The sequence below is a fragment of the Bacillus sp. NTK071 genome (genome assembly GCF_017303315.1).
Classification (GTDB): domain Bacteria; phylum Bacillota; class Bacilli; order Bacillales; family Guptibacillaceae; genus Guptibacillus.
On sequence record NZ_JAFKOI010000016.1, the window covers coordinates 1 to 56,292 of the forward strand.

General features: G+C 39.0%; 65 protein-coding genes (1 of these 65 only partly in view). 23 read left to right on the top strand and 42 right to left on the bottom strand.

The window, feature by feature from the left end; genetic code table 11:
* Positions 1-274: 274 nt before the first annotated feature.
* A complete protein-coding gene (locus JI666_RS17745; protein ID WP_206894438.1) occupies positions 275-1,141 on the bottom strand; it encodes a nucleotidyltransferase-like protein in 867 nt (288 codons plus the stop codon).
* 210 nt (positions 1,142-1,351) lie between these two features.
* Between JI666_RS17745 and JI666_RS17750 the strand changes: the two genes are divergently transcribed.
* The gene (locus tag JI666_RS17750) at positions 1,352-1,717 is read left to right on the top strand and encodes a YgzB family protein (protein WP_206894339.1); all 366 of its coding nucleotides are present in this window, start codon (positions 1,352-1,354) and stop codon (positions 1,715-1,717) included.
* A 55-nt stretch (positions 1,718-1,772) separates the two neighbouring features.
* On the opposite strand, the gene perR is transcribed toward JI666_RS17750, so the two are convergent.
* From perR to JI666_RS17785, 7 genes are all read right to left on the bottom strand, one after another.
* A complete protein-coding gene (gene perR / locus JI666_RS17755; protein WP_048313653.1) occupies positions 1,773-2,207 on the bottom strand; it encodes a peroxide-responsive transcriptional repressor PerR in 435 nt (144 codons plus the stop codon).
* 109 nt (positions 2,208-2,316) lie between these two features.
* The gene (locus JI666_RS17760; protein WP_206894340.1) at positions 2,317-2,871 is read right to left on the bottom strand and encodes a cob(I)yrinic acid a,c-diamide adenosyltransferase; all 555 of its coding nucleotides are present in this window, start codon (positions 2,869-2,871) and stop codon (positions 2,317-2,319) included.
* Position 2,872: 1 nt separating this feature from the next.
* Positions 2,873-3,823 (bottom strand): D-2-hydroxyacid dehydrogenase, encoded by a 951-nt coding sequence (locus JI666_RS17765; protein WP_206894342.1) that lies wholly within the window; start codon positions 3,821-3,823, stop codon positions 2,873-2,875.
* A gap of 242 nt (positions 3,824-4,065) precedes the next feature.
* Positions 4,066-4,533, bottom strand: coding sequence for a thioredoxin-dependent thiol peroxidase (gene bcp, locus JI666_RS17770; RefSeq protein WP_206894344.1), 468 nt, complete (start codon positions 4,531-4,533; stop codon positions 4,066-4,068).
* A 53-nt stretch (positions 4,534-4,586) separates the two neighbouring features.
* Positions 4,587-5,018, bottom strand: coding sequence for an ion channel (locus JI666_RS17775; protein ID WP_206894346.1), 432 nt, complete (start codon positions 5,016-5,018; stop codon positions 4,587-4,589).
* 52 nt (positions 5,019-5,070) lie between these two features.
* Positions 5,071-5,706 carry a class F sortase gene (locus JI666_RS17780; RefSeq protein WP_206894347.1) on the bottom strand — a complete coding sequence of 212 codons (636 nt, stop codon included), beginning with the start codon at positions 5,704-5,706 and terminating at the stop codon, positions 5,071-5,073.
* Positions 5,707-5,730: 24 nt separating this feature from the next.
* The gene (locus JI666_RS17785; RefSeq protein WP_206894348.1) at positions 5,731-6,537 is read right to left on the bottom strand and encodes a DUF4397 domain-containing protein; all 807 of its coding nucleotides are present in this window, start codon (positions 6,535-6,537) and stop codon (positions 5,731-5,733) included.
* 168 nt (positions 6,538-6,705) lie between these two features.
* On the opposite strand from JI666_RS17785, the gene JI666_RS17790 reads away from it, so the two are divergent.
* Positions 6,706-7,251 (top strand): RNA polymerase sigma factor, encoded by a 546-nt coding sequence (locus JI666_RS17790; protein WP_206894349.1) that lies wholly within the window; start codon positions 6,706-6,708, stop codon positions 7,249-7,251.
* A gap of 414 nt (positions 7,252-7,665) precedes the next feature.
* On the opposite strand, the gene JI666_RS17795 is transcribed toward JI666_RS17790, so the two are convergent.
* Genes JI666_RS17795 through JI666_RS17805 form a run of 3 tightly spaced genes read right to left on the bottom strand, consistent with a single transcriptional unit; the run spans position 7,666 to position 10,252 of the window.
* The gene (locus tag JI666_RS17795) at positions 7,666-8,451 is read right to left on the bottom strand and encodes an ABC transporter permease (RefSeq protein WP_206894350.1); all 786 of its coding nucleotides are present in this window, start codon (positions 8,449-8,451) and stop codon (positions 7,666-7,668) included.
* A 3-nt stretch (positions 8,452-8,454) separates the two neighbouring features.
* Positions 8,455-9,246 carry an ABC transporter permease gene (locus JI666_RS17800; RefSeq protein WP_206894351.1) on the bottom strand — a complete coding sequence of 264 codons (792 nt, stop codon included), beginning with the start codon at positions 9,244-9,246 and terminating at the stop codon, positions 8,455-8,457.
* Complete coding sequence (locus JI666_RS17805) at positions 9,239-10,252, bottom strand: ABC transporter ATP-binding protein (RefSeq protein WP_206894352.1); 1,014 nt, start codon at positions 10,250-10,252, stop codon at positions 9,239-9,241. Before JI666_RS17805 ends, JI666_RS17800 begins: the two co-directional genes overlap by 8 nt.
* 154 nt (positions 10,253-10,406) lie before the next feature.
* Between JI666_RS17805 and JI666_RS17810 the strand changes: the two genes are divergently transcribed.
* Together JI666_RS17810 and JI666_RS17815 are read left to right on the top strand one after the other, a co-directional pair.
* A complete protein-coding gene (locus JI666_RS17810) occupies positions 10,407-11,699 on the top strand; it encodes a glutamate-1-semialdehyde 2,1-aminomutase (RefSeq protein WP_206894353.1) in 1,293 nt (430 codons plus the stop codon).
* A 190-nt stretch (positions 11,700-11,889) separates the two neighbouring features.
* Positions 11,890-12,972, top strand: coding sequence for an FUSC family protein (locus tag JI666_RS17815; RefSeq protein WP_206894355.1), 1,083 nt, complete (start codon positions 11,890-11,892; stop codon positions 12,970-12,972).
* Positions 12,973-13,002: 30 nt separating this feature from the next.
* On the opposite strand, the gene nikC is transcribed toward JI666_RS17815, so the two are convergent.
* The 10 genes from nikC to JI666_RS17865 all read right to left on the bottom strand — a co-directional run bounded on the left by nikC (position 13,003) and on the right by JI666_RS17865 (position 23,071).
* Positions 13,003-13,902 carry a nickel transporter permease gene (gene nikC, locus JI666_RS17820; protein WP_206894356.1) on the bottom strand — a complete coding sequence of 300 codons (900 nt, stop codon included), beginning with the start codon at positions 13,900-13,902 and terminating at the stop codon, positions 13,003-13,005.
* A gap of 12 nt (positions 13,903-13,914) precedes the next feature.
* Positions 13,915-14,919: an ABC transporter permease gene (locus tag JI666_RS17825; RefSeq protein ID WP_206894358.1), complete on the bottom strand. Its 1,005-nt coding sequence runs from the start codon at positions 14,917-14,919 to the stop codon at positions 13,915-13,917.
* 112 nt (positions 14,920-15,031) lie between these two features.
* Positions 15,032-16,636: an ABC transporter substrate-binding protein gene (locus JI666_RS17830; protein ID WP_206894359.1), complete on the bottom strand. Its 1,605-nt coding sequence runs from the start codon at positions 16,634-16,636 to the stop codon at positions 15,032-15,034.
* Positions 16,637-16,664: 28 nt separating this feature from the next.
* On the bottom strand, positions 16,665-17,645 hold the full coding sequence (locus JI666_RS17835; RefSeq protein ID WP_206894360.1) for an ABC transporter ATP-binding protein: 981 nt from the start codon (positions 17,643-17,645) through the stop codon (positions 16,665-16,667).
* Between the two features lie 14 nt (positions 17,646-17,659).
* On the bottom strand, positions 17,660-18,664 hold the full coding sequence (locus JI666_RS17840; protein WP_206894361.1) for an ABC transporter ATP-binding protein: 1,005 nt from the start codon (positions 18,662-18,664) through the stop codon (positions 17,660-17,662).
* Positions 18,665-18,852: 188 nt separating this feature from the next.
* Complete coding sequence (locus tag JI666_RS17845; protein WP_414635155.1) at positions 18,853-20,592, bottom strand: ABC transporter ATP-binding protein; 1,740 nt, start codon at positions 20,590-20,592, stop codon at positions 18,853-18,855.
* Positions 20,593-20,866: 274 nt separating this feature from the next.
* On the bottom strand, positions 20,867-21,394 hold the full coding sequence (gene ntdP, locus JI666_RS17850) for a nucleoside tri-diphosphate phosphatase (RefSeq protein WP_048313631.1): 528 nt from the start codon (positions 21,392-21,394) through the stop codon (positions 20,867-20,869).
* A gap of 202 nt (positions 21,395-21,596) precedes the next feature.
* Positions 21,597-21,818, bottom strand: a complete 222-nt coding sequence (locus JI666_RS17855; RefSeq protein ID WP_206894363.1) for a hypothetical protein — start codon at positions 21,816-21,818, stop codon at positions 21,597-21,599.
* A gap of 182 nt (positions 21,819-22,000) precedes the next feature.
* Positions 22,001-22,675, bottom strand: a complete 675-nt coding sequence (locus JI666_RS17860; protein WP_206894364.1) for an SOS response-associated peptidase — start codon at positions 22,673-22,675, stop codon at positions 22,001-22,003.
* A 102-nt stretch (positions 22,676-22,777) separates the two neighbouring features.
* Positions 22,778-23,071, bottom strand: a complete 294-nt coding sequence (locus JI666_RS17865; RefSeq protein WP_206894366.1) for a gamma-type small acid-soluble spore protein — start codon at positions 23,069-23,071, stop codon at positions 22,778-22,780.
* Between the two features lie 159 nt (positions 23,072-23,230).
* Here JI666_RS17865 and yfhS point away from each other — a divergent pair, with 159 nt between their 5' ends.
* Positions 23,231-23,425: a mother cell protein YfhS gene (gene yfhS, locus JI666_RS17870; protein WP_206894368.1), complete on the top strand. Its 195-nt coding sequence runs from the start codon at positions 23,231-23,233 to the stop codon at positions 23,423-23,425.
* 77 nt (positions 23,426-23,502) lie between these two features.
* On the opposite strand, the gene JI666_RS17875 is transcribed toward yfhS, so the two are convergent.
* Positions 23,503-24,264, bottom strand: a complete 762-nt coding sequence (locus JI666_RS17875; RefSeq protein WP_206894371.1) for an SDR family NAD(P)-dependent oxidoreductase — start codon at positions 24,262-24,264, stop codon at positions 23,503-23,505.
* On the bottom strand, positions 24,261-25,361 hold the full coding sequence (gene mutY / locus JI666_RS17880; protein ID WP_206894372.1) for an A/G-specific adenine glycosylase: 1,101 nt from the start codon (positions 25,359-25,361) through the stop codon (positions 24,261-24,263). The genes JI666_RS17875 and mutY overlap by 4 nt, the downstream gene beginning before the upstream one ends.
* Positions 25,362-25,592: 231 nt before the next feature.
* Here mutY and JI666_RS17885 point away from each other — a divergent pair, with 231 nt between their 5' ends.
* Positions 25,593-26,573, top strand: coding sequence for a metal-dependent hydrolase (locus JI666_RS17885; RefSeq protein WP_206894374.1), 981 nt, complete (start codon positions 25,593-25,595; stop codon positions 26,571-26,573).
* A gap of 41 nt (positions 26,574-26,614) precedes the next feature.
* On the opposite strand, the gene JI666_RS17890 is transcribed toward JI666_RS17885, so the two are convergent.
* On the bottom strand, positions 26,615-26,884 hold the full coding sequence (locus tag JI666_RS17890) for a YfhJ family protein (protein WP_206894376.1): 270 nt from the start codon (positions 26,882-26,884) through the stop codon (positions 26,615-26,617).
* Positions 26,885-27,021: 137 nt separating this feature from the next.
* Here JI666_RS17890 and sspK point away from each other — a divergent pair, with 137 nt between their 5' ends.
* Together sspK and JI666_RS17900 are read left to right on the top strand one after the other, a co-directional pair.
* The gene (gene sspK, locus JI666_RS17895) at positions 27,022-27,177 is read left to right on the top strand and encodes a small, acid-soluble spore protein K (RefSeq protein WP_206894441.1); all 156 of its coding nucleotides are present in this window, start codon (positions 27,022-27,024) and stop codon (positions 27,175-27,177) included.
* Between the two features lie 22 nt (positions 27,178-27,199).
* Positions 27,200-27,358: a YpzG family protein gene (locus tag JI666_RS17900; RefSeq protein ID WP_206894378.1), complete on the top strand. Its 159-nt coding sequence runs from the start codon at positions 27,200-27,202 to the stop codon at positions 27,356-27,358.
* A 25-nt stretch (positions 27,359-27,383) separates the two neighbouring features.
* On the opposite strand, the gene JI666_RS17905 is transcribed toward JI666_RS17900, so the two are convergent.
* Positions 27,384-27,704 carry a YfhH family protein gene (locus tag JI666_RS17905; RefSeq protein WP_206894379.1) on the bottom strand — a complete coding sequence of 107 codons (321 nt, stop codon included), beginning with the start codon at positions 27,702-27,704 and terminating at the stop codon, positions 27,384-27,386.
* 102 nt (positions 27,705-27,806) lie between these two features.
* On the opposite strand from JI666_RS17905, the gene JI666_RS17910 reads away from it, so the two are divergent.
* Entirely contained in the window at positions 27,807-28,478 is a 672-nt protein-coding gene (locus JI666_RS17910; protein WP_206894380.1) for an SDR family NAD(P)-dependent oxidoreductase, read from the top strand.
* Here the strand turns inward: JI666_RS17910 and recX are convergent.
* Positions 28,465-29,274 carry a recombination regulator RecX gene (gene recX / locus JI666_RS17915; RefSeq protein WP_206894381.1) on the bottom strand — a complete coding sequence of 270 codons (810 nt, stop codon included), beginning with the start codon at positions 29,272-29,274 and terminating at the stop codon, positions 28,465-28,467. The genes JI666_RS17910 and recX overlap by 14 nt on opposite strands.
* 135 nt (positions 29,275-29,409) lie before the next feature.
* On the opposite strand from recX, the gene JI666_RS17920 reads away from it, so the two are divergent.
* The 5 genes from JI666_RS17920 to JI666_RS17940 all read left to right on the top strand — a co-directional run bounded on the left by JI666_RS17920 (position 29,410) and on the right by JI666_RS17940 (position 32,932).
* Positions 29,410-30,312, top strand: a complete 903-nt coding sequence (locus tag JI666_RS17920) for a TIGR01777 family oxidoreductase (RefSeq protein ID WP_136948440.1) — start codon at positions 29,410-29,412, stop codon at positions 30,310-30,312.
* Positions 30,313-30,451: 139 nt separating this feature from the next.
* The gene (locus JI666_RS17925) at positions 30,452-31,573 is read left to right on the top strand and encodes an amidohydrolase (protein WP_136948439.1); all 1,122 of its coding nucleotides are present in this window, start codon (positions 30,452-30,454) and stop codon (positions 31,571-31,573) included.
* A gap of 216 nt (positions 31,574-31,789) precedes the next feature.
* A complete protein-coding gene (locus JI666_RS17930) occupies positions 31,790-32,344 on the top strand; it encodes a GNAT family N-acetyltransferase (protein WP_136948438.1) in 555 nt (184 codons plus the stop codon).
* A gap of 215 nt (positions 32,345-32,559) precedes the next feature.
* A complete protein-coding gene (locus JI666_RS21960) occupies positions 32,560-32,673 on the top strand; it encodes a YfhE family protein (RefSeq protein ID WP_136948437.1) in 114 nt (37 codons plus the stop codon).
* Positions 32,674-32,761: 88 nt separating this feature from the next.
* Positions 32,762-32,932 carry a YfhD family protein gene (locus tag JI666_RS17940; protein WP_136948436.1) on the top strand — a complete coding sequence of 57 codons (171 nt, stop codon included), beginning with the start codon at positions 32,762-32,764 and terminating at the stop codon, positions 32,930-32,932.
* Positions 32,933-33,278: 346 nt separating this feature from the next.
* On the opposite strand, the gene rlmD is transcribed toward JI666_RS17940, so the two are convergent.
* The 6 genes from rlmD to JI666_RS17970 form a co-directional block, all read right to left on the bottom strand.
* Positions 33,279-34,679: a 23S rRNA (uracil(1939)-C(5))-methyltransferase RlmD gene (rlmD, locus tag JI666_RS17945; RefSeq protein ID WP_206894382.1), complete on the bottom strand. Its 1,401-nt coding sequence runs from the start codon at positions 34,677-34,679 to the stop codon at positions 33,279-33,281.
* A gap of 16 nt (positions 34,680-34,695) precedes the next feature.
* Positions 34,696-35,565, bottom strand: coding sequence for a DNA-3-methyladenine glycosylase family protein (locus JI666_RS17950; protein WP_206894383.1), 870 nt, complete (start codon positions 35,563-35,565; stop codon positions 34,696-34,698).
* Positions 35,566-35,954: 389 nt separating this feature from the next.
* Positions 35,955-36,743: a delta-lactam-biosynthetic de-N-acetylase gene (gene pdaA, locus JI666_RS17955; RefSeq protein WP_136948433.1), complete on the bottom strand. Its 789-nt coding sequence runs from the start codon at positions 36,741-36,743 to the stop codon at positions 35,955-35,957.
* A gap of 137 nt (positions 36,744-36,880) precedes the next feature.
* Positions 36,881-37,675 carry a YfkD famly protein gene (locus JI666_RS17960; protein ID WP_206894384.1) on the bottom strand — a complete coding sequence of 265 codons (795 nt, stop codon included), beginning with the start codon at positions 37,673-37,675 and terminating at the stop codon, positions 36,881-36,883.
* 160 nt (positions 37,676-37,835) lie between these two features.
* Positions 37,836-38,423: a YczE/YyaS/YitT family protein gene (locus JI666_RS17965; RefSeq protein WP_206894385.1), complete on the bottom strand. Its 588-nt coding sequence runs from the start codon at positions 38,421-38,423 to the stop codon at positions 37,836-37,838.
* A gap of 90 nt (positions 38,424-38,513) precedes the next feature.
* Entirely contained in the window at positions 38,514-39,896 is a 1,383-nt protein-coding gene (locus tag JI666_RS17970; protein ID WP_206894387.1) for an MATE family efflux transporter, read from the bottom strand.
* 185 nt (positions 39,897-40,081) lie between these two features.
* Between JI666_RS17970 and JI666_RS17975 the strand changes: the two genes are divergently transcribed.
* Positions 40,082-40,504, top strand: a complete 423-nt coding sequence (locus JI666_RS17975) for a pyridoxamine 5'-phosphate oxidase family protein (RefSeq protein WP_206894442.1) — start codon at positions 40,082-40,084, stop codon at positions 40,502-40,504.
* Between the two features lie 62 nt (positions 40,505-40,566).
* Here the strand turns inward: JI666_RS17975 and JI666_RS17980 are convergent, their stop codons facing one another.
* Positions 40,567-40,956 carry an OsmC family protein gene (locus JI666_RS17980; protein WP_206894389.1) on the bottom strand — a complete coding sequence of 130 codons (390 nt, stop codon included), beginning with the start codon at positions 40,954-40,956 and terminating at the stop codon, positions 40,567-40,569.
* A 131-nt stretch (positions 40,957-41,087) separates the two neighbouring features.
* On the opposite strand from JI666_RS17980, the gene JI666_RS17985 reads away from it, so the two are divergent.
* Together JI666_RS17985 and JI666_RS17990 are read left to right on the top strand one after the other, a co-directional pair.
* Positions 41,088-42,260: an MFS transporter gene (locus JI666_RS17985; RefSeq protein ID WP_206894390.1), complete on the top strand. Its 1,173-nt coding sequence runs from the start codon at positions 41,088-41,090 to the stop codon at positions 42,258-42,260.
* A 141-nt stretch (positions 42,261-42,401) separates the two neighbouring features.
* Positions 42,402-42,860, top strand: a complete 459-nt coding sequence (locus JI666_RS17990; RefSeq protein WP_048313589.1) for a thiol-disulfide oxidoreductase YkuV — start codon at positions 42,402-42,404, stop codon at positions 42,858-42,860.
* A gap of 37 nt (positions 42,861-42,897) precedes the next feature.
* Here the strand turns inward: JI666_RS17990 and JI666_RS17995 are convergent, their stop codons facing one another.
* A complete protein-coding gene (locus JI666_RS17995) occupies positions 42,898-43,359 on the bottom strand; it encodes a VanZ family protein (RefSeq protein ID WP_206894392.1) in 462 nt (153 codons plus the stop codon).
* 102 nt (positions 43,360-43,461) lie between these two features.
* Here JI666_RS17995 and JI666_RS18000 point away from each other — a divergent pair, with 102 nt between their 5' ends.
* Complete coding sequence (locus JI666_RS18000) at positions 43,462-44,628, top strand: class I SAM-dependent methyltransferase (protein ID WP_286170943.1); 1,167 nt, start codon at positions 43,462-43,464, stop codon at positions 44,626-44,628.
* A gap of 40 nt (positions 44,629-44,668) precedes the next feature.
* Here JI666_RS18000 and JI666_RS18005 read toward each other — a convergent pair whose 3' ends face one another.
* A complete protein-coding gene (locus JI666_RS18005; RefSeq protein ID WP_206894394.1) occupies positions 44,669-45,466 on the bottom strand; it encodes a VLRF1 family aeRF1-type release factor in 798 nt (265 codons plus the stop codon).
* 297 nt (positions 45,467-45,763) lie between these two features.
* Between JI666_RS18005 and JI666_RS18010 the strand changes: the two genes are divergently transcribed.
* Positions 45,764-47,677, top strand: coding sequence for a heavy metal translocating P-type ATPase (locus JI666_RS18010; RefSeq protein WP_206894396.1), 1,914 nt, complete (start codon positions 45,764-45,766; stop codon positions 47,675-47,677).
* Positions 47,678-47,717: 40 nt separating this feature from the next.
* Here JI666_RS18010 and JI666_RS18015 read toward each other — a convergent pair whose 3' ends face one another.
* The 6 genes from JI666_RS18015 to JI666_RS18040 form a co-directional block, all read right to left on the bottom strand.
* Complete coding sequence (locus JI666_RS18015) at positions 47,718-48,542, bottom strand: YihY/virulence factor BrkB family protein (protein WP_206894398.1); 825 nt, start codon at positions 48,540-48,542, stop codon at positions 47,718-47,720.
* Between the two features lie 22 nt (positions 48,543-48,564).
* The gene (locus JI666_RS18020) at positions 48,565-48,966 is read right to left on the bottom strand and encodes a YtxH domain-containing protein (RefSeq protein WP_206894400.1); all 402 of its coding nucleotides are present in this window, start codon (positions 48,964-48,966) and stop codon (positions 48,565-48,567) included.
* A 74-nt stretch (positions 48,967-49,040) separates the two neighbouring features.
* Positions 49,041-49,907 carry a fructosamine kinase family protein gene (locus JI666_RS18025; RefSeq protein ID WP_206894401.1) on the bottom strand — a complete coding sequence of 289 codons (867 nt, stop codon included), beginning with the start codon at positions 49,905-49,907 and terminating at the stop codon, positions 49,041-49,043.
* The gene (locus JI666_RS18030) at positions 49,904-50,374 is read right to left on the bottom strand and encodes a low molecular weight protein-tyrosine-phosphatase (RefSeq protein WP_206894402.1); all 471 of its coding nucleotides are present in this window, start codon (positions 50,372-50,374) and stop codon (positions 49,904-49,906) included. The genes JI666_RS18025 and JI666_RS18030 overlap by 4 nt, the downstream gene beginning before the upstream one ends.
* Positions 50,375-50,376: 2 nt before the next feature.
* The gene (locus JI666_RS18035) at positions 50,377-50,778 is read right to left on the bottom strand and encodes a secondary thiamine-phosphate synthase enzyme YjbQ (protein WP_206894446.1); all 402 of its coding nucleotides are present in this window, start codon (positions 50,776-50,778) and stop codon (positions 50,377-50,379) included.
* Between the two features lie 133 nt (positions 50,779-50,911).
* Positions 50,912-52,126, bottom strand: coding sequence for an EAL domain-containing protein (locus tag JI666_RS18040; RefSeq protein WP_206894403.1), 1,215 nt, complete (start codon positions 52,124-52,126; stop codon positions 50,912-50,914).
* 238 nt (positions 52,127-52,364) lie between these two features.
* On the opposite strand from JI666_RS18040, the gene ytvA reads away from it, so the two are divergent.
* From ytvA to JI666_RS18060, 4 genes are all read left to right on the top strand, one after another.
* On the top strand, positions 52,365-53,153 hold the full coding sequence (gene ytvA, locus JI666_RS18045; RefSeq protein WP_206894404.1) for a YtvA family blue-light photoreceptor: 789 nt from the start codon (positions 52,365-52,367) through the stop codon (positions 53,151-53,153).
* 103 nt (positions 53,154-53,256) lie between these two features.
* Positions 53,257-54,012 carry a YwaF family protein gene (locus JI666_RS18050; protein ID WP_206894405.1) on the top strand — a complete coding sequence of 252 codons (756 nt, stop codon included), beginning with the start codon at positions 53,257-53,259 and terminating at the stop codon, positions 54,010-54,012.
* A 48-nt stretch (positions 54,013-54,060) separates the two neighbouring features.
* A complete protein-coding gene (locus JI666_RS18055) occupies positions 54,061-54,333 on the top strand; it encodes an acylphosphatase (protein WP_206894406.1) in 273 nt (90 codons plus the stop codon).
* 65 nt (positions 54,334-54,398) lie between these two features.
* On the top strand, positions 54,399-55,187 hold the full coding sequence (locus tag JI666_RS18060) for an STAS domain-containing protein (RefSeq protein ID WP_206894409.1): 789 nt from the start codon (positions 54,399-54,401) through the stop codon (positions 55,185-55,187).
* 168 nt (positions 55,188-55,355) lie between these two features.
* Here the strand turns inward: JI666_RS18060 and JI666_RS18065 are convergent, their stop codons facing one another.
* A protein-coding gene (locus tag JI666_RS18065; RefSeq protein ID WP_349769361.1) for a lysine N(6)-hydroxylase/L-ornithine N(5)-oxygenase family protein crosses the window boundary here: on the bottom strand, positions 55,356-56,292 show its 3' portion. 377 nt of this gene lie beyond the right edge of the window; only the last 937 of its 1,314 coding nucleotides appear in the window; the start codon falls outside the window, past its right edge; the stop codon is at positions 55,356-55,358.

The following is a 56,292-nucleotide window of genomic DNA, read 5'->3' on the forward strand; positions in this document are numbered from 1 at the left end:
ATAGAAAGCTTAATCTAGCTTTTAAAACAATTTGCTTCCGTAGAAACAACTACTTACATGGCGTTTCGTTCAGTTTTCAAAGATCGATTTGTTTCTTTCGATGTCGTTTTCAGCGACTTTATTAATTTACCACATTAACTCAATCGAAGTCAACAACTTTTTTAATTTATTTCGTTACCGCGTTATTCCTTCGCGGCGACAAGTAATAATATACCACGGAGAAAAAATACGGTCAACCCTTTTGTTGATATTTTTTCTCCGTTCTAATAATTCTTTATATAGCCTTGTACTCACGTATGAATATTCCAGAACCTTTAGTCTCACTTCGATGGACTTCAATTAGATTTTTATCAATCATATACTCAAGAAGCGCTCCAAGATCTATGCCGTAATCTTTTAATTGTTCATCTTCCATCAATTCCTGATATGTCCATGCACCCTTACGTTCATTCATGACATTTCGTATGTGAACTGTTGCATTATTAGATTTAGAAGATAAAGAGAAGTCGTTAGCTAGAAGAAGCAATTCAAGACGTTTATCTAGAGGGTCTTCTCCTGATAAGAGCTCGGTGTATAATTTGAAAATTTCTGGTTCAATATGTTTCACCTGATTCCAAACTGTAATCTCTGGATGAAAACCATGTTCAATTACTGAAAGACGAGCTAGATGGTGCAAAGCATGTAGGATAAAGTTATAAGCATCCATATACTGTTTAGAAGCAAATAATTCTTTACCTTCCGTGTATCTTCTAATAAGTCGGGCAAATTCAACACCTATTTTCCGTGTCCGCTCTTCATTAGGGAAATCACGAATCCGCTCTTTTAATCCGGCTATGTATTCATTACGGTCAAAAATAATTTTTCCATTCACGAGCCATGCAACTAGGCGACGGTGACTACCAGATCCTAACCACTCATTAACCTGTTGTTCTGATACTACGTGCATAGCAGCTTTCTTATCTTCAAACTCATAGTGTTTTACGAACCATGACTTTTCTTTATTATTTACAATGATCAATAAAACAACATCGAAATTGTCGGTCAGTGGATGAAACGGCTTCGTTTTTTCAATGACCAGTACACCGAGTGTTTCAGGATGACTGGCTCTCTCTTGATAAATCGGCCTTAAAAGGTTCTCCATCATTCTATCCTCCAGAAGTATTTATACTTATAATACCAATCATTAAAATCCATTTTACCTTTTACCGTATAATCTTAAGTATTCAACAGTAAACATTATAAATCCTGTAATAAATTAAGCAATCCTAAATTTGAAATTTGTATGTCTTCTGATAAGGAAAGTGCTTACACCCTATGCATATGCTATACTTGTGTGCAGGAGGGACACGCAATGCAACTTAAGTATACCAATAAGATTAATAAAATTCGTACGTTCGCACTGAGTCTTGTCTTTATCGGAATTGCGATTATGTATATAGGAATATTCTTCAAGACTTCTGTTTTTCTGATGACCGCATTCATGCTAATTGGATTTCTTGCAACGATCGCAAGTGCTGTTGTGTACTTTTGGATCGGAATGCTCTCTACAAGAGCTATTCAAGTAGTTTGTCCAAATTGCGAGAAGCCGACCAAAGTTCTAGGGCGTGTAGATGCATGCATGCACTGCAAACAACCACTAACAATGGATCCAGAACTTGACGGCGAAGAATTCGACGAGAAATACAATATTAAGAAGATCCAGAAAAAACAATCATAACAAGAACAAAGGCTTCCTCCATATAATGGGGAAGCCTTTGTTCTTGGCTAAATATTTAATGTTTGCTCTTCTGGCAATCAGGACACTTACCGTATATTTCCATCCTGTGATCACCAACACGGAAACCTGTTACTTGTTCCGCAAGTGTTTCTACCTCATCCAATCCAGGATAATGAAAATCTACTATCTTACCACAATCATCGCAAATAATATGATAATGATCCGTTGTAACACAATCAAATCGACTAGAAGAATCCCCATAAGTTAATTCTTTCACTAATCCAATTTCCTTAAATACTCTTAAGTTATTGTAAACTGTTGCCACACTCATGTTAGGAAACTTACCTTCTAGTGACTTATATATTTCATCAGCAGTTGGATGGGACATAGACTGGATCAAATGCTCCAGAATGGCATGACGCTGCGGAGTAATCCGAACTCCTGAATTTTTCATTGCATCAATTGCTTCGTGCAGTTTTTCTTCAGCCATTCGTCATGCACCTCACTTTCAACAAGCATTCTTACTTTGTAATGTTTATAAATAGTGTACATCCTAAAGGTGGGATTTGTCAATAATCGTACACGCAGTAAGGATTAAACTATTTTTGATCCTGATGAAGAATATTTTCTTTTTCTCCCAGGTGATAGTTAATATATCGAGCTGCTACAAATAGAAAGTCCGAGAGACGATTCAAAAATGATAAGACGAGCGGATTCGCATCTCCAATCATCGTAGTATTCCTTTCAGCGCGACGAACGATTGTACGCGCTACATGAAGACTTGCTCCAGATGCATGTCCACCAGGAAGAATAAAGTTCCTAAGTGGTTCTAATTGCTTTTCCCATTTGTCTATTTGGTTTTCCATTTCATTAATATGCTCTTCTTCAATAGTCCATCCAACCTTTTTACCTTTTGGAGTTGCAAGCTCAGCTCCAACATGGAATAACCAAGTCTGTATTTTGTGAAAGATGGTTTGCCACTCTTCTTTTCCGTCGAAATGAATGTTCTGAACATAACTCAAGGCGAGACCAATTTGAGAATTCGCTTCATCACATGTTCCATATGCTTCTACTCGTACATCATTTTTCGGTACACGTTGCCCGTACACTAGAGATGTTTCACCCTTATCCCCTGTTTTCGTATAAATTTTCATTTCAATACCCCCTATCAGGATCAATTACGTTTTTCATATCATTAGATTCTTTTAAGTATTTCCTTAAATTATACTTGAATATTTCAATCGCTCTAGGCTGATAGTTATCTGAGATAGCCGAATGATGAGGTGTCACTGTAACAGTATCCATTTCCCAGAACGGATGAGACGGGTCAAGTGGCTCATTTTCGAATACATCAAGTACGGCATGTTTCACTTCGCCAGCATTAAGACTATCGATTAGCTCACGTTCATTTACAGTATCTCCTCTACCAATATTGATAAATACTGCTGATTTTTTCATCTTTTCGAAATGCGATTTTCTAAAATAATGCTTGGTGTCCGTAGTGCTCGGCAAAACTCCAACAACGTAATCGCACTTTGAAAGCATAGAAAGGATATCTTCATTTTTAAAGATTTCATCAAAATGCTCTGCATCATGGCCTGTTCGATTCACACCAAGCGTTTTCATTCGAAATGCATGGGCAATACGACCAATTTCACAACCGATTGCTCCAGTTCCTACCACACCAATTGTGCTACCTGTGATTTCTTTCATCGGAACGTTTTTCTTCCAAACTTTCTCTGATTCATTGGCTAAAACTTGTTTCGCTTCTCTAGCAACCTGTAGCATCACAGAAATGGTGTATTCTGCCATTGGAATGCTATGAATACCTCTTGCATTTGTAATTAATATGCCTCTTTCTTTAATTTTCCCTAACGGCATACGTTCAAGACCTGCAGATAGGACCATAATCCATTTAAGTTGAGTTGCTTTTTCAATGTGATCCGAAGATAGATCTTCACCATATGTAAGAAGAATCTGTGCTTCAGATAAATAAGGTTCCGCTTCATTCATTGATTGTTGGAACTGAAAAGTTACTTCAGGATGCGCTTCTATAAGCTGTTCCTTGATTTCAGACCTTAACTTGGCTGTTGATAGAATCTGCACTTTTTCATCCCTTTCTAATCGATTAACATCTCCTCGCTTTAAGTATAGCTGATTTCCCGCTATGGTCTAAACAAAACAACCTTGTTTCATTCAAAGAATCAGCTGAAAGATCATCCCTATGACATTTCTTCGAATACAAAAAAAGAGCGCATGATGCGCCCCCAACAGAAGATATGATCTACTATACTCTATGTAAGTAAAACAAATAGGTATAGTCGGATGCCCTTAAGACCATCGTCTTACTAAAGGTTTTCTTTAATGTAAGTCAACGCTGATTCCACATGCTCTTTAACGCGAACCTTACGCCATTCTTTTACGAGGGTTCCTTCTTTGTCTATAACAAATGTTGAGCGAACAATCCCCATGTATTCTTTGCCAAAATTTTTCTTTAACTGCCATACATCATATGCTTCTGCAGCTGAATGATCTTCATCTGCGAGGAGAAGAAACGGAAGATCATACTTATCAATGAATTTTTTGTGCTTTTCGACCGGGTCTGGACTAACTCCCAAAATAACCGTATCCAGTTCTTCGAATCCTTCGATATGATCTCGAAAATCACATGCCTCTGTCGTACATCCAGGGGTCATATCTTTTGGGTAGAAATATAGCACTACGTTTTTCCCCTTATAATCGGAAAGAGACACAGTTTCCCCTGTGCTTGCTTCTAACTTAAAATCAGGAGCTTTTTGACCAACTTCAACATTCATTGTTACGCCTCCTTTAATCATCTTAAGTTAAGCGTAACGAAATTCATGCGAACTTACAACTTCGAACTATCACGATAATCAACCATGGTCGTGACAAAAAATGCGGCCGGCATTAAGTAACCAATTAACGCCTCTATAATCGCAATCCATCGTCCTATTCCAATTGGTGTAAGATCTCCATACCCAACGGATAGAAGTGTGACCGCACTGAAATAAAGCACAGATTGAATTCTTGTGAACGGCGTTAATGTCATATCTGAAAGATTCACTTGTCCTTCCTGAAGAACAGGGACATCAAGTATAACTAGACTTAAATACATACTTCCAAAAGCGATAATCATCGTTAAATAAACAAGGAATAACAGAAACATCTTATAAACAGAAAGAAGACTACCCGGTACTCTCGTTCTTTTCATAAGAGCTAACATGCTTCTCCCAACACTAATAAAAGCAAGGACAATTGCACAAGTAATTAATAAGAGCATTAGAATACACCTCATAATAGGTTTATGAGGTGTTTCTTTATTTTAGGACGAACTATTTTGATACAAGAGTCGTGTAGACGACCAGCCGCTCCTCATGTGTGCCTGCATCACGATTAAATGTACCTGTACAAGTAATCAAGTTAAGACCTGATATAGAAGTTGTTCCAAACACCTTTTCAAGTGGAGCTTCGTTTCTCGGGTACGATTCAACCTTTTGTACTTCAAATTTATAAGCCTTTCCATTCTGATCAGAAACAGCGACAATGTCACCCTTTTCTAAATCTCCAAGATGAAAGAACACCGATGGTCCTGTCTTGTTATCAACGTGACCCGCAAGAACGGCATTTCCCATTTCACCAGGCTTCGCTCCAAGCTGATACCATCCGACGTTATCATCGTTTTTCGGAACATCCATTTGCCCATCTGGTAATTGGCCTACATGTTCCACTTCAGCATCTACATTTATAGCTGGGATGGACAATCGCTTTGGAACAATCCCCTCTCCCTTAGGTTCTGGAGCATTTATATCATTAGATTTAGAGGAAGCCATTATTTCTGGAGCTGAATTAAGTTGAACTTCTTCAATAGAAGGAACTCCTTTGTCTACACTCGTATGATTAGAAAAAGAAGAGCAGCCTGCCGCTGCTCCCATAAGTAAACTAATGGTTAAGAGTTTCTTTAACGGCATCACTGCTCCTCCTTCTATTAATGATTAAGCGGTTTGCTTCTTACGAAGATAAATTCCAGTTCCTGCTGCTAGAATTGCTCCTCCAAGAAGTGTCCATGCTACTGTATTAGACTGATCAGCCGTACCACCCATACCTGTTTTTGGCATATCTGTCGGCATATTTGTCGCATCCACCATTGGCCATGCTTCAAGCGTTGGTTCACCTTCAACAAGACCAATAGCGTACACTGAGTATACATAGCCTTCTTTTAATTCAACGCCAGGGATTTCAAGGACAACATTTTCAGATCCTGCTGGTCGCACTTCAAGATCTACAGTCATTGGATCAACTTCAGCATAATCAGACGTTGATTTAAAAGCAACATCCGAGAATAGAACGTCCCCATCTTTAACAGCTACATCCACATTAGGTGCATCTGGAGAAGCATGTACAACTCGCACTTTCGCTTTTCCTTCAGACGCTTCCATATCATCTCCTAGTGCCCAAAGAGAGATGCCATCAAGCTTGCCCACAGCTGCTGCAGAATATTTCATGCCTTCTTCAAGTGTTACTGATTGACTAATAACTGGTTCGCCTTCGCCATTATTACCAGCTGGGAATACTTCAATCTTATGATCTCCTGCTGGAAGAGCCATATAATCTGTCGCCTGCTTATATTCGGCACCCTCTACAACTGCTTCACCGTCAACATACACATCAACTGCCGGTGCATCTGGTGATGCGTGGATAACTCGAACCATAGCCTCATGATGATCCGCAAACGCCTGTGTACCGATAATACCGAACATCATGACCATCGCCACGGCAGTTGCCATAACTTTCTTTAACATTTACTCCACTCCTCTGGTTTAGTTTTTGTAACACCTTTGTATAATGTTTGTTCACTAGGTGATACGACAAAAACAATGCAATTGGATCACTTTTTTTACAGTTTGTTTGTTTTTATTTTGAATTCGAGGGAATTAAGCTACTAGAACAGCTCGGAGGAGGAACGTAAAATGGATAAAGGCAATTATGCGATTGCTTATTGGGACAATGGAAATGAAGAGCATTTCAAAATCTTTTGTATCGAAAACCATCAGACACTTTTACGAATCGCCCGTCGTATTGTAAATGACCAGCAAATTGCAGAAGAAATTGTTCAGGATGTCTATTTAGAAGTATGGAACAAGAGATCTCATTTCCATCAAAATAAAGGGAAGCTCTCTTCATGGGTTAACCAAATCACCCGAAACCGAGCCATTGATCGGATTAAGAAAGAACAGCGTAATTTCAAAGAAACAGTTGTTGAAGATCACCATTTGATCGATAAAGAACATTACATTCAAGAAGACTGTGGTAATAAAGATATGGTTATTGGCGCATTGCAATCTCTGAAAACGGAGCAACGGGAAGTTCTTAAACTTATTTATATAGATGGGTATAGTCAAGCCGAAGTAGCCTCTAAGAAGAAGATTCCACTTGGTACTGTGAAAAGCCGTGTAAGACTTGGCATGAAAAAATTAAAAGAAACGATTGATTTATCACTGATAGAACTTGTCTAATAAAAAGGCTCTTTTCGTAAACATTGTCGCTATAAGAGTGAGAGGGATTTCCACTCCAGGATGCTCGCTTTCCGCGGTGCGGGCGGTGAGTATCCTTCCGCTTCAATCAGCTAAGTCAAGCTCTTTATACAAAAGTTCTTTCAAAAAGCAGCAATCTTTGAGAAAAGAGCCAAATAAAAACAAAAGAGGCTGGGACATAAGTAAATAACCATGAGAAAGACCCGAACAATTCATTTGAATCAGATCGGGTCTTTCGTAATTTACAGATAGGAAACAACCGCTTCGCCAACATACTTCGCTTTCCGCGGGCACGGCCTCAGTCGGAGTCTACGTATGTTGGCTACGCTAAGGTCTTACTCTTACCATTAAAATCCGCGATTTCCTTCATGTATTTTAGTTTTGTCCCAGCCTTTTCTAATTACCGGCACCTCTATATTTTGTAACTCCGATATTCCACATAAAAATAGCAAATCCAAAAAATGCCGCTCCCATAACCGGTGTAAGAAAAGCATACCCATACCACTCTTCTCTACCAAGAAAATAAGCTGATGGATAGACGCCAACGAATGCGAACGGGAGGATCCATGTTAATACAAAGCGTATCACTTTATTATAAATATCGACTGGATATCTACCATAGTTACCGATGTTATACATCATCGGCATGATGCTAGTTCGACTATCTGACCAAAAGCTAATGCTTGCTAGCAGAATGAAAATACCAGCGTATACAAAAGCACCACCGAGAACCATAAATAGAAATACAATTGGATCGTACCAAGAGACACTTAAATTAAGACGGTTACCCGCGTAAACCATAACAGCTATCCCTGTTATAACTCCAAACAGTGATTCAAGTTCCATGCGTTCTAGAATAATTTGGAACAAGCTGTGAACTGGTCTCGTTAGAATACGGTCCATTTCTCCCTTAACAATATACTGTTCGTTAAAATCCCAAATGTTAAAGAATGCTCCAAAAATAGCAAATGGAACAAGAAAGAATCCATAGATGAAGATAATTTCATCTTTTGACCAGCCGCTAAGCATATTAGTGTGACCAAATACGACTAGAATGAAAATAAGATTAACTGCTTGAAACAACAAATCAGACATGATCTCCATCAGCATATCAACTCGATAAGTTAATCTCGTTTTCATATATTGCGATACATATAGAAAGAAAATAGTAGCATGCTTCATTCGTTACCCTCCCTGCACAATCAGACGTTTTTTGGCAATAATCCATAGCGCTTGAATTGGTAGTATGAGAATAACAGCCCAGACAAGTTGGAACATAATGGCTTCCCATACAGCAAATCCTGTAAAGCCTTCTGTAAAGATCATACTGGGAATATAGCTGATCGCTTGAAACGGTAGGAAGTCCATAACTTGTTGAGCCCATCCAGGATAGAAGCTGATTGGAAGCAACAAGCCTGAAAATAAATCGATAACAACGCGCTTAGCACGAATCAATCCATCATTGTTGAAGAAGAAGAATGTCATCACACCAGTCAGCAGGTTGATCTGTGTATTCACAATAAAACTTAAAATAATGGCAATCGTAAAGAACATCCATGTTGATAAAGCTGCTGAGAATTCAATCGGAAAAATAAGACTTACGATAACCATCCCTGGAATGGAGAAAAAGCTTAAACGAAAAATCCCTTCTCCAAGTCCCTGCATCGTTTTCATCATTAAGTAATGGTAAGGTCGAATAAATTCAACGGCGACCTTTCCCTCTTTAATTTCCTGAGCTATTTCTCGATCAATGTTATTAAAATAAAAAGCTCTTGCCATCCATGCAACAGCAATATACGTTGTCATCTGGATAACTGATAACCCCTCGATTTCTCCTTTTCCACCGTATATCGCATTCCAAAGAAAATAGTAAGCTCCAATATTAATACTGTAAATCAGGATACCGCTATAGTAGTTTGTTCGATAGGCAAGCATCATTAAAAAACGAACGCGAATCATTTCAATGTACTTACCCATTGAGCATGCCCTCTTCATATATATTTCGAATAATCTCTTCAGTCGAAATTTCATGAATCTTAATATCCGTAATCCTGTTCGCCGCTACGACTCGACCAATCACTTCTGAAATGACATGCTCTTCATTTACAACGTTAGCGATCCAAACATTGTCACGATCGCCCTTCGTCCATTCTGCTTGGAGTTCCATTAATAATGGTTGTAGGTTCTCAAGGCTAACCTGTTCACCAAACTGAAATTCAATTTGCTTCCCTTCTCCCCAATTCGAACGAAGCTTTGCAAGCTTACCATCATAAATGATCTGTCCTTCATCAAGCATAACGACACGTTCGCAAAGAGCTTCAATATCAGTTAAATCATGTGTTGTTAGCAAAATAGTCGTTTTATATTTCTCGTTAATCTCTTTTAAGAAATTTCGAATTTTTAGCTTAACAAGCACATCAAGGCCAATCGTTGGCTCATCTAGGAATAAGAGCTTCGGATTATGAAGAAGAGCAGCTGCTAGTTCACATCTCATTCTCTGACCAAGAGATAGCTTCCGAACAGGCTTATCAAGTAATGGCCCGATATCAAGTGATTCTATGACATGATTCATGTGGTCATTGTATACGTCATCAGGTACATTATAGACCTTCTTAAGTAATCGGAATGACTCTTGAACAGCGATATCCCACCATAGCTGTGAGCGTTGTCCAAACACAACACCAATTGAGCTAACAAATTTCTCGCGTTCTTTATGTGGATCCATTCCATTTACACGAACAGTCCCAGAAGTCGGTGTTAAAATACCTGTAAGCATTTTAATACTTGTAGATTTACCAGCTCCATTTTCACCGATATAGCCAACCATTTCGCCTTCATTAACTGTAAATGAAATATCTTTAACCGCAGAAATCACTTTATAATTTCTTGTAAATAAATCTCGAAACGCTCCTTTAAGACCTGAACGACTCGAGTGAGATTTAAAATCTTTCCGCAATGATTGCACGTCGATAACCTTTTCCATACGTCTTCCTCCTTTAAACACACACCAATTTAGTTTACAAGAGCTTTCTCTAATAAACAATGAAAGAGCTTCTGTCTTAGTGGTCTTAGGCTTTCGTTTCTCGTCACTCGTGCTACAATATAAGGTGATAAATGAGCAATACAAGGAGGTAACTATGAATTTCACAAAATCAGAACAACATCATAAAGAGTCACTCGATATTATGCTAGGTGGTGTAAATAGTCCATCTCGCTCTTATAAGGGCGTCGGTGGCGGTACACCAGTATTTATGGAGAAAGCAAAAGGTCCTTATTTCTGGGACGTTGATGGAAATAAGTACATAGACTATTTGGCAGCATACGGTCCAATTATTACTGGACATGCTCACCCTCATATTACACAAGCGATTACAACAGCTGCTGAGAACGGTGTTTTATACGGTACACCAACTGTTTTAGAGAACCGCTTCGGATCAATGCTTCAAGAAGCGATTCCTTCTCTTGAAAGAGTTCGATTTGTGAACTCTGGTACAGAGGCAGTAATGACAACAATTCGTGTCGCAAGAGCTTATACTGGGCGAGATAAAATCATTAAATTCGCAGGGTGCTACCATGGCCATTCTGACCTTGTTCTTGTCGCTGCAGGTTCAGGTCCAGCGACACTTGGCAACCCTGACTCTGCAGGTGTTCCCGCAAGTATTGCGAAAGAGGTTATCACCGTTCCATTTAACGATATTGAAGCCTATAAAGAAGCCATGAACAAATGGGGAGACCAAGTTGCAGGCGTTCTTGTTGAACCAATCGTAGGTAACTTCGGAATTGTTGAACCAGAAGAAGGTTTCCTTCAACAGGTGAATGAAATCACACATCAATATGGGGCACTTGTCATCTATGATGAAGTTATCACTGCCTTCCGCTTCATGTATGGTGGTGCTCAAAATCTACTAGGCGTTGAGCCGGATATGACAGCTCTCGGTAAAATTATTGGTGGTGGATTACCGATTGGTGCCTATGGCGGCAAACGAGAAATTATGGAGCATGTCGCTCCGCTCGGTCCAGCTTACCAGGCTGGTACAATGGCCGGAAACCCGGCCTCCATTTCTGCAGGTATTGCCTGCCTTGAAGTTCTTCAAGAAGAGGGTGTCTATACTCATCTTGATCAACTAGGGGAACGCCTTGAGAGCGGTATTCAAAAGCATGCACAGGAAGCAGGCATTCCAATTACGATCAATCGTTTAAAAGGCGCATTAACTGTTTACTTTAACAATGAAAAAGTTATGAATTACGAGCAAGCAGAAAACTCCGATGGCGAAAAATTCTCGAGGTTCTTTAAGCTGATGTTAAATGAAGGCATTAACCTTGCTCCATCAAAATACGAAGCGTGGTTCCTAACAACTGAGCATACCGAGAAAGATATCGATGATACGCTTGAAGCAGTCAAACGCACTTTCATTAGAATGGCAGATTAAGCTCATGCATTAGAAAAGGCAGAATGAATTTAATTCATTCTGCCTTTTCTACTATTCTTTTAATAATTGGAAAATAGGGCTTGCTATAAAGAGCATTCCGATGTATAACTAGAACGTTCTCTTATGTTTAAATGAGTCAATAGAGGATACTCTCTATACTATAAGTACTCAACGAAAGGACTTTATTAGAATGAAGTTTGGTGCCCGTATATTTAAAACAGGGCTTGCGATTACACTCGCACTTTACATTGCAACCTGGCTTGGTTTAGAACCTCCGTCTTTTGCTGGGGTGGCTGCATTATTTGCTATTCAACCATCAATCTACAGATCTTACCAAACCATTATCGATCAGTTTCAATCCAATATTATCGGAGCCTTGCTTGCAGTTGGTCTTGTAATTGTATTTGGTAATCAGCCTATTGTCATTGGTCTTGGTGCAATTATAATCATTGCAATTAACATTAAATTAAAGATTGAGAGTACGATTCCACTTGCAGTCGTTACCGTCATACTTATCATGAATGCACCACAAGAGGAGTTTATCTCATTTGCTACAAACCGATTTTTCGTAATTATGGTTGGAGTCATCAGTTCATCTTTTGTGAACTTGATCTTCCTACCTCCAAAATACGAAACCAAGTTATTTCATAAAATCGTAAGCAATACAGAATACATTTCACAGTGGATTAGACTAGCTACAAGAAATGATGCTGAACACAAAGTGTTAAAAGAAAATTTGATTAAGTTAAAAGAAGACACAATCAAAAGCGATCAGTACTTCCTACTTTATAAAGAAGAGAGAACCTACTTTAAACGGAAGAATCTTGTCAAAGCTCGTAAGCTAGTGCTGTTTAGGCAAATGATTGCTACTACTGAAAAATCTTTAGCTATATTAAAGATTCTTGATCAACTTGATGTGAAAATTCTAATCATGCCTGATGAGGTGAGAAAGCTCATTCAAACACACCTCGATCAGCTCACAAACTACCATGAACGAATCCATTTAAAATACATTGGCAAAGTAAGACACCAGTCACCTGAAGAAATGCTCAATAATGTTGGTTCTGGTGAGACGACCTTAACAGAGCGCTACGTGGAGCTATATGAAAGTGGTGAATGCAACCGCGAGCTATGGATGACTATCTTTCCTCTAATTGGTATGATCATCGATTATCATGATCATCTTGAGCACCTGGATCTACTAGTCGATAGCTTCCACTCCTATCATCAAGAAGAGAATGAAGTTGATATCCAGGAACTTCACGCCAAATAGAAAAAAATCAGCCGGTTTCGGCTGATTTTTCTATTTCTTCATTTTTGGATCAAGTGCATCCCTGAGGCCATCCCCCAGAAGGTTAAATCCAAGGACGGTTAGCATGATGGCGAGACCCGGGAAGAATACTGTCCATGGTGCCTGGATAATATAGGAGCGCGAATCTGCAAGCATTTTTCCCCACTCAGGCTGAGGTGCCTGTGCGCCAAGCCCCAGGAAGCTCAGTGCAGCAGCTTCAAGAATAGCTGTTGCAATCGCAAGTGTTCCTTGAACAATGATTGGGGCAAGCGAATTCGGAAGGACATGATGAAAAATAATTCGCGAATCCTTCATCCCAACCGCTCTAGCAGCCATGACATACTCTTCTTGCTTCACACTCAATACACGAGAACGAACAAGTCGACCAAAGTTAGGTATATTGATAATGGCAATCGCGATCAAGGCATTTCTCAGTGATGGTCCAAGTACTGCTACAACAGCAATGGCGAGAAGGATACTTGGGAACGCTAGCATAATATCAAAGATACGAGAAATTATCGTATCAACAAGACGTCCGTAATAGCCCGCTATCATCCCAAGTAAGCTACCTACAGCTGCTGAGCCCAGTACAGCAAAAAAACCGACCCATAGTGAAATGCGAGCACCATATATAATACGTGATAAAATATCTCGTCCAAAATCATCTGTCCCAAACCAGTGACTTGCTGAAGGTGATTGAAGACGTTCGGATAATTTCTGTTCATTTATTCCTTCCGGTGCAATTACACTAGCGAAAATGGCAAGAAGAATAAAGAATAGAACAATCCCCATGCCGACCATTGCCAGCTTATTTCTCCTGAATCCCTTCCAGGCTTCACGCCATGGTGATATTACTTCTTCATCTGGTTGCTTTGATACATTTACTTGTTTTTGTGGAGCAATTTCAGCCATTTCGAAGCCCCCTTAGTTGTATTTGATTCGAGGATCAATTGCAGCATATAACAGATCGACAATTAAATTAATGAATACAAAGATAACCGCAACAATCAGGATACCCGACTGAATAACTGGGTAATCTCTGAAATTAATCGCATCATAAATATAGCGACCGATACCAGGCCATCCAAATATGGTTTCAGTAAGAATAGCCCCACCAAGTAATAGCCCCATTTGAAGTCCGATAACAGTCAAAACTGGGATGAATGCATTTTTGAGAGAATGCTTGTAAACAACCCAGAACATTTTTGTACCTTTCGCGCGAGCTGTGCGAACGAAATCAGATCTCATTACTTCGAGCATGCTCGAGCGTGTCATCCTTGCAATAATAGCCATTGGGATTGTACCAAGTGCGATCCCAGGAAGAATCAAATGCTTAATTACTTCAACAAACTGATCCATACGACCCTGAATGAGTGTGTCAATTAGATAAAGATGTGTAATGGCATCCACTGGATTCCTTACATTTTCACGACCAGTAGATGGTAGCCATCCGAGCTCAAGAGAAAATGCCCACTGCTCCATTAATCCAAGCCAGAATACAGGCATTGAAACCCCGATTAAAGCAAGAACCATAGCTGTATAGTCAAACCATGAATTCTGATACCAGGCACTAATGATACCCGCATTCACACCAATAAAAATAGCAATTACCATAGCCACAAGTGAAAGCTCCAAAGTTGCAGCAAGATACGGCCAAATTTCTCCGCTAATATCAGTACTTGTTCGTAGAGAAGTGCCTAAATTACCAGTAAACAGATTCTTTATATAATCTACATACTGAAGATACCATGGCTGATCGAGTCCGAGCTGTTTTGTTAAACTCTTAATCGCCTCTTCCGTTGCTTGCTGTCCAAGAATAACCTGAGCTGGATCTCCAGGAATCGCTCGAATCATAAAAAAAACGATCAGTGTCATTCCAAATAAAACTGGGATAAGCATTAACAACCGTCTAACTGTATAAGCAAGCATGTAACTCACCTCTTCTTCCTTATGTGCAATTCATGATTGATTTACTACTCATTATGTATTAAATAAATCAACTACTTTAAATAAAGGGGAGTGAATCACTCCCCTCCCATTTCTACTGCATTGTCACTTTTGTTAGCTTATCAGAACCAGTTGGATGTGGAGTAAATCCTTCAATAGAAGCTTTACCACCCAATGCTGGTTTAGAGTGTACAAGTGGAATCCATGGTGCATCTTCATGGATAATTTCTTGCGCCTCAGCATAAAGCTTATTACGCTCTTCTTCATCTGGTGTTGATTGTGCTTTAATTAGAAGATCATGTAACTCTTGATTTTCGTAATACGTGTAGTTATTGCTTCCGATGTTGTCCTGATCTAGAAGAACATATAAGAAGTTATCCGCATCACCGTTATCTCCAGTCCAACCAAGTAAGAAGCTATCCGCTTCACCATTACGAGCTTTTTCAAGATATGTTGCCCACTCGTAAGACTTGATCTCTGCTTTTACGCCAATTTCTGCGAAACTCTTCTGAAGAACTTCAGCTACTTTTTGACCGTCTGGCATATATGGACGTGGAACTGGCATAGCCCAAAGTTCCATTTCAAAACCATCTTCGTATCCTGCTTCTTTTAGAAGTTCTTTTGCTTTATCAAGGTCATACTCATAAGGTTCGATTTCGTCGTTATAACCACCAATAACAGAAGGCATTGGATTCTTTGCAGGTTCAGCTTGTCCTGCATAGAACGAATCAATAAGCGCCTGCTTATCAACAGCGTGGTTTAATGCCTGACGAACAAGTTTGTTATTTAATGGTTCGCGGTTCGACGTTAAACCAAGGTATCCAACGTTCATAGAAGGACGGAAGAATGTTTGAAGATTTGAATCATCTTCTACCTGTTGAACATCAGATGGGTTAAGTCCATCCATTAAATCAATTTCACCAGCCATCAATGCATTCAAACGAGCTGAGTTATCAGGAATCGCTCGGAAAATAACGCTATCAAGCTTTGGATAACCATCCATCCAGTAGTCTTCATTCTTTTTAAGTACAATCTTGTCATTACGGTTCCACTGACCAAAAACAAATGGACCGGTGCCTACAGGATTTTCACCAAACTTGTCTCCTTGCTTTTCAAGTGCATCAGGACTCGCAATAGCAAATGGTGACATTGCAATATTTTTAAGGAATGGAGCTTGTGGACGCTTCAGCTTAAATTCAACTGTGTAATCATCTTTAGCTGTTACACTTTCAATGACGTGACCTTCATCACCTTTAAATCCACCAAACATTGATTTATAGTAATAGAATGCTTCTTCTGTTCCATTCATCCAGCGTTCGAAGTTATACACAACAGCATCTGCATTGAAGTCAGTACCGTCATGGAATTTCACGCCTTCACGAAGTTTAAAAGTATACGTTTTACCATCATCAGAAACTTCCCACTCTGTTGCAAGCGCTGCCTCTACATCCGTATTGTCATCGCCGTAATCAAGTAGTGTATCAAAAATGTTCTTTGTTACTTTAAAAGATTCCCCGTCTGTAACAGATGCCGGGTCTAGTGATACTGAATCTCCACCACGGCCGAAGATCAATGTGCCGCCTGTAGCCTCACCAGAGTCGCCCCCACCATTGCCATTCGTTTCGTTTGAACCGCCACAACCAGCAAGTCCAATCGAAAGAAGCAATACAAATACTAATGAAAAAATAGTCTTTTTCATCGTCTTCCCCCTTAAGAAATGTTTTTATTTATACATGGTCTTCTTCGTACAGATGACACGCTGTATGGTGTCCCGGTTCTACTTCCCTGAATTCAGGAACAACTGAGCTGCACACGTCCATCGCCTTCGGGCACCTTGTATGAAACGGGCATCCAGATGGCGGATTCGATGGGCTTGGCACATCTCCTGTAAGTATAATTCTGTCTTTCCCATATTCAGGGTCTGGAACTGGTACTGCTGAAAGAAGAGCCTGTGTATACGGATGTTTTGAATCAAGATACAGCTTTTCACTATCTGCCATTTCAACAATACGGCCAAGATACATGACCCCAACACGATCACTAATGTGCCTTACAACACCAAGATCATGCGCAATGAACAAATATGTTAATCCAAGCTCTTTTTGTAGATCTTCTAGAAGGTTTAATACTTGAGCTTGTATAGAAACGTCAAGTGCGGATACTGGTTCATCTGCAATTATTAGCTTCGGATTAACAGCAAGCGCTCGTGCAATACCGATTCTTTGCCGCTGTCCACCACTGAACTGATGCGGATATCGTTTTGCATGATAAGAGCTGAGGCCCACGATTTCCAGAAGTTCTCTAACTCGCTTTTTGCGCTCTGCTTTGTTGCCGAGTTTATGAACAATGAGAGGCTCTTCAATAATTCTTTCGACTGTGTGTCTTGGGTTAAGTGAAGCGAAGGGATCTTGAAACACCATCTGAATATCTTTCCGCAGATGCCGCATTTCGTTCTTACTAAGCGAAGTCATTTCTTTTCCATCAAATAGAACTTCGCCATCACTAGGTTCAAGAAGTCTCATTAACATCCGACCAGTTGTAGACTTCCCACATCCACTTTCTCCAACTAGCCCGAAAGTTTCTCCTTTATGTAGCGTGAAGGTTACCCCATCAACTGCTTTTACTGTCCCTACCTGCTGTTTAAGCACGCCTCCCTCGATTGGGAAATGCTTCTTAAGCTGTTTAACTTCGAGCAATGCTTCTTGCAAAATAGGTGCCCCCTTTAGCTATTTACTCTCTCTAGCACAGCTGCTTTCTTCTCGTCTTCGTGAAGCCAGCACCTAGCTTGTTGATTCGATCCAGCATCAAGTAAAATAGGATCTTCTTCAAAACATTTGTCAAAAGCAAAGCTACAACGCGGTGCAAAATGACATCCTTTATGAATGGAACCTGGTTTTGGAACGTTACCGGGTATCGAATACAATCTGTCTTTTCGAACACGAACATCAGGGACAGATTCAATTAAACCGATCGTATACGGATGTTTCGGTTGCTGGAAGATATCCTTTGTTTTTCCTTGCTCAACGATTTTCCCGGAGTACATCACCACAATACGATCACAAATTTCTGCTACAACACCAAGATCATGGGTAATGAGGATAATGGATGTATTGGTTTCTCGATTCAACTTCTTCATTAGTTCAAGAATTTGAGCTTGAATCGTTACATCAAGTGCTGTTGTAGGTTCGTCTGCAATAAGTACCTCTGGATCACATGCCATCGCCATCGCAATCATGACACGCTGACGCATCCCTCCTGACAACTGATGGGGATACTCATTCATTAACTCTTCTGCTCGTGGAAGACCCACTAGTTTTAAAATTGAAATAGCGTGCTCCCAAGATTTCTTTTTACTCCATTTTTTATGTATACGAATGCCTTCAATTAGCTGATTACCAATTCGAAAAACAGGATTAAGGGATGTCATCGGCTCCTGAAAAATCATGCCAATTTCATTTCCCCTTATCTTCCTCATTTCTTTCTCCGATTTAGTAAGGAGATTCTCTCCTTTGTATGTAATTTCTCCTCCAACAACTTTCCCTGGAGCCTGAATCAGTTGCATGATGGATAGTGATGTTACGCTTTTTCCAGAACCAGATTCACCAACAATTCCTAGTACCTCTCCCTTGTTAATATGAAAATCTACGGAGTCGACTGCCGGAATTTCACCATCATCGGTAAAAAAGTGAGTTTTTAACTTGCTGACGTTCAAGACTGGCTGTTCCACTCTCTCACCCCTTTCGCCAATTTCAGAATTTTTTAATTTAACTAAAATCTGTTTATCATTATTACATTAAATTGTTCTCTTGGCAATGTGTATTGAGGAAATTTTCTGTCTTTTTTTGGCGTTTTTAAGCATTAATGTGCATAAAAACACAAAAAAGCACTCGATTTGAGTGCTTTTTTAATGGTAAATTATAAATTTTGTACTTGAAACAGATTATGGTATGACCCTTTTCGTGCCATTAGTTCTTTATGGTTTCCACTCTCAGAGATTTCACCATTCTCGACAACTACGATACGATCCGCATGTGTAACAGTTGCAAGGCGGTGAGCAACGATAAACGTAGTACGGTCTTTTGCTAGCTCTTCAAGTGCCTCCTGTATTAAGTGTTCGCTTTCTAAATCTAGCGCAGATGTAGCCTCATCTAGAATTAAAATTGGCGGATTTTTAAGGAAAACTCTCGCAATAGCAATACGCTGTTTCTGTCCACCAGAAAGCTTAACACCGCGCTCGCCTACTGGAGTATCATAACCTTCAGGAAGACTTGAAATAAATTCATGTGCGTTAGCTGCTTTAGCCGCTCGGATAACAGCTTCTTCAGAAGCATTAGGATTTCCCATCATAATGTTCATCCGAACGGATTCACTAAACAATATATTATCTTGAAGTACCATTCCGATATTATCGCGAAGGCTTCGCGCCTGGTAATCCCGAATATCGGTGCCATCAATTAATATTCTTCCACCTGTAACATCGTAAAAGCGAGGGATCAGGCTAACGAGGGAAGATTTCCCTCCACCACTCATGCCAACAAGTGCAATGGTTTCTCCAGCACGTACTTCAAGGTTAATTTCCTTGAGAACTGGAAGATCGTTCTCGTTATACTTAAATGAAACATCCTGAAAACTAATATTTCCTCTTACATCTTTTAACGTCCTTGCATCTTCACGATCGACAATGTCGTATTTTTCATCAACAAATTCAAATACCCGATCCATTGAGGCAATTGATTGAGTGAGCGTAGTAGATGAGTTCACTAGTCGTCTTAATGGACTATACAATCGATCCATATATGTGACAAAGGCTACCATTTCACCCACTTGCAGGCCACCTGAGATAACAAGATATGCAGAGAATGCAATTACAATTAACGGTGCTACGTCCGTAATCGTATTGACGACTGCAAATGTTTTCGCATTCCAACGTGTATGATCAAGTGCTCGATCTAAGAAGTTTGTGTTACGTTTATTGAATTGCTCTTGCTCATAATCTTCAAGTGCAAAGCTTCGAATGACCGACATTCCCTGTACGCGTTCATGCAGATGACCTTGCACTTCTGCAAGAGCTTGCGAGCGATCTTTCGTTAAATCACGCAACCTCTTATAGAAGAATTTAACTGATAGTCCATACAATGGAAGGAGAATAATTGCTGCTAGCGTTAACCAGATATTCATAAACGATAGAATGACTATGATAATGATAATCGTAATGAGATCGAGCCAAACATTCATCATACCTGTTATAACGAATGTTTTCGTTTGTTCAACATCATTGATTACTCTGGAGATAATTTCTCCTGCTTTATTATTTGAGTAAAACTTTAAGCTGAGTTGTTGAATATGTGAAAATAACTTATCACGGATATCATAGAGTATTTTGCTCCCGATCCATTGTGCATAATATTGCCTAAAATATTCGACCGGCGGTCTAACCACAACGAACAGGAAGAAAGCTCCCCCCATTAACCATATAAGCTGTTCATATTTGTCACCAACTGGCATTTCTGCATTAATAACATCGTCAATGACATACTTTAGAATCAGCGGTAATAGAAGAGGAATTGCGAATTTCAGTATCCCAATCCCAATCGTTATGCCGATTTGCTTACGATATGGCGTTACAAAGGCCATATACCTTTTTATGTTTCCCAGATGACATCATCCTTTAACTAAACCATTCCCGTTCGAAAACAGATTATTTTTATTATATAATGTGGGTTAATCTCCGCTCCAGGATGCTCGCTTTCCGCAGGGCGGGCGGTGAGCCTCCTTCCGCTCCAATTAGCTAAGTTTGGTTTTCTATACAAATATTCTTTCAATAGCAACAATCTTTTAGAGAAGAAAGAAACAATGTCTACGAAAAGAGGTTTCTTAAAATATCATTCTTTTCATGTAAAAACCTGTTGAAAAACACTCAACAGGTTTTCTACCTATATTGAAGAAATTGTTCATACCACTGATCTACAAAACCTGGAGCAAATGGTCCTTTTCTTTGATGAATCCAGTTCATTAATTCTTTTACATTTTGTTGTATGATACGATCAATTGCTTCGGGATAATTCATTTCTTCACGATGCGCTTCGTATTCATCTTCATCCAAGAGCTTAAAGGTCATATCAGGATAAATTTTAATATCAAGATCGTAATCAATGTACTTTAATGCTTCTTCGTCGTACGTGAATGGAGTACCAAGATTACAATAATAGTATAACCCATCCGTTCTAATCATACCTATCACATTAAACCAATGGTTCGCACTAAAGTAGCAAATCGCAGGTTCGCGCGTTCTCCATTGTCTTCCGTCCGCTTCTGTAACGAGAATACGATCGTTTCCCCCGATTATTTCTTTAGAGGTACCTTTAAGTACGATGCTTTCTTCCCATGTTCGATGAAGTGTACCGCGATGTTTATAGCTTTGAATTTGAATTCTCGTCCCGGTCGTTGGGAAACTCATCTTCTTCTCCTTTCCTAAGAAATCCCGGAAAACGATGAATGCCTTATGCATACAGGCAGACTCACAGTATCCTTTCTTTCTTACCGTTCAATACATGGCTATTATTTTACATCTCATCTATATTCTTCTCTATTATAACGCTTAACAAAATAAAATAAAAATAAAAGCGCCCTCCGAAGGATGGCACTTTACTATTCATTCCCTATATAGGTGTCTTTTCAAAGCTCGAAATGACCTCAGATATTAGACGTTCAAATTCAATTTCCAACTTAGATAGATCTTCTTTACGTTCAGTAATTGTAGAATTTACCTGTTCAGATCGACCCATATGATCGCATTCTAACTTTTGAATTTCATCTCTCTTTTGAATCATTTGATCTGCAAGCTTAAGCTGTTGCTGGATGAGCGCATCGAAGCGTTGCATCCTACCTCCCCCTTCTCAGCTTTATTACCGTGTCTTATTAGTGTATGAGATAAAATGAAACTTTCGACTTGAAATAACCGTTATTACGCTCAAATCTTTTAAGAGTTGTTCTTCCTGAGAAGATATTCAATAATTGAATTCGATTTCCTTTGGCAACTTCTGTAGAGAAGTAGGAGGTTTTGTCATATATCTTCAATTGGAACAATACATCCTGGTTCGTCATGATTTGGAGCGTTAACGAGAGTAGAAACTTCATACGCATTCATTTCTTCAGATGGAAATGGTTGCATACAGTTTTTGAGAACATTTATGTCATCTATTTTAGGATCTAGCCACATCTCTTCCATATCTTTTTTCAAAATTACTGGCATACGACTATGTATGTTTTCCATTAATTCATTAGCACCTGTTGTTAGAATTGTGCACGTATACAATGTTTCACCTCCGGACTTCCACTGCTCCCAAAGTCCTGCCATCGCAAAGGGCTCTCCTCTCTTCACTTGAATGTGCATTGGAACTTTGCGATCATCCTCACGTTTCCATTCATAAAATCCATTTGATAATAATAAACAGCGTCGTCTTTTTAACGCATGTTTAAAACTTGCTTTCTCATGTGCCGTTTCACTTCTTGCATTAATAAGTTTATTAGAAATTGAAGCATCCTTTGCCCAAAAAGGAATTAATCCCCATCTTAATGTGCCCAGCCGATTTCCACTATCTGCTTTTATAACAGCGGGAATTTGTTGGGAAGGAGCAATATTATAGCGTGGTGCATAGTCATCTATACTCATTTGTTCGATTTGAAATCGTTCTAATAAATCATCAAGTTCTGTGGTTAATGAGAACCTTCCGCACATCTTAATCCCTCCTTTTTACATAACATGTTCGCTGTAATTTGATAAATACCCTTTGTTAATTGAAAACAGGGCTGACTTAGTCAGCCCTGTCTGGGAAGTTGATTATTGTTGCTGCTTGTTTTGAGCAGACTTTGCGTTGCGAGCTTTTACTTCCTGTGCATCCGTTTCGCTTGCAAATTCAGCACCGTATTGTTGCTGAGCTTGACCAGCAGATGCTTGCTGTTTGTTTTGAGCAGCTTTCGCATTGCGAGCTTTCACTTGTTGAGCATCCGTTTCACTTGCAAATTCAGCACCATATTGTTGCTGACCTGCTTGACCAGCAGAAGCTTGTTGGTTCTGCTGTTTCACGTGTTGAATGCTTGTACCAGATTGTGTTTGTCCTGGTTTCTTTGCCATGGCTTATCACCTCCCACAAACAATAGAATAACCAGTTCTCGTATTGTTATGTACGATCTTAAAAAAAGAATTAGAAAACTTTCCCGATGTTTCCACTCCTCTTCTTTCATACCGTTAGCAATCCTGCTACACACTAAGGAAACAAAGGAGGTTTTCATTATGGAAGATCATCGTGATATGACCGAGTTATCGATGACGTCTAAAGAAAATTGGGCTGATGACGAACTTTCTTTTTTTCACCATAGTATGCAGCAAATTGCTCCATACCTAAATAGTGAAGGCGTTGCAATACACCGTGAAATTATTAAAGAAATTGAGCAACGTGGTGGACTTTCGGCATTCATGCCAGATTAAAAATGAACGATTACCGCTATGACCTTAAATTTCAAAAAGCACCCTGAAATTCATCTCAGGGTGCTTTTAGTAAATATTTAAAAGTTTGATTTTGACTGTCCGCCATCAACATTTATTGTGGCACCAGAAATCCAAGATGCTTTCTCTGAAGCAAGAAAGACAACGGTATTGGCTACTTCCTCAGGCGTACCAAACCTTCCGCCAGGTATTTCACGCTCGACAAATTCTTTGATTTTATCAGGATCTTCATCCAATCTTTTTTGCCAGTTGCCTGTAGGGTGTAATATAGCTCCAGGTGCCACACCATTCACGCGGATTCCAGATTCAAACAGTTCATCAGCCATCGCTTTGGTCAAACTAATCATTGCAGCCTTTGCACTATTATAAGTTGGCTTACCACCAGATTCTCTTCCGAAAATGGAAGAGATATTTACAATAGCTCCGCTTTTTTGCTTTTTCATCTCAGCAGCTGCAATTTGACTAAGATGAACGGCAGAATAGAAATTAAGATCCATTGCTTTATGAAATTGAGAGACATCTGTTTCCATTATAGTAGTTCCATTACTGCCGCCTGCATTATTAACAAGGATGTCAATTGATCCGAAAGCCATTAGAAACGATTCAATGAGTTCTGCACGTTTCCGTTCATCTGTAATATCTGCTTCGAAGATGGCCAGATCTTCTCCAATTTCACGCTTTGCTTCTTCAAGATCTTCGCGGTTTCTTGCACAAATTCCAACCTGGGCTCCTTCTTCATAGAAAGCTTGTGCAATTGCTTTACCTATTCCCTTAGAACCACCGGTAACTAATACCTTACGATTTTCTAGGTTCAAATTCATTTCTCTTCGTCCACCTCCATAATAGCTACAATTTTTTGATGGGCCACTGGAAAAGCGAATTTCTTTAGTTCACTTTTATCAACTAACTGGACATTAGTTTCTTTCTTTACTGTTCCTTGGATGGTCCCCTTGTAAACGGTTAGTTGCCACTTTAGATGGCTAAATATATGATCAAAAGCTGTCATTTCTTCTTCAATGTCAACATTACAGTTGTATGCCTCTTTTATATGTTTCTTAAGCTGTTCTTCTTTTAAGCCACCTTCAGTTAATTCAACATTTGGAAACTCCCAGAGACTAGCCAAAAGACCTTTCTCAGGGCGTTTTCTAATTAAATACTTACCTTCTGAGTCTTGAAGGGCGACTACAGCAATTGGGACTGGCCTCGGTGCCTTCTTCTTTGACTTAATAGGCAATTCTTCTTGCGAACCTTCTTTAAATGCGCGGCAATGGTCTTGAACTGGACAAAGAAGACATGAAGGTGATTTAGGTGTACAAATGATTGCGCCAAGTTCCATCATACCCTGATTGAATGAGGATGGATCTTCTTGTGAAATTAAACGCCTTGTTATTTCCTCAAATGTTTTTCTGCTTGAAGGTTTGGCAATGTCTTCCCATATACCAATAATTCTTGAAAGAACTCTCATCACATTCCCATCAACTGCTGGTTCAGGTATATTATACGCAATGCTTAGAATAGCCCCTGCTGTATATGGTCCGACACCTTTTAATGTTGCAATTTCTTTTGGGTTATTTGGTACAACGCCATTATACGTTTCTGCTACCTCTTGAACCGCACTTTGGAGGTTTCTAGCTCTTGAATAATACCCAAGGCCTTCCCATGCTTTTAAGACATCCGATTCATCAGCATTTGCTAATGCCTCGATTGAGGGGAACTTCGAGATAAATCGTTCAAAGTATGGTATAACCGTGTCAACCCTTGTTTGTTGAAGCATAATTTCAGATACCCAAATTCGATACGGGTCTTGATTCTCACGCCATGGAAGGTCTCTTTGTTCATTTTTATACCAGGAAATTAAATCGTACTGGAATTGCTTCTCATCGAAAAAATGTAGAAGCTCTGTCACTTTCTCTTTCATTAATCAACTCTCCGATATGATATAGTAAGGTTAATGTTAACAATCATTTAAATCTTCTAATAACCTTCCTCAACTTTCATCTAACACATATAATAACGTATCAATCCGTTACAATCACCTTTTAACTTTTCACTTCGCGATTATTTGGGTATAACTAAATAGAGTAGATCATTTAATTTTTCAGATCTTTACAAATTGATTTATACGTTTCATAAGGAGGATTCTTACCCTATGGATACTGGGACACATGTGGTCATGGGACTGGGGATTGGAGCTCTAGCAACGTTGGATCCAGCTATCGCTCAGGACCCAATTACCGCTCAAAGCGTTCTAATTGGAGCGCTGATTGGATCGCAGGCCCCGGACTTCGATACTGTTCTTAAACTTAAAAATAACGCTGTCTATATTCGTCACCATAGAGGAATTACACATTCTATTCCTGCTGTCCTCACATGGCCGATCATTATCAGTAGTGGGATTATGCTTTTCTACCCTGAAACAAATTGGCTTCATCTATGGCTCTGGACATTTCTTGCTGTGTTCATTCATGTGTTTGTAGATATTTTCAATGCATATGGTACGCAAGCGATTAGGCCTTTCTCAAATAGATGGGTAGCGCTAGGAGTCATAAATATCTTTGATCCATTTATCTTTCTCCTTCATATTGGTGGGCTAATCCTTTGGTACACCGGGACAAATCCTGGGTATACCTTCCTCACCATTTATGGCGTTATCATCCTCTATTACTTCTGGAGGATATACGAACAAAGAAAAGTAATTAACGCTGTTAAAGAGCGAATTCCCACTGCAGTAGAGATCATTGTATCTCCTACTATTAGTTGGAGCAGGTGGCATATTGCTGTTAAATCAGAATCAAACTTCTATGTAGCCCGTGCTGACGGAACAACGATTACTGTTCAAGATGAATTCGAACGAGTTCCTGTTCCAAAAACGCCGGTACTTGAATCAGCCAAAGAAGATCCAAACTTAAGTGCTTTTCTTTCATTTTCTCCAGTCTATCGGTGGGAGATTGAAGAGAAAGAAGTTGGTTACGAAGTACGCTTTATCGACCTTCGTTATCGCAACAAAGGTCACTATCCATTCGTTGCTGTCGTTCAAATGGAAGATCAACTCGAGATCACCAGTTCTTATACTGGTTGGGTTTACAGTGAGGATACACTAAGGAAGAAACTAGATATAGCCATCGACTAAATGAGAAACCGGCTGGACAAATTGTCCAGCCGGTTTTGGTATTAATGCTTGATACTACGATCATCACCAAAATAGCTCTTGTATTTTGGATTATTCATCATAAAGTCATGTAGTACTGGACCATAGTAATCGATCCATTGCTTTACAATTTTCTCTGTTACATCGCTACCTTTATATTCTCTTCCAGCTTTTGCTCTGGATGATTCAAAATCTTCCCATAGTAGTTCAACCATTGTTCTCGCTTGACCGTATGAGAGGTGATCATTTTTTTCAAGAAGGTTATGAGCAAGCCTTTGAAATAAATCTTCCATCAGGCATTCTCCTTTCATGTGTACTTCCATTGCTTTCCGTACTGCAAAGACGCTCCGTTGTCACATAACTTCCTTTACAAAACACATACTAACTGTGTGCCTGTTAAGGTAAAGATTATCGAAAGGGGCGCACGATGATGAGAAATAAAAAAACCGGATTTCCAGACACAAAATTCTCAGGTGAACCACGTGCTAAAGAAGAGTTTGCATCAAAGCGTGCTGACGGAACAACGAATACCCATCCAGAAGAGCGAATGAATGCTTCAAACCGTACAGGTAATCGTCAGGGATAACTCTCATATTGGAGGTGCTACTATGGGTAAAAGAAACCGAAATAGACTTCATCCGAATTATGAGGATCCATTCCAATCTCCTCGTGCAAACCCAAAACACGCTCATCATCAGGTGAACGGGGAAACCCAGCAGGCATATAACGATATCGTTCTTCAGGTTCAAACTAGAAAACGGTCGTAACCAATGATCTTATTAGAGAGCAGCACTACTGCTGCTCTTTCTTAATGAGCATTGCAATTGGGAACGCCTCAATTTCATTATTCCCTTTACGGTAACCCCATGCAAACGTACCGTTCATATAATCAATCGTAAACGTTGAACCAGGATCACCATCTATTTCATATTGTTCTCCAGAAGCAAAATCTTCAGGATTTAACAAATAAGATTTAGCAAGCGCAATTCTTCGCTCATGGACAGAGAATTCATTCACCATTCCCATTTGCTCAGCTCTACGTGCTTTTTCACTTAGCAAAGCAATTTCACTTCGTAACTCATGTTCACTCATTTCACTAAAACGTTTCTCCATTTCTGCCCTCCATTACTCATGATGCACTGTTCCCACAAGTATAGTTCATTTTCTAACACATGACAAAAATATGCTACGCTTACATATGAGGAGGAATTTATTATGAAAACAATTTTAATTTCTGGCGCGGGTTCAGGACTTGGTGCTGAACTAGCAAAGCAGTGGGCTAATCAAGGTCATCATATCGTATTGGTTGGTAGAACAAAGGAAAAACTTGAACTTGTTGATAGTTACATTAACACTCAAAACGGTTCAAGTTCTATTTATACATGCGACATTTCTAACCCTAAGCAAATTGCTCATCTAAAGGAATCATTGAAAAAGGATGGGGTTGCAGTTGATCTACTTGTAAATAATGCTGGTATAGGAACGTTTGGGGCATTAGAAGAGATTGGAATTGACGATATCCATCGTGTCATTGATACGAATATAAAAGGAACGATTTTTTTAACACAAGCTCTACTCCCTACCCTTAAAACAGTTGGTGGAAGAGTGATGAATATCATTTCCACAGCAGGACTGAAGGGAAAGAATCATGAATCGGTTTATGTTGCTTCTAAATATGCTGTACGTGGCTTTACCGAAAGCCTTTGGAAAGAGTTAGAGACCACAAACGCAAGTGCAACCGCTGTTTATATGGGAGGAATGGATACCCCTTTCTGGTCTGACACAGACCATGTGAAAGATTCGACCAGATTAAAATCGCCATCAGAGAAAGCGAGTCAAATTATACATGTTGATGAAGGGCAGAAGGAAATTTTTATTGATCGTTAAATTCTTCCAAGTATCGATTGATGAGTGGGAAAGGAAAACCTTTACGGTATAGGAATTGCTTCATTTTGTGATCAAACTCTCTACGATCTAACTTACTATAACGTCGCTCAGCTTTTTGCGCTTGGAGCACAAGTGCCTCCCATTCTTCATCATCACCCTTTTCTAACTCAATATTATCCATAACTTCTTGAATAATATCACGATCAAATCCTTTCGCTCTTAACTCTTGATTAACTTTTTGCCTAAGCTCAGTCGAAGAAGCTTTCTTAAGCTTGTTTGCCTTTTTTTCTGCTACATTCTGGGCAAGCTCTACTTGTTGTTCGTATGAGTATTCTTCAAGTGCTTTTTCTGTCATAACTTTGTTTACTCCCTTTTGTTTGAGCTCTTGTCCAATCACGAATGGACCTTTGCCGCCAGCATTTATTTTAGTTCGTACAAAAGCTTTTGCAAATTCAAGATCATTTACATATCCATACCGCTCTAGTTTCTCGAAAATCGATGGAAATGCTTCTTCAGGCACCTCTTTTTTGAGAAGGTAATCCTTCACCTCTTTTTCAGAGCGCATGCGGTAAGACAGGTAATTAAGAGCGAAGTTCATACCTTTCTTCACTTGATCTTCAAAGTGGATATTTTCAAGCATTTCGTCATCAAGCTCCACGCCTTTTCGAAGACCAAAGCTTATAAGAACATCTAGATCAACGCCGAACCCAAACTCTTCACCAGAACCTTTATCAATAAAAATTGAAAAACGCTCATTATTATTCTTTTGTGTCGTTATACGCGTAACCTTGACCAATGCACTCACCTCATGTCATATTGTAGCACTTTGAGAACCATGAAACGAAAATTTAACCTACTGATTAAAGGATTCTCTTTATGGGTAAAGAAGTAGTATTAAAAGTATATCGCGTAAGCTTAGGAGGAAGATCAAATGAACATTGCGATTACCGGGGGAACTGGCTTTGTCGGAAGCGCTCTTACAGAATCATTTGTAAACGATGGCCATTCGGTTTATATTCTGACACGTAACCCAGACAATCAGCCTGTCAAAAAAGGTGTTACGTATGTAAAGTGGCTTCAGGATGATGCAGAGCCAGAAAAAGAGCTTTCTAACATTCATGCTATCGTTAACCTGGCTGGTGAATCAATTAACAGTGGAAGATGGACAGAAGAGCGAAAAAAACGAATTCTCGATAGTCGAATTACATCAACCAGAGAAATAATATCTATCATCCAAAAGCTTGAAAAAAAACCACGTGTTCTTGTTAATGCATCGGCTATTGGCTATTATGGATCCTCATTGGATCAATCTTTCACCGAGAATAATACGGAAGCTGGGAACGATTTTCTAGCGGATGTTTCAAAGAAATGGGAAGACGAAGCAATGAATGCTCAAAACCATGGTGTTCGAACTGTGTTAACACGCTTTGGCATTGTACTTGGCGAAGAAGGAGCCCTCCCATTAATGGTGCTACCATACAAACTATTTATAGGTGGCAAACTTGGTGATGGACGTCAGTGGTATTCATGGGTTCATATTCATGATGTTATTGGTATGATTCGCTTTGCAGTTGATCATGAATCTGTACAAGGACCATTAAATGTTACAGCACCTGAACCTAAGCGGATGAATGATTTTGGGAAAACTGTAGCCGAGGTCCTTAACCGACCACATTGGATGCCCGTTCCAGAAGCACCTATGCAGGTTGCTCTTGGCGAGAAGAGTGGGATCGTTCTTAAAGGTCAATGTGTCCTTCCACAAAAAGCAAAAGAACTTGGCTATCCTTTCCGTTATATTAAATTAAAAGATGCACTAGAGAACCTGCTGGTTTAACAGCAGGTTTTATTTATCAGTTAATTTCTTAATTACCTATAATGAGATAGCATCTATTACAATAAATGGCTATAATAAGTTAACTAACTGGAGAGGGCAAAGACCCCTAACCAAAACTAACAGATGATAGGTGAGTAATTTGACAATATTAATTAAACAAGCAAGAGTTTATCCCATTTCCTCCACAGTCCTTCCATCCGCTGATGTGCTTGTGAAAGATGGACTTATTCACAAAGTATCTCCTTCCATTCCCGAGGAACCCGATATGACCGTTATAGACGGCAAAGGGCATCATCTTCTCCCTGGTTTAATTGATGCACACACTCACGTCGGGCTTTACGACGAAGGAACAGGATGGGCGGGAAATGATGCGAACGAAACTGTTGAAGCCCTTACCCCACATGTACGTGCTATAGATGGTGTGAACCCACTCGACGTTGGATTTAGGGATGCTATTGCGTTTGGCGTTACGTCTGTTCAGGTCATGCCTGGAAGCGCAAACATTATTGGTGGAACGACAACAGTATTGAAAACACATGGCAAGAATGTAGAGAAAATGATTGTACGAGAAACTGCTGGACTTAAGATTGCCCTTGGAGAGAATCCAAAGCGGGTGCACAGTCATTCAAACAATGATTCCATTACACGAATGGGGATTATGGGACTCCTGCGCGAAGCCTTCTATCATGCAAGTCGATCCGATCGTAAAGAGCATCCACGCATCGCTCCAATTATCGCAGCGCTTAACCGTGAAATTCCAGTACGAATTCACGCGCACCGTGCTGATGACATTTTAACAGCTGTTCGTTTTGCCAGAGAGTTTGATCTTGACCTTAGAATTGAGCATTGTACCGAAGGACATTTAATCGCTGACGAACTTAGTGGACAGAACCTAAAAGTATCCGTGGGACCCACCATGACTAGACGCTCAAAGATTGAGCTTAAGAACAAAACATGGGCGACTTACGGAATTCTAAATAATCACGGAATTGAAGTTTCGATCGTAACTGATCATCCGTACGTTCCTATTCAATACCTAAACGTATGTGCAGCACTGGCTGTGAGAGAAGGATTAAGTGAGGAAAAAGCACTGGAAGGCATTACTCTAAACCCTGCTAAAAGCCTTGGTGTAGACCATCGAATCGGAAGCATAGAAGTTGGAAAAGACGCGGATTTAGTCCTGTGGTCTCACCATCCATTTCATTTTGAAGCTCGCCCAATATTAACGATGATTGATGGTAAAATTATTCATAAAAAATAAGCAAAAAACCAGTATCTTTTTTATATGAAATTGAGTATGATATTTTTGTAATTAAAATAAAATGAACTAACAACTTCATAAGTGAATATGGGAAGGCAATTGGTGCGCCACCAGCAATGACTGGTCCTAGTGGGTTCGATTCCCACCCCGAATAATAATTCAACATACTATTATTCGAGGGTGGGGTTAAGTCTGCCCTCGACAGGAGGGAAACTCATGATTAAACATCGTGACCTGTCGGAATGTCATGTGCTATTTGACTTGATGGTTGACCCAGCTGTCTTCCCATTTGTACGTCATAAAGCAAGCTCGTACGAAGAATATCTGTTTCTAACGAAGCAAATCATTGAAGCTGAAGAACAAGGTGAATTAATATCCCGCACTATTCTTGATGAATGGGGTACCCCTATTGGTACGATTAACCTTTTTGATCTTGATCAACAAACAGGATTTCTCGGAACTTGGATAGGTACTCCATATCACGGGAAGGGTTACAACCAGCTTGCAAAAGATGCTTTTTTCAATGAGATGTTCTACGATAAACAAATTCAAACGATTTTCATGCGCATTAATCAGGATAACATCCGTTCCCAAAAAGCCGCTGAGAAAATTCCTTTTGTAGAGAAGGCAAATGAAAAATGGCCAGAAATTTTTCAAAAAATTAACAATGGAGAAAAAGCCTATCACTTATATGAAATAGAACGTGATAATTACCTTCTCCACACCATGCGTGAACGCTCAGAAACAGTTGAAGTTCAACTAGAAGCTTAAGTTCCTATAATAGGAACTTTTTTCTTTTCGCTTGGCTCTTTTCAGAGAGATTGTTGCTTTTGAAATAACTATTTAAAAAAACACACTTAGTGATTTCCGCTCATATAGCAACAATGTATACGAAAAGAGCCTTTCGTTTAAACAAATACGAACACCTGCATAGAACTTTTCTTGATGGCAATGCTAGTACCATCTTAAAGAAAAGAGGGTTAATTGTGGATAAACGCAAAGGAAAAGATAACAAAGAATCAAAAATGACTTTAACAAAAACTCAGGATGTGCTATTCGGTCGTGAATTCAAACGCGCTGATCGTGCTGGCCAAAAATAGGTTATCTTCTCGAATAATTTGAACACCATTTAGCCATTCTAATTAGTGGAGAGATGCTCTCCAAACTCACTTACAGGAGCTGATTAAGATGGCAAAACGTCCAAATTATTCAGAAGAAAAACAAAAACGCCAAGCAAAGAACCCGATCCCTGCAGCGCAAAATGAAGATGTAGAATTTGCAAGTGAATTTGATGCTGCTGATGCAAAAGCAGCAGAAAGAGCAAAAGCAGCTAACCAACGAGCGAAAAAGAATAAGTAATTAAAAAAGGGACCTCTTCAGGTCCCTTTTTCAACTGTGTTTCTTTACTATATCTTAACATCCCTTTGTGGAAACTTATCATCCACACATTGTTAACAATGTGGATAACCTTAAACTAATCCTGTAATACCGCTATTAGTTACAATTAGTGAATTTTGTGGATAAAAAACCACTACAGCTGTGGGTAATGTTGATAATTCTGTGTATAAGGCACGATATCTGCTTTTACACTGTGCATAACACTGTGGAAAGTGTTAATGACTCCTTTAGACAAACAGTCAAAAGGTTGAGATTAATTCTTTTTTTCTGTAAACTCAGTCCAGCTACCTTTATAGTGGCTTTTTATTTAGTTGCTTTTCTTTTTGAAAACCGCGACAACCTCAACATGAGCCGTTTGAGGGAACATATCAACAGGTTGTAATTCTTTTATTTCGTATCCTTTTTTCATTAGAAATGCAGCATCTTTTGCGAGTGTGGATGGATTACAGGATACATATACAATCCGGTCTGGTCTTGCTTTGACCATTGTGGATAACAATTTATCATCACAACCCGTCCGAGGCGGATCAACAACAATGACATCTGGTCTAAAGCCCTCTTTAACCCAGCTAGGGACTAAATCTTCTGCTTTACCAACTTCATATCTCATTGATGTTTGGTAGCCATGTTGTTTAGCATTCTTTCTCGCATCATCAATCGATTCTTTTATAACATCCATGCCTCTCACTTCTTTTGCATGATCAGCAAGCCATAACCCAATTGTTCCTACTCCGCAGTAAGCGTCAATAATGTTTTCTTTCCCAGTAAGCTCAGCTGCCTTTTTAACTTCATCATATAGCTTCACGGTTTGGATAGGGTTCAATTGGAAAAATGCACGAGCAGACAATTCAAAATGCAAATCACCTAGCGACTCTTGGATCACTTCTTCTCCATCAATTACTAGTGTTTTCTCTCCAAAGATGATCGATGTCCGCTTACCATTCACATTTTGAACAACAGACCTTACTTCTGGTAGACGCTTCTTAATTTCTTTAATTAATAATTCTTTTCGTGGGATATTTTCTTCAGAGGTAACGAGGACAAGTTGAATTTGGCCTGTTTCAAAACCAACTCTCGTTACAATCGTACGAATAAGCCCCTTATTTTTCTTTTCGTTATAAATTGAAATATTCAAGTCTTCTAGAATGCTCACAACCTGGCGAGTTACGCGATTTGTCTCCGGATGTTGGACAAGGCAATTGGTTAGTTCAACTAGTTCATGTGAACCTGTGCCATACAAACCAGCGATTATTTTCCCTTTTTGTTTCCTAACCTGAAGCTGACTCTTGTTTCGATAATTCCAGGGATCTTCCATTCCAATGACAGGCTTAATGGTAATATCCTTCTCGCCCAACTTTGCATGTCGCTCGAATGATTGAATAACAATATCCCGTTTTTCTCGCAGCTGACCATCATAACTTAAATGCTGTAACTGACATCCTCCACACTCTTCATAGACAGGACATGGTGGTGCAATACGATCGTTAGATTTCTTTCGCAATCGTTTAACTTTCGCTTCAGCACGATTTGGAAAAACCGTTGTAATTTCTGCGGTAACTTCTTCTCCTGGTAGAGCACCAGGAACAAAGACAACCGTACGCTTAAAGAAACCAACGCCTTCTCCATTTATTCCTAGTCGTTTTATTGTAAGAGGGACCGTTTGTCCTTTAACTAGACCTGATCCTTTGACTTCTTTTTTGTTCAACATTAATCTCTCCTTCTAACTACTCACTTAAACTCTCCCACAAATACATGGAGACATAGCTTGAATACGGTGACCATTTGTCATGATAAGCGTAAAGTTCTTCTTTGGTCGGTTTGGTAGGAAGGTTAAACCATTTTTTGATAGCATTTTGAATACCTACATCCCCTGCTGGTAGTATATCTTTTCTCCCTAATCCGAACAGAAGAACGCACTCAACCGTCCAGGGACCGACTCCTCTAATTGGAAGCAGCTTCTTATACACTTCTTCATTTGAAAGCGCAGACAGCTCTTCCATATTCAATTCTCCATTGATGATTTTTCGAGCAATTCCAATAACGTACTCTGCTTTTCGATTACTAAATTGCAGTTCTCGTAATTCTTCCACAGTTAGTTTACTGACTACCTCAGCATCCGGATAGAACCAAACACCATGCTTCTCTCTTCCATAACTAGTCACAAATCGATACGTAAGCGTATAGGCGAATTTCATATTAAGTTGCTGATGAACGATGTTTTTCAATAACGCACTATAACAATCTGGTTCGCAAATAATTGGCATTCCAGCATATTGTCCAACAAGCTCACCAATAGTAGTAGAATTTAACGCTGCTAAAATAGCGCGTGGCTTCATATCAAAATCATACATAGCACAAATTCGACTGACAACTTCATCTTTTTGGCTAACTTCTTCTCCTTTAATCTCAAAAGCTGGACGTTCCTTTGTACCTTGCGATTGAATTGACACAACAGCTTCGCCATGATTTAACACCAAAGGTACTTTCAACAACCTATTTTCAATTTCTATATATTGAAGCGGGTCCATACTAACCCGTCCGAATAACCTCTCAACATCATAAGGCGCCTGAGGATATATCATTTCAGACCACATTCTACCGCCCCCAACCATGTTATGTAGTCCTTATTATCGCAAACAATCACGAAAAGCGGAAGTGGCCGCTTAGACTCGACAAGCGCTGGAACCTCCCAAAAAGAACACGCTCTTTGTGTTCATTTTGGGAGGTGAAGCGATCGAGAGTCTGGCCACTGCAGCTAGATCTCGAAAAGCGGAAGCCTCCGTTCAGACCCGGCAGACACTGGAGCGATCCAACTTGAACACGTCCTTTGTGTTCAAATTGGATGGTGAAGTGGCCTAGGGTCTGGAGGCTGCAGCTAGATCTCGAAAAGCGGAAGTGGCCGCTTAGACCTTGCAGTTGCTAGAGCCATACCAAATAACTCAATCACATAAACAAAAGACTGCCATTTCTGGCAGTCTTTTGTTTATGGAGCTAGTGGTTCTGGAAGAGTTCGTTTGAGGACAAGATCATCAAGACTTTTGAATTTATATCCTTCCTTCTTTAAGTCCTGTATGACTCGTTCAAGTGCTTCAGCATTATCCTTAGATACCGTATGAAGAAGCATAATGGCACCTGGATGAACCTGTTTCATAATTGAATCATATGCATATTGACTACCCTTTTGATTGTTCGTCTCCCAATCCTTATAAGCAAGTGACCAGAAAATATTTCGATAGCCTTCCTCATGGGAGATAGCAAGAGATCTTTCGCTAAATACGCCTCTCGGTGGCCTTAAATATTGCATCGTTTTATCTCCAGTTAAACGGGTATACTCCTCTTTCACTTTACTTAATTCTTCTCTTATCCTGACATCAGAAATAGCGGTCATATCTGGATGATTCCAGGAATGATTACCTACAATATGACCTTCCTTTACCATTCTTTTTACAAGGTCAGATTGATCTTTTAAATAATGACCCGTAACAAAAAACGCTGCCGGTACCTGCTCTTTTTTAAGAACATCTAAAATCCCACTTGTATATCCGTTCTCATAGCCATTATCAAATGTCACGTACAGTTCCTTTTGATCTGTATTGCCAATAAAATAACTGTTATAAGGTTTAAGCAATTCCTCAAATTCTGGTTCTGTAGTGGCTGGGGCATGATTTTTACTTCGTTTAAAGTACCAATCATGCGATTCATTGCTCACAGCACTCGCTGTAATTGGAGTGAGTCCCACTATTAGTGCTACAACAACTGCAATAAATTTCATTTTTGAGCCTCCTTTATCTAGCATTGTTTAGTGTTTGAATACGTGCTTAGGTTCTATTCCTTATCAATCAAAATTGACTTTGTAATAAATACCTTATTGATTTAACCCAGTTATAAAAAAACCAGCATCTCTGCTGGTTAATGGCGCGTATTAAACTCAAAGCTTAAGTAATCTTGTACAGGTATCCAGGCACCAATGCCCTGCTGAGTTACATTACGCACTTCAATTTTCTTCTTACTACCTTTTAAGACGAGGTATACCTCTCCATATGTTACCTTACCTTTTTCATTTACAGCAGGTACATAGCTTGTTAACATACCATAATTTTTAGCACCAACATTATAAACATTACCTTTTTTAGTATCTTTACCAATCATTGTTTGGAAAGAAAGCGAAAGTTTTGTTTTCTCAGATGCTTTCATCATCATCATTTTCTTAACATCTTCACTATCAGGAATTGATGCAGTCAATCCGCCAGTTACTTTCTTTTCTGCTTCCTGACGATACGTCATCTGAACAGGAGCAGTTCCTCCTCTATTGTCCACTTTATTTACGTTTGCTTGCTTATACTGCCAATTAACATTTGTTTCTTGAGATTCATAATTCAAAGCCCATTTACCTAAATAAATACTAGCACGGTAGCCAATTGCAACTTTAGACGGGGATATGGAAGAGTCATTTAGGATCTGGATTAGCTCAGGGTTATCAATTTTGATTTCTGCAGATCCTGTTAGTTCTCTTGTTAACTCACTTGGTTGTAATGTAGGCAGATCCTGCGCTGGGTTCGGATATGTGTTCTCTTTAGAAATATTTACAGTTGAATCTGGAACTTGTAGAGACTGTTCTTTACCTGCCTTCTTTCCTCCTTCCGCCATCGTTTGGACTGGCAAGATGAGGGTGAGAAGGATAATCATAAGAGCAATTTTCTTCATTTGAATTCTCCTTTCAATGCATCTGTTCAACAGCATACATCTGACTCTTACCAGTATTTTTTTCTAGAAGGCTTTCTTTTATCCAAGAAATTATTAAACGAAAATTGAATATCAGAGAAAAGTGCTCATTATACTTTTCCACAAAAAAAAAAATGAACGCCTATGCGTTCATTTTTTCAAAAGTGGGATAGAAAAATTGCACCAGTGGTCCAATTCCAAACGTAATAATAATGGTTCCTATGCCAATAGGACCACTAAATAGCACTGCTGCCAGAAGTGCGAGCAACTCACCGACCGTCTTTGAGGTACGAATGCTCAATCCAGTTTTACTATGAATGGCAAGCATTAAACCATCAATTGGTATAACTGCGAATTTAGCTTGAAGATAGATTGCAATTCCCAATGCAATTAAAATCATGCCAGCTGCAAAAACAGCATATGCCAAAAATACATCTTGGATCTGCCAATTTTCAAAAACAGTTATGAGCCAGAAATCAACGAACACTCCTGTTACGACAATCGTAATAAGTGCTAAGAAGTCTGGCCAGGCCTTCATAAGGAAAGCATTGACGATAATCAATATGATACCAACAATAATGACCCAGCTTCCTACTGTGAAGCCGATTGTATGCGATAAACCAACATTAAGAGCATCCCATGCTCCAGCTCCAATGTCCGATTTAATCGTTAATGTTACGCCTGCAGTTAATATAAAAAGCCCTATAACATAGAATAAAAATCGTTTCATATTAATTGACGCATCCCCTCTATAGCTAACTAATGTCCATTACTCATTGTAACTTAGAGGCGCGTTAATAGACGAGGCTTTTCTATTTCTTCATGCTTTTTTACCTTCTGGAACCACTTCCTCAACCTCTTCCTCATTACCATTAAAGATTTCTATATCTCGCCATTTCCCGTAACGATAATATGCAATGGCAAAAATACTTGAGATGATAAAACTAACACCAATACCGTAAGCAATCCCTTCAGCTCCAAGCCACTCTGAGAAGAGATATGTGAGAGGAACACGAAGAACCCAGAAAGAGATAACATTTAGAATTAGCACCTGAACCATTGCACCTGCTGCTTTCACTACCCCGTTCAAAACAAAGTTAATACCAAGAAACGGATAGAAAAAAGCTACGGTTTTTAAGTACGTTTCTCCAAATGCAATTGTTTTGGGATCATCTATAAATAAACGAATCATTGATTCAGCACTTAGAAAGATAATAGCACTGATTGCAAAAGATACTGTCAAAATGAGAATAATGCCGTTTTTGGATATCTCCGACACCCTCCCCCATTTTCCTGATCCAATATTTTGCCCTGCCATACTGTTAACAGCAGCTCCTAACGTGAACGCAGGTAACATGATAATACGATCAAGTCGTTGAGCAACTCCAAAACCTGCGACAACTTGAGTCCCAAATCCTGCGACGATAGCCATAATTGCTGTAACACCTGCAGATACGGTCATCATCTGTAAACCAGCTGGGATACCAAGCTTAGATATTCGCTTGAGCTCTTTCATATCTGGGGAATGAGGAACCGTAAAGGGAACTTTCGACTTCCATACAGAATAAATAACACCATACAGAAAGGCTGCTCCCTGAGAAAGAATCGTTGCATATGCCGCACCCTCAATTCCCCAATCGAAATAACTAATAAAAAGCGGATCAATTGCTGCATTTAACAAAACCGCAAAAAGAACAAAGCGAATTGGCGTTTTACTATCCCCGAGTGCGCGTAGCACTGTACCAATGAAATTGTACCCAAATAAGAAAAGTATTCCTAAGAAATTAATTCGAAGGTAAACTTTCGTACTGTTAAAAATTTCTGCGGGAGTTCCAAGAAATCTAAGTATAGGCTCTGTGAAAATATAGCCAATAATTCCAAATGAGATTGATAAAACGGTCAATGCTACAACAAAAGCATTTAACGACTCAATTAATCCTCGATCATCTCCAGCTCCTTTTCTTTGAGACAGAACCGTAAGTGTTGCACTGTTTACGCCAATAATGAAGGAAAGAACTGTGAAAATAACTGGTGCAGCTATCGAGATAGCGCCAAGTGCATTAGCGCCAAGTAAATTCCCAACCCAGATACTATCTATAAATTGATAAGATGTTTGAAGTAAGTTCGTTAAAAAAATAGGTAATGAAAAATAAATCATTTGTTTTGCGATGTTTCCTTGAGTAAAATCATAACTTTTGTCCATCTTATTACCTTCTTTAGTCTGAATTAGAGTCACTATTATGTATACCCATAGGCATGAATCAAAAAACAGAAGAGTGTGCTTTAATCACTCATAGTAAATAATGGCATATTATCTGGTTTTAGAATTCGAGAATAAAGGAAGATTAAGACTAGAGTTAAATTCGAAAGGAGAATAGTTCAATGGCAATGTCCCAAACTGAAATCAAAAATAAAGTTTTAAATATCTTCGATTCACACTATGTAGGTACGTTAAGTACGATTAAAGACAACAAACCGCACTCTAGATTTATGACGTTCTTTCACAATGAACTGACGTTAATGACGCCTACAAGCAGAAAAACACATAAAGTAGAGGATATCGAGCAAAATCACAATGTTCATGTTCTTCTTGGATATGATGGTGAAGGATGGCATGATCGCTACGTTGAAGTACAAGGTCATGTTACGATCGATGATTCAAAAGAAACGAAGGAAAAATTATGGGGAGATCAGATGAAGCAATGGTTCGATTCCCCAGATGATCCGAATTACATTGTACTCAAAATTACTCCTGATACGATTCGCCTGATGAATGAAGGAGAGAATACACCAGAAACGCTTGAGTTGTAGAACTGCAAACAATAACTGAAATGGAACAGGGACACCGCGTTGGGTGTCCCTGTTCCATTTCTCTACTTAGCTAGAATATCAAATGTTTCTTTAAGTTCAATACTTCCTATAACAGATTGAGCCATTGAACAATGTTTCTTCGTTAGTTCAAGTGCTCTTTCAACCTTTTGTTCATCGAGGTCACCTATTAACGTAAAATGAAGATGGATTTTTTCTACACGATTTGCCGCTTCCTCATTTCGTGTGACATCCGCTTTGATTTTGATATCTTCATAACTCATTCGCTTTTTATCAAGAATTTGGCGAAGTACCCCTCCACTGCAGACAGCTACAGATGAGACAAGAAGCTGGTAGGGACGGTAGCCATACTGGTCATCTCCAGAAATATGCAAAGTTCCATATCCAAAATCAGCTGTAAACCCTGTTTCTTCTTTCTTCATGTTAAATTCCAATACGTTCACTCCTTTTAATTGCGCTGTATCTATTTTAGAACATGATTTCAAAAATTGCGAACGGTGGCTCTTTTTGTGCCCTTCCATTATAATTGGCACTGATTGCAACTTCTTTTTTTGGATGTGAACAAATGTCTGAATCAAATCGTTATCGTTTCTTTATTCTAATTTCAATTGTTTTCATATCAGGATATTCTCAAGGCATGCTTCTACCTCTCCTCTCTATTCTACTGGAAGAGTCAGGTGTTTCCTCAAGCATGAATGGATTAAATGCCTCCGCCTTATATATTGGAATTCTATTTGCTTCTCCGTTTATCGAAAAGCCAGTCCGCAAATTTGGATACAAACCTGCGATTAGCGTGGGACTTCTTCTTGTCGCTATATCTGTTATCCTGATTCCAATCTGGCAAGCATTCTGGTTCTGGTTTATTCTTCGTATCATTGTCGGAATTGGAGATAACTTGCTTCACTTTGCAACACAACTCTGGATTACAACTACCACTTCTAAAGAGAAACGTGGGCGAAACATCGCGATTTACGGATCGGCATTTGGTCTAGGCTTTGCTGCAGGTCCACTTTCAACGATTCTTGTTCAATTTTCGCTATACCTACCTTTTGTCATTGCATCAGGTATTTCCTTAGTCACCTGGTTCTTGCTTACAAGGATTACGAATGAATTTCCTGATCCACTGACGTCAGGTTCTGATCGCGTGTTCTCAAAATACTTGCATGTATTAAAAATCGGCTGGGTAGCTCTACTGCCTTCTTTTGGATATGGATTTCTAGAAGCTTCCCTGCATGGTAATTTCCCAGTATATGCTCTGAGAGCTGGGCTTGATGTTAAAGCTGTCTCCATCCTTCTGCCTGCATTTGTTGTAGGAAGTCTCGTTTTCCAAATGCCTCTCGGAATATGGAGCGATAAATTTGGCCGTAAAAATGTATTGCTTCTAAGTATGCTGATTGGATGGATTTGTTTTTCAGGCGCCATTTTCACGACGTCCGTCACATCTCTATTTATGTTATTCTTCCTTGCTGGCATGATGGTCGGTTCATTATTTTCTTTAAGCATTACCTATTTAGCCGATCTTCTTCCTAATAGTCTGCTACCTACCGGTAACATTCTCGCTGGCATTTTCTTTGGAATTGGTAGTATACTCGGACCGTATCTAGGTGGTTTGTTTATTGATTGGTTTGGACAGGGTAGTATTTTCTATGCGATTAGCGGTATGTTACTCTTCTTATTTATAGCAACTGCTACTCACCGTAGTCCTGAACAATCAGCAAACTATTCTACTTCATCATGAGTAAGAAACATTTTATTAGCCATTTTAATACTATAATTAAAAAACCCTTTTCATTGACTTATGAATTGAATATACTATAATAATAATTGTGATTAATTGATAATGATTATAATTAGCCTATAAAAAAGGAGTCGATACAGGATGAAATTACGAGAAGAAATGCCTGAATTCGAAGGTGCAAAAGCATGGTTTAATGGAGAAGTTTCAAAAAGCGATTTAGTTGGAAATAAGCCTCTTACACTCGTTCACTTTTGGTCCATCAGCTGTGGTCTGTGTAAAGAGGCAATGCCAATGATCAATGAATTCCGTGACGAGTATAGTGAGGACATGAACGTAATAGCTGTTCATATGCCACGCTCTGAAAAAGATCTTGATTTAGATGAAATTAAAGAGGTAGCTGACCAGCACGATATCAGCCAACCGATCTTTGTGGACAGTGACCACAAACTTACTGACGCATTCGACAATCAATATGTACCAGCATACTATGTATTTGATTCTGAAGGTAAACTTCGTCACTTCCAAGCAGGTGGAGAGGGACGCAAGATGCTTACTAAACGCATCACGAAGCTTCTCGATAAAGCGAAAAAGGAAGATTAAAAAAGGACAAATAAAGAGGCAGCTTGATGCTGCTTCTTTATTTTGTCTTTTTGATTTTTTTGTATAAGCTAAGAACAAGCCTGAAAGCCACATACCCCACTACGGCACCTAGAGCATTAAGCAAAATATCGTCAATATCAAAAATTCGTTGAGCAACAAAATATTGTAGTAACTCAATTAAAGTGCTTGTTGCAAAACCGATTATGGCAATAATTAAGCCGGATTTCCATTTATTGCTAACAAGCGGTATAAGAAAACCAAGAGGCATGAATAATAGAATATTACCGATAATATTCTTTAGAATTAGCCAGTAACTACCGCTCTCCCACATCAGTTTAATACTATCAAACAATACAAGGTTAACGGATTTACCATATGGATAATAATTATAAATAAACAAAGTAGCATAAAAAAGAGCTAGTAGGTAGATACATAAAGCCAATGCACCGCCTTTTTTTACCCACTTCTGTGTTAGAACACCTTCATTTTGAGTCTGCATAGTACATGTCTCTCTCCCTGTCAGTTAGATGCCTTATGGCCAGTCTATATGCTATAGTATTCTATACAAAATATGTTCATGTAACAAATTTGAGGTGAAAAAATGCCCGATCAGCCAAACGTCTTATCAAAACTATCAACAACTCTTAATAACTATAACATTCCTTATTCCTTTATAAATGAAACCGCACTATGGCTTCAAGAAGTGAGCACAGCTCCTGATATCCTAGCAATTTCAATTCAATGGGATGGGTTTGAGTTTGTTACCGATGAATTCAACAAGATGTTCGGACAAGCTATACCAGAGCATTCAAACGAAAAATCTGTCGCCATTTATGAAATAAATGATCAAAAGGTGCTGGTGGAATGCACCTATAATACAGTTATTCGTACAGACCCTTATTTAATTGAAGTTCCTTTTCATGGTTTTACTGTTCCTTGTATTTCCCTTTACTATTATCAACAGCTACCAGAATGGCGCTCCCTTGTAAATCAACATCTTATTATGATGCAGAATAAAGTTACAGAGCAAAATGAAAAATCATGGAATCAACAAACATATGAAGCGCTTCTTAACCGATTCGGCACTCCTGAAGAGGCAGCGACTAAGTTGAAGGCGAATCCGGTGGCACGACTTAAATCACTTATGCCTTTCCTCCCTCCAATGGAAGACAAAAATGTAGCTAATCTAATGGGCTCACATGGGATGAAGGCAACTGCTATGGGTTTGCTAGGAGCAAAATCGACTGTAATTGATTTCTCATATGAAAATGAACGGTATGCAAAGGAACTTGCAGAACAATGCAACGTGGAGTTATCTTATTATGTATCTGACATCCTTAAAATCGATGAGAAACACGATGGTACATTCGAAGTTGTCGTAATGGAACTTGGAATTTTACACTACTTTTTAGATCTTCAACCGTTATTCAAGGTTGTTAAGCGTCTTTTAATGCCTGGTGGAACGTTTATTGTACAGGACTTTCATCCAATTTCAACAAAGCTTATTACGTCTAAAGGCAAGAAACATAAAGTGGACGGGAATTACTTTGATCCTTCCATTCATCAAAGAGGCGTTGCCTTTGAGAAACATCTTGAGAATAACACTGAAGAGAGTATTGTTCTCCAAAGAAAATGGACGCTAGGCGAGGTTATAACAGCCATTGCAGAGGAAGGATTAATGATTAAACAAGTAGCAGAAGAACCCAATAGTAAACTCCATGATCGTGGCATTCCAAAAATTTTTACAGTTAAAGCAATTAAACAATAGACCTCCATACTAGAAAAGCACCCGATTGGGTGCTTTTTCATTAAGAAACAAGGGACGTAATAACTTCATCATCTCGTTTATCAGCATAATTTTTACCGATAACAATTCCCTCTTTATTCATTAGTTCATTTAATTCACTAGCTTCTTCTTTTTCACCAGCTACGTAAATCTTTTCCCACTTACGATTTTTGGCTTTCTTATCAAGCTTAGCCGCCATGGATTTATACCATCTTTCTCGATTTGCTTTAATTCGATCTTCATATAGTTCGCGTTGAGCGGTACTACCGTTACCGGATATGTTTTCGTTTCCAGTCGTACCTTCGTATTTTCTCCAGTTATCTTCATCAGGATCCCATGCATATTCTTCACTATTTGTAAGGAAACCTAGCTCCGTTTCAAGAATCCGTACATAATCATAATGAACAAGGATAATTCCTGTATTAGGATACTGATCTTCTAGTTGTTGTAATTGATCGAGCTCCGGTTCTTCTTCCCAGTATAAATTCGTTTCAACTGGTACTTGAGTTCGTTCTACAAACCAAATTTGGTCGTCTGAAGAAGCAATAATGACTAAACCACGATTTAAATCATTTTCGATTCGATCTAGCTCATTCTGTACTTTTTCTTTTACTTTCTCAAAATTTTCAAGTTCTTCTTTGTTGTCGCTCTGTTTTAAATAATCTTCAAAATTGCGGAATCCATTTTTCAGCTGAATCTTCCATTCTCCATTTTGTCGATCTGCATCACGACGGTCTGTATTTAAGTATAGTGTAAAAACTTTATTTGGCTTTTGGACCTGCGCATGTTTAAACTGTTCTAGCTTCTCTTTTAATAACATTGTTATCCTCCTCATTATTTCTTGGATATAAACTCCATTCCCGCATATTTCCTCGTATTAAACGTCAAATCATCTCGCCCATTTGTTTTCTTTTATATGGTCACTGTGAATATTATGTGATAGAATAAAATCATTAAAATATAATAATGATTCTAATTTAATGAAAATCGTTCTCAACAAATGGTTTATAAAGACTTGTTTTAATCGCATTTTAATTGCTGTAATCCGAAATCAGGTTACACATTATAGCTTTAAATGAATAATTGAGGATGCTTTTCCCAATTATTCAAAGGAGGAATGATAATGGAACAGGTTAATATTCAGTCCAACACATACCCAACGCATACTTCCTTTTGGTGGAACGTACTTAAAAGACATGGTGAACTGATTGCTGCATTAGTTAGCGGTATTATTATTGCTTTCGCTTGGTTAATGGAAGGGACATTCACACCTCCTACCGAATCCACTCTTTATATCATTGCTTTTATTATAGGGGGATTCGCTAAAGCTAAAGAAGGCATAGCGGATTCAATCGCTGACAAAGATGTTAATGTTGAACTCCTCATGATTATCGCGGCTATTGGAGCTGGTAGCATAGGATACTGGACCGAGGGTGCCATTCTGATTTTTATCTTTGCATTGAGTGGTGCACTCGAAACCTATACATTGAATAAAAGTGAACGTGAACTAGAGTCTCTTATGGAAATTCAACCTGAAACGGCTACGATACTTGAAAATGGGATTGAACGTATCGTAGCAGCTTCTTCCCTCTCAATTAATGACCTACTTCTCATTCGCCCCGGGGAAAGAGTCCCAGCGGATGGCGTAATTATAAAAGGTCAAACCTCTGTTAATCAGTCAGCCATCACCGGAGAATCACTACCTGTTACAAAGCAAATTGATGAAGAAGTTTATGCTGGTACTTTCAATATTTCAGGACATTTGACAGTGAAGATGACAAAGCGAAGCGAAGATACCGTCTTTCAGAAAATCATCACACTCGTACAGGAAGCTCAAGATCAGAAAGCACCCTCTCAATTATTTATTGAGAAACTAGAAGGTTGGTATGTTAAAAGTGTGCTCTCAATCGGAGCAGTTCTTATGGTGCTTCCTCATTACGCGCTAGGCTGGACATGGGATGAAACAATTTATCGCGCCATGGTATTTCTCGTTGTTGCTTCTCCTTGTGCTTTAGTCGCTTCCATAATGCCTGCGACGCTTTCTGCAATATCTGCAGGCGCACGGACTGGTATCCTTTTTAAAGGAGGGGTTCACCTTGAGCAACTTGGTACAATGAAAGCAGTCGCACTTGATAAAACAGGTACTCTTACTGAAGGTTCTCCTGTTGTAACAGACGTTTTTACACGGGATGATATTGAGGAAGACTTGTTTATTAAATACGTAGCATCAATAGAACGGCAATCAACCCACCCTCTCGGTAAGGCTATTGTCCAATACGCAGGTCCTTTTGACTGGTATGAACCTGACCAAATGATGGATCACTCTGGATGGGGTGTTGAAGCTAAACTAGGTGAAACGACATGGAGGGTGGGTAAATTAGGATTTTTCACAGAAACGTTGGGATTCGATGCATTCCATGAGCAATATACCTTATTACAACAAAGTGGAAAAACGATCGTTCTGGCATCTGATGACAAAGGGATTGCGGGAATGATTGCACTTAAAGATAAAGTTAGAAGCGAATCTAATGCAATGGTGAAAGCTCTTAAAAAGCGTGGTATCGAACCTGTTATGCTGACTGGAGATAGCGAACAAACGGCTAGAGCCATTGCTGAGGAAGTTGGAATTCAAACATATTACGCTAATTGTCTTCCAGAAGATAAAGTAAAGAAACTACAGGAGCTTAGAATGCAATACGGTACGGTTGGAATGATTGGAGATGGCATAAACGATGCTCCTGCCCTGGCAGTCTCAGACGTTGGAATTGCTATGGGGCAAGGTACGGATGTAGCACTTGAATCTGCAGACGTTGTTTTAATGAAAAACGATCTTGGCAAGCTCACTCAAGCAGTGAGTTTATCGAACCGATTGAATCTTATTGTAAAACAAAATATTGTTTTTTCTATTTCAATTATCCTCATCCTAATCGCCTCGAATTTCTTTCAGTTTCTAACTCTTCCTCTTGGTGTACTCGGGCATGAAGGAAGTACGATTCTAGTTATATTAAATGGACTTCGCTTGTTGAAATGATAAATTTAACCAATAAAAAATGCAGCTCTAGGCTGCTTTTTTATTGGCTTTTCTTACGGAAATAGTTTGAAGTAGCATTCACTTCTCCACCCACAATAATGACAAGTCCAGTCAAGTAGAACCAAAGCATGAGCGCAATCACTCCACCGAGACTTCCATAAGTAGCAGAATAATTACCAAAGTTATTGATGTAGTAAGAAAATACAAGTGATACAAGTTGCCACGTTACTGATGCAAAAATTGAGCCAATCAAAACATCCTTATAATTCAAGCGTTTATTTGGTGCGTAATAGTAAATAAACATAAATACAATAATCATAATGGAAAGGCTCAAAAACCATCGAATAATTCCAAACATAAAACTAAACGACTCTGGAATATCAAATAACGAGACGAAGAAACGCCAGAGCGTTTCACCAAACACCGGTAATACAAGTGCTACAACTATGACAAAAATCATAGCAAACGACAACAGGATTGACAGTCCTCTTGCAATTAGAAAATGGCGGCTTTCTTTCACGTTATACGCTCTATTTAACGACTTAATAATCGCATTAATGGCATTGGATGCTGACCAAATGGTTGCGATTATCCCAAATGAGAGAAGACTTTTACGGGCGCCATCTTCTAGAATCAAATTTTCCTGGATTGTAACAAATGATTCTGAAGGGGCATATTGGGATATTAAATCTAGAATTTGATCCTGAGAAAAATCAAAATGAGTCAAGAGGGTAATAGAGAATATTAAAAACGGAAAGAGCGATAGCAAAAAATAATAGGCAAGCTGCGCCGACAAATCCGTTACATAGTGCTCTTTCATTCTTGAGAAAAGCTGCTTTGAAAATTCACTAAACGTTGCATCCACTATTTACCCTCCTGCTGCTTAATTAATGCGTCATTGTATCTATATCTTTACCTGTTAACTCTTCACCTGCTTCAACAACTTTTGAACCGATTTCTTTAATATCATGTTGCGTTTCTTTCACAAGATTAAACGCTTCAACTGAACTTTCTTTTAGTCCATTAAATTTCTCTGATAAGGTAGAGATGTCATCTTGTACTTCTTTCATAAGTCCACTCGCTTCCTCTACCGTTTGCTTCCATTTATCAGTATAGTATGATGGGTTGTTTTTCACATCACGTAACACATTACCTGCACGCTTAGAACTTGTTTTAATCGATTCTCTTGTACCTCGATCAAGTAGCGAGATTATTGCACCTGCTAGTCCACCAATCAGGACTGCTTTAAACAATTTATTCTGTTTACCGCCTGGATATGACTGACTCATTTAATTCCCTCCTCGAGTTATAAAGATGAGACTATTTTCCCCTTATCATAAGCAATGAAACGCATTCATATGATTTAAACCGTGTATCTTTTAAGAATACGATCCACCGCGCTTCCATAGCTTTCCCCAAATAGGACAAGATGAACAAGCAGATAATATAGCTGATAAATGGGAATTCGTTCTTCCCATCCATTTAGAAGCGGATAATCAGCTTGATATTGATTGTAGAACTCCGTTGAATACCCCCCGAATAAATATGTAAAAGCAATGTCAACTTCTCTGTCACCGTAATAGACGGCTGGGTCAATTAGGTATGGTTTGCCGCTCTCACTTTCAAGCCAGTTCCCTCCCCATAAATCACCATGTAGGAGCGATATTTCCGGATTATGTCCAAGGAAAGAGCGAAGGTTATCCTTTAATACCTCTAGTTGGTGGTTACGTTCTTTAGAGAGAATATTTTTCTCATTCGCTATCCTCTGAATTGTACCAAGTCGGTGATCTCGAAAGAAAGCTACCCAATCTCTTTCCTGGTGATTGGGCTGAGGGAGTTCACCAATGTAATTGGGTTCAGCTAAACCCACAGTGGTTGCTCTCTTCTGATGCATTTCTGCGACCAGACTCCCAAGTGCCCGATCCGTTTTCCCGCTGGATGGCACGGAGGGGATCCATTCCATAAGAAAAACCATCTCCGATTTTTCACGGGGGAGAATGAGTAAGGGCTTTGGAACACGAATACCATGTTGCTTAAGAAGGCGAAGTCCTTTTTCTTCAACTTCAAAAAAATCGTCAGGAGCGGAACGATTTAATTTTGCAAAGTATTCTCGTGCGCCTGTTTTGATATAGAAAGCATCATTAATCGATCCTCCTGAAACGGCCTCGCAATTTTCAATCGATGTTTCGTCTCCCACTGCTCTTACTGCCTTATCTATTGCGTCCTTCATATTCCTTTATCTTCCCTTATATGCTCGAGCAATCTCTCGCATCCGACCGTTACCATTTCATAAACTTGTTCAAAGTTCCCATCAAAATAAGGATCTGGTACATCTTCAAACTCACTGTCAGTCACATAATCCATTAAACGTGAAATGGAATTTGCTGGCTGCATCCCTGCCATTTCATGAAGTTCCCCTAAATTGGCTGCATCCATTGCTACAAGATAATCAAACTGATCAAGATCGATTTTTTTAACCTGTCTTGCCTTTATTCCATTCGTCGTGATATTTTTCTTGCTAAGTATTTCCGTTGTTCCTTCATGCGGAGGCTCGCCAATATGCCAGTCACCGGTTCCTGCTGAATCTACTTCAATTTGGTCAGAAAGCCCAACACTCTCTACTTGAGAGCGAAATATGGCCTCTGCCATCGGTGAGCGACAAATGTTACCAAGACAAACGAATAGAACTCGTATCATCGTTATCCCTCCATTGTTTTAATGTAAACCGTACGGTTACGAGGTCCATCAAACTCACAGAAGTAAATTCCTTGCCATGTTCCTAAAACAAGTTCTCCATTTTCAACAATGACCGTCTGGGATGCTCCTACAGTACTCGTTTTCAAATGGGAAGCTGAATTTCCTTCTGCATGCCGATAATTGGAATGCTCCCACGGATAAACTTCAGCTAGTCTCATAAGCATATCATGCTTAACATCAGGATCAGCATTTTCGTTTATTGTAATACCTGCTGTCGTATGGGCAGAATACACAATTACCACACCGTTTTTAAAACCCGCCTCGCCGATAGCATGTCTAACTTCAGACGTAATATCAAGCATTTGATCCCGTTGATTCGTTTTAACAGAAATTCTTTTAAGCATCATTGTCACTCCCCAGTCTATATTTGTACTACCCTTCTTCTCGTCTTATGATACGTAAGAACGAATGAATTTCCCACCTCCAATTAACTGTTAAGTATAAATAACGCCGGCGGGGTTGCCGACGTTATACATCTTAATAGTCATCGCGTTCATAGAGATACAGATAAGGAATATCAAGAAACAAATAATGGGTGTCATTAATTGGATAGGAGTAGGTACGAATGAGTTCATTTGTCTCAATGTCACTGTATAAATCAGAAAGGATTCCTACTTGTTCATGCCTCATCCTCACGATGTTTTCGAGAAAATATGGACGCCAACTCCAGTTATTTCCTTCGTATTCAGGCTGAAATTCCCAAACTCCTTCTCCACTCCGATAATAGTTAGAAGAAACTTGATGTCCGTCTTCATCACAAATATAACCTCTGAAGCAAGCATCTCCTAAAGAACGCGCAGCATCAGACACTATATCATTCCAATTATTTTGCTTTGTACGCTTAATTTGTTGTTGTAAATGCCGATTGAAATCTTGCGATAACTCATACAAAGAAAGCAAACGCTTTCTTTCATGAACAATAAAATGATGGAATTCTTTTGCAAGAAGTGGCTTAAACTCATCATTCGAAAGAAATTCTGGGCCTGGCTTTCCAAAGTAATAACCCTGGTAATAACGGCCGCCGTTCTCCCAGGCATATTTCAATTGTCCAACTCCCTCAATCCCTTCAAACAATAACGTTGCCCCAATTTTGCGACCAAGCATGGATAGAGCATAAAGAACTTCTTTATATTCAGGAGGCATTCCTTTATCTTTGAGGTTCGTTAAACCAACTTTAATAATATTCGGATTAAGAATAGCGATTTTTTCAATGTTACTCATCATATTACCTGCATGACTAATCGCAACCTGCACACCGAGACTTTTATAATAAGTGAGAATATGTTGAAGCTTCTGAAGCTCATTATCATCAATATCATAGTCAGACACTTCAATCACAATTTTATCGAACACAATGCCGTTTGCTCCATATTCCTCAAGAGAATTTGACATTGTTTCACCATGGTCAAATAGAAGATGTCTTGCGCTACAATTAAAGAATAAGCATTGATCACTTTCTTGCTTTTGAAAATAGCGAATCGCTAACTTTCGTATATGCGTATCTATTTCCATTATGTAATCTTCTGGAATTGAGTGATCTTGAAAGAAAAACCCTAAACTTTCGATCCCATCATCTGTTTGAATTCGTCCGAGAACTTCGTATCCAATAATCTGTTGCTTGTCAGCACTAACAATAGGCTGGAAGTATGGGAAAATATCTTCTTTCTTTCCCATTACATCAAGTGCATCCATGACTAACCCCTCCCTCGGATAAAAGTAAATACTAATATTATACCATGAACCGCATAAACACTCTTTTCTTTCACCTTCTTCTCATCCTACTTAACTGAATTGATCAGTCATTTTTAATCTTCCAGCAGAATAAATGGGTTTTCATTGGAATTTATAACTAAGAGATTTATACTAGTAGTAACATTGAATGTAAAAGGTGATGATAGTATGAGAACGAATAAGTCATGGAGATGTCAATATGAGGGTAAATAAAGATCAACTCAAACGCATGAAAAAAAATGAATTCGTAAGAACAGCTATTGAATTTGTTGAAACTGGTGTTGTCATTACAGACCCAGAACTTCCAGACAATCCTATCGTTTATACAAATCGTGGCTTTCAAGATCTAAGTGGATATTCATCTGAAGAAATTCTTGGTTACAATTGTCGCTTTCTACAAGGTGTTGATACAGACCAAGAACAGATTAACAAGCTACGTTCGGCTATTAAGAACAAAGAAAAAATCAAAGTAGAAATCAAAAACTATCGTAAAAACGGACAGGCCTTCTGGAATGAATTGCAAATCTATCCAGTCTATATAGAAAGCGAGCACCAAACCTACTTTGTAGGTGTTCAGCAGGACGTTACAAAAAGAAAAGAAGCGGAGGAACGATCCGACCGTTATCTCGATCAAGTGAAGAGTTTATCGACCCCAATCGTCCCAATCGACCGCAACGTTTCCATTGTTCCACTCGTTGGTGATATTGATGATGAGCGCGTCGAATTACTTCTCCATAATGTAAGTACACATATACAGAAAAGTGGCGATGAACATTTAATTCTTGATCTGTCCGGCGTTAGTCACTTTACAAGACAACTTCATCAAGGCGTTGATCAGTTAAATCAACTAATCAAGTTAATGGGCGCTAGGCTTATGATTACAGGGGTTCGTCCAGAGTTCGTTCTAGAAGGAATGAAAGATGATCTAACTCTATCATCAGTGAAAAGCTTTCCATCTGTTAAACATGCGTTAAAGGATATTAACTAATTAATTCAAAGCCTCTCGAAAAGCTTTCGATTCTTGTTCGGAAGCTTTTTTAAGTCTCGCACCTAATTAAAATTAATTTGTTTTGGATAGAGAGGTCGTGCCAATGATGAGTTTCTTCTCATGGTCCACTAGTCGTGATTTCGTATTATTCTCCACACCACATATTCTCTCTCTCTGTATACTTGTAATTGTGTTGTTATCGATGCTTATCCTTAAAACTCAACTGAGGCATCCTTTAACGAACGTTGTTGTACGCATCAACATCGCTATAGTGTTAGCAATGTCTGAATTAAGCTTTCATCTCTGGTTTATGTATCATGAGAAATGGGATATATCTACAACACTGCCACTTCAACTTAGCAGCATTTCCCTCTTTCTTGCTGTATTCCTTCTGCTAACAAGACGTTTCGTCGTTTTTGAAATCATTTATTTCGTGGGAACTGCGAGTGCAATCCTCGCCATGATTACACCTGACCTTGGTGTATACGCCTCTCCTCACTTCCGATTCGTACACTTTTTTATAGCTCATGGTGGCATTGTAGTAACAACCTTTTTTATGATTATGATTGAAAAGTACACCCCCACATACAAGTCTGTTTGGATAGCCTTTGTTAGCTTAAACCTTTATGTATCTCTCGTTTTCATATTAAATCTGCTCCTTGATGCAAATTACATGTATTTAATGGCTAAGCCTTCAAGCAACACGTTGCTAACATACCTTGGTCCCTGGCCATTCTATTTACTCTCACTCGAAGGCATCACAATCATCGCATTTCACCTACTTTATATACCATTCACCTTTACTAAATGGATAAACACTGCTAAAGATAATTCCAAAACTACGCAGTTTAACAGGTAAACAAATAGGATATGACATAACTATCACTAATTGAAAGGTTGAGGTCATATGAAACGGTATCAATTGATTGTAAAAGGTAAAGTTCAAGGTGTAGGATTTAGAGCCTATACCCAGCAGAAAGCAGCTCAACATGAACTGAGTGGTTACGTTATGAACCACATGGATGGATCTGTTGAGATTGAAGCTCAAGGAGAAGATTCTACTTTGGAAAGGTTTGTTTCTACTATAAAAGAAGGAAGTCCCTATTCTTCTGTAGACGAAATCAAAACACAAGAAAAAGAAGTTCAAGATAACGAGCGTTCCTTTTCCATTCGTTATTAATAGAAATTGCCAAGTAGATAGACTATAATACGATTAAATGGAGTTTTTAGCTCGGGGGTAGTAAATTGACAGATACAACTTTTTTCTCACAAACGGAGACGATTAGAGCTTTAAATTGCCTTGGTGATAATATCTTCGTGTGTGACTTAAACTATCATATCGTTTGGTTTAACCAACCAGCACAAGCTTTACTAGAATCGATGTTGGGTTATCTCGGAATAGATGAGCCTAATGACCTTATAGGACGAAGTATAGATGAATTTTATAAGCACCCTTCCCATCAGAGAGGAATTTTACAACATCAACTACCTTACCAAAGCACAATTAAGCTGTTTGATCGTTTTGCAGCAAACATTGTCATCTCTGAGTACTGTGGTGAAAGTGGAGACAAAATAGGCTACATGCTGGTTTGGCGTGATGTCACTGAAGTGCAGAAAGAATTCGAAGAAAATAAGAAGCTGGTCAATGAACTATCAAACGCTATTATTCCTACTGTTATCGATAATGCCATCCTTGTTCCTCTTATTGGAACGATGACTGATGACCGCTCGGAAAACCTTATACAGAGTGCGTTAAACTACTGTGCTACAAACAGTACTGATTACGTTCTAATCGATTTCTCAGGGCTAACTGAAATGGGGCAAAGCTCAGCACATAAACTGTGTGAAACCATGACCAAATCACTAAGCTTAATGGGCATTACTGTTGTCTATGTTGGAATTACAAAACGGATTGTACAGTGGTTTATTAACATAAATCTTGATCCTTCTATCCCTACCTTCGCTACATTTCGTCAGGGTATTAATTATGTGGTTAATCTCGAAGGATACTCTCTTGTTAAAATCGATGAATAAATAAAAAGCTGACACTTATATGTCAGCTTTTTTGATTCTTCTTTAAAGGCTCCTTTCATATACACTGTAGCTATAAGTGTAGTGATTGATTTGAAGTGGGTTTCTCTAAAGAAAAATCTTATAATTGCAACAATCAAAAAGAGCCTTTAGAAACCAACTCATCCCCTTCTACATTCCCTTACTAGAGAATTGTTGAAAGACGGTATTTGTATTAATAGAGTATAGTTCTTTACCAGCTACTCGATTTAATACTCGCTTGTTTCGCTCAACGGACAGCGCAAGGTTCGTTGCACCAGTTCCATGTGAGTGGTCAAGGTTTGTAAGTGTAAACACATGATTATCACGCCTATCTTTAAAAACAAGTTGTTGGTCCATTTCTACTTTAAAACGCTTCTCATCTTCCCATTCTATTTCATCAGTAATTCGATTGAACCAATCTGGAAAGTGTGGCTTGTAACCTGTCGCAAGCACAACCTTATCTGTTTCTACTGTAAACGAATGATCCTCTTGCCATTGTCTACAATTCAAAACATAACTCTTTCCTTTCTTCTCAATTCCATTTACTTCTGTCAAAGGTTGAATCGTGACATCAGGTTGTTCTTCAGTAGAACGATGGTAAAGTAGATGATAAATATTTTTCAGAGTGGAAGGATCTACTCCTTTTCGAAGCGTACCAAGCGTTTCTAGTGCATTCGTTCTTTCTTCAAATGGAAGTCCATGAAAATAGCTAACATAATCTGGTGAGAACACTTCTTGTCCAAGCTTAGCTTGTTCAAGCTGGAAGAAACCTGAAGATCGAGTTAACCATCGCAAGCTATAGCCATATCGTTCTTGATCATGAAGAAAATCGTAGAATACCTCAGCAGCACTCTGTCCAGACCCAACCACTGTAACAGAATCCGATTTCTTCAGGTCTTTTTCACGATAGAGATAGTGATTTGTATGAAGAACATCTTCATTAGAATAACCTTCAAATCCATCCGGAATGTTTGGTACGCTTCCCGTTCCGAGAACCACATGCTTCGATTTAATCACTTGAGTTTCCAATGATTTAACATCTTCAATGGATACCTCGTAGTACTTTCCTTCTTCATGGTATATAACA

What these genes read in the sequence shown, in the direction of transcription:
- JI666_RS17745 (WP_206894438.1), bottom strand. Translation starts at nt 1,141, where the DNA reads ATGGAGAACCTTTTAAGGCCGATTTATCAAGAGAGAGCCAGTCATCCT.
- JI666_RS17750 (WP_206894339.1), top strand. Translation starts at nt 1,352, where the DNA reads ATGCAACTTAAGTATACCAATAAGATTAATAAAATTCGTACGTTCGCA.
- perR (WP_048313653.1), bottom strand. Translation starts at nt 2,207, where the DNA reads ATGGCTGAAGAAAAACTGCACGAAGCAATTGATGCAATGAAAAATTCA.
- JI666_RS17760 (WP_206894340.1), bottom strand. Translation starts at nt 2,871, where the DNA reads ATGAAAATTTATACGAAAACAGGGGATAAGGGTGAAACATCTCTAGTG.
- bcp (WP_206894344.1), bottom strand. Translation starts at nt 4,533, where the DNA reads ATGAATGTTGAAGTTGGTCAAAAAGCTCCTGATTTTAAGTTAGAAGCA.
- JI666_RS17775 (WP_206894346.1), bottom strand. Translation starts at nt 5,018, where the DNA reads ATGCTCTTATTAATTACTTGTGCAATTGTCCTTGCTTTTATTAGTGTT.
- JI666_RS17780 (WP_206894347.1), bottom strand. Translation starts at nt 5,706, where the DNA reads ATGCCGTTAAAGAAACTCTTAACCATTAGTTTACTTATGGGAGCAGCG.
- JI666_RS17785 (WP_206894348.1), bottom strand. Translation starts at nt 6,537, where the DNA reads ATGTTAAAGAAAGTTATGGCAACTGCCGTGGCGATGGTCATGATGTTC.
- JI666_RS17790 (WP_206894349.1), top strand. Translation starts at nt 6,706, where the DNA reads ATGGATAAAGGCAATTATGCGATTGCTTATTGGGACAATGGAAATGAA.
- JI666_RS17795 (WP_206894350.1), bottom strand. Translation starts at nt 8,451, where the DNA reads ATGAAGCATGCTACTATTTTCTTTCTATATGTATCGCAATATATGAAA.
- JI666_RS17800 (WP_206894351.1), bottom strand. Translation starts at nt 9,246, where the DNA reads ATGGGTAAGTACATTGAAATGATTCGCGTTCGTTTTTTAATGATGCTT.
- JI666_RS17805 (WP_206894352.1), bottom strand. Translation starts at nt 10,252, where the DNA reads ATGGAAAAGGTTATCGACGTGCAATCATTGCGGAAAGATTTTAAATCT.
- JI666_RS17810 (WP_206894353.1), top strand. Translation starts at nt 10,407, where the DNA reads ATGAATTTCACAAAATCAGAACAACATCATAAAGAGTCACTCGATATT.
- JI666_RS17815 (WP_206894355.1), top strand. Translation starts at nt 11,890, where the DNA reads ATGAAGTTTGGTGCCCGTATATTTAAAACAGGGCTTGCGATTACACTC.
- nikC (WP_206894356.1), bottom strand. Translation starts at nt 13,902, where the DNA reads ATGGCTGAAATTGCTCCACAAAAACAAGTAAATGTATCAAAGCAACCA.
- JI666_RS17825 (WP_206894358.1), bottom strand. Translation starts at nt 14,919, where the DNA reads ATGCTTGCTTATACAGTTAGACGGTTGTTAATGCTTATCCCAGTTTTA.
- JI666_RS17830 (WP_206894359.1), bottom strand. Translation starts at nt 16,636, where the DNA reads ATGAAAAAGACTATTTTTTCATTAGTATTTGTATTGCTTCTTTCGATT.
- ntdP (WP_048313631.1), bottom strand. Translation starts at nt 21,394, where the DNA reads ATGAGTTTCCCAACGACCGGGACGAGAATTCAAATTCAAAGCTATAAA.
- JI666_RS17855 (WP_206894363.1), bottom strand. Translation starts at nt 21,818, where the DNA reads ATGCAACGCTTCGATGCGCTCATCCAGCAACAGCTTAAGCTTGCAGAT.
- JI666_RS17860 (WP_206894364.1), bottom strand. Translation starts at nt 22,675, where the DNA reads ATGTGCGGAAGGTTCTCATTAACCACAGAACTTGATGATTTATTAGAA.
- JI666_RS17865 (WP_206894366.1), bottom strand. Translation starts at nt 23,071, where the DNA reads ATGGCAAAGAAACCAGGACAAACACAATCTGGTACAAGCATTCAACAC.
- yfhS (WP_206894368.1), top strand. Translation starts at nt 23,231, where the DNA reads ATGGAAGATCATCGTGATATGACCGAGTTATCGATGACGTCTAAAGAA.
- JI666_RS17875 (WP_206894371.1), bottom strand. Translation starts at nt 24,264, where the DNA reads ATGAATTTGAACCTAGAAAATCGTAAGGTATTAGTTACCGGTGGTTCT.
- mutY (WP_206894372.1), bottom strand. Translation starts at nt 25,361, where the DNA reads ATGAAAGAGAAAGTGACAGAGCTTCTACATTTTTTCGATGAGAAGCAA.
- JI666_RS17885 (WP_206894374.1), top strand. Translation starts at nt 25,593, where the DNA reads ATGGATACTGGGACACATGTGGTCATGGGACTGGGGATTGGAGCTCTA.
- JI666_RS17890 (WP_206894376.1), bottom strand. Translation starts at nt 26,884, where the DNA reads ATGGAAGATTTATTTCAAAGGCTTGCTCATAACCTTCTTGAAAAAAAT.
- sspK (WP_206894441.1), top strand. Translation starts at nt 27,022, where the DNA reads ATGAGAAATAAAAAAACCGGATTTCCAGACACAAAATTCTCAGGTGAA.
- JI666_RS17900 (WP_206894378.1), top strand. Translation starts at nt 27,200, where the DNA reads ATGGGTAAAAGAAACCGAAATAGACTTCATCCGAATTATGAGGATCCA.
- JI666_RS17905 (WP_206894379.1), bottom strand. Translation starts at nt 27,704, where the DNA reads ATGGAGAAACGTTTTAGTGAAATGAGTGAACATGAGTTACGAAGTGAA.
- JI666_RS17910 (WP_206894380.1), top strand. Translation starts at nt 27,807, where the DNA reads ATGAAAACAATTTTAATTTCTGGCGCGGGTTCAGGACTTGGTGCTGAA.
- JI666_RS17920 (WP_136948440.1), top strand. Translation starts at nt 29,410, where the DNA reads ATGAACATTGCGATTACCGGGGGAACTGGCTTTGTCGGAAGCGCTCTT.
- JI666_RS17930 (WP_136948438.1), top strand. Translation starts at nt 31,790, where the DNA reads ATGATTAAACATCGTGACCTGTCGGAATGTCATGTGCTATTTGACTTG.
- JI666_RS17940 (WP_136948436.1), top strand. Translation starts at nt 32,762, where the DNA reads ATGGCAAAACGTCCAAATTATTCAGAAGAAAAACAAAAACGCCAAGCA.
- rlmD (WP_206894382.1), bottom strand. Translation starts at nt 34,679, where the DNA reads ATGTTGAACAAAAAAGAAGTCAAAGGATCAGGTCTAGTTAAAGGACAA.
- JI666_RS17950 (WP_206894383.1), bottom strand. Translation starts at nt 35,565, where the DNA reads ATGTGGTCTGAAATGATATATCCTCAGGCGCCTTATGATGTTGAGAGG.
- pdaA (WP_136948433.1), bottom strand. Translation starts at nt 36,743, where the DNA reads ATGAAATTTATTGCAGTTGTTGTAGCACTAATAGTGGGACTCACTCCA.
- JI666_RS17960 (WP_206894384.1), bottom strand. Translation starts at nt 37,675, where the DNA reads ATGAAGAAAATTGCTCTTATGATTATCCTTCTCACCCTCATCTTGCCA.
- JI666_RS17965 (WP_206894385.1), bottom strand. Translation starts at nt 38,423, where the DNA reads ATGAAACGATTTTTATTCTATGTTATAGGGCTTTTTATATTAACTGCA.
- JI666_RS17970 (WP_206894387.1), bottom strand. Translation starts at nt 39,896, where the DNA reads ATGGACAAAAGTTATGATTTTACTCAAGGAAACATCGCAAAACAAATG.
- JI666_RS17975 (WP_206894442.1), top strand. Translation starts at nt 40,082, where the DNA reads ATGTCCCAAACTGAAATCAAAAATAAAGTTTTAAATATCTTCGATTCA.
- JI666_RS17985 (WP_206894390.1), top strand. Translation starts at nt 41,088, where the DNA reads ATGTCTGAATCAAATCGTTATCGTTTCTTTATTCTAATTTCAATTGTT.
- JI666_RS17990 (WP_048313589.1), top strand. Translation starts at nt 42,402, where the DNA reads ATGAAATTACGAGAAGAAATGCCTGAATTCGAAGGTGCAAAAGCATGG.
- JI666_RS17995 (WP_206894392.1), bottom strand. Translation starts at nt 43,359, where the DNA reads ATGCAGACTCAAAATGAAGGTGTTCTAACACAGAAGTGGGTAAAAAAA.
- JI666_RS18000 (WP_286170943.1), top strand. Translation starts at nt 43,462, where the DNA reads ATGCCCGATCAGCCAAACGTCTTATCAAAACTATCAACAACTCTTAAT.
- JI666_RS18005 (WP_206894394.1), bottom strand. Translation starts at nt 45,466, where the DNA reads ATGTTATTAAAAGAGAAGCTAGAACAGTTTAAACATGCGCAGGTCCAA.
- JI666_RS18010 (WP_206894396.1), top strand. Translation starts at nt 45,764, where the DNA reads ATGATAATGGAACAGGTTAATATTCAGTCCAACACATACCCAACGCAT.
- JI666_RS18020 (WP_206894400.1), bottom strand. Translation starts at nt 48,966, where the DNA reads ATGAGTCAGTCATATCCAGGCGGTAAACAGAATAAATTGTTTAAAGCA.
- JI666_RS18025 (WP_206894401.1), bottom strand. Translation starts at nt 49,907, where the DNA reads ATGAAGGACGCAATAGATAAGGCAGTAAGAGCAGTGGGAGACGAAACA.
- JI666_RS18030 (WP_206894402.1), bottom strand. Translation starts at nt 50,374, where the DNA reads ATGATACGAGTTCTATTCGTTTGTCTTGGTAACATTTGTCGCTCACCG.
- JI666_RS18035 (WP_206894446.1), bottom strand. Translation starts at nt 50,778, where the DNA reads ATGCTTAAAAGAATTTCTGTTAAAACGAATCAACGGGATCAAATGCTT.
- JI666_RS18040 (WP_206894403.1), bottom strand. Translation starts at nt 52,126, where the DNA reads ATGGATGCACTTGATGTAATGGGAAAGAAAGAAGATATTTTCCCATAC.
- ytvA (WP_206894404.1), top strand. Translation starts at nt 52,365, where the DNA reads ATGAGGGTAAATAAAGATCAACTCAAACGCATGAAAAAAAATGAATTC.
- JI666_RS18050 (WP_206894405.1), top strand. Translation starts at nt 53,257, where the DNA reads ATGATGAGTTTCTTCTCATGGTCCACTAGTCGTGATTTCGTATTATTC.
- JI666_RS18055 (WP_206894406.1), top strand. Translation starts at nt 54,061, where the DNA reads ATGAAACGGTATCAATTGATTGTAAAAGGTAAAGTTCAAGGTGTAGGA.